The following is a 54,691-nucleotide window of genomic DNA, read 5'->3' as shown; positions in this document are numbered from 1 at the left end:
ATCAAAGGTGCCAAAAATATTTATTCAACAAAGCAAAAAAACTTGACAAATTTTTTAACAAAGTATATTATTAAAATATGAAAAAAGGAGGTAAGATGGGAAAGAGTATTTTTGGAGTTATAGTAGCTATGATAGCCACTATAGGCGTTAAAGTGGATAGTGTTTTTGCTAAGACACGTGGAGCTCCAGCAGCGCCTACAAACTTTAGTATGACTGCATTGGATACTGCTACGATACGATGCTCATGGACAGACAACTCAGATAATGAGACACATTTTTTTATATTCAAGAAAGACTCAACTACAAAAGTAGACTCAGTAGGTGCAAATGTGACAGTAGATACAGTGACAAAGGCAAAGTTCTCAGAATTAACAGAAAATACTCAGTTCATCTGGGTAGCTGCTGCGTGTAGTGCTAATGTAGACACTAGCTGGTCAAACAAAGACACTTGTTACACCCTTATTGGTCCACCAACAGATGCCGAATTCACCCAAACCGCAAACGACTCTGCTAAAATAACTCTATCAGTGACAGAGCCACCTAATAGCACTGCTGACTCTACAGGCTCACAGTTTCAGTGTATTACAGATGGAGGAGGTGGGACTTCAAGTGGCTGGCTAACTGGTGTTTACACTTATACTGATAGTGGGTTAAACGAAAATACTCAATATGGTTACAAAGTGAGATTTAGAAATGGAGACGCCTTAGGTGATACAAGTTATAACCCAACTGAAGAGAAGCTATATACTCTTTGTGGCAATCCTAAGGGGATGACACTTATTTGGTCAAAGCCTGATAGTGTAAAAGTGGCTTGCAGGCGCTTTACTAATGATACACAAGGTAAGTCAGACTATTTCTTTAAGTTAAATAGGGCAGGTACACCAGTTGACAGTGCTAACTCAGATGACAGTGTGCATGTATTTCATGGTGTAGCGAGCAGTTATGCTCATGTAGCCTATGTATATTACCTAAATGGCGACTCTATTAGAACAACTGCATACGATTCTGTCGCATTTACGAGTGCTCTTGTTCCATTCTTTCCTCATGCTCCAGCATTTATCTTATTTGTAGTTTTAATTTGCTTCGTGACTATAATCTACTTAAGGAAGAGAAAGGCATTAGCATAATGTAGAAGTAACAGTAACCATTTGGCAATCTGAAATAAATTTTTCTTATGTAATAAAACTCTACTTATTGACTTACACTCCCAAGTAAATACTACTTCGTCACTTGTGGATAAACTCTGGAGCAAACAAGTCTATAGGAGTATCCTAAAAGCAAAAAATTACTTGCCAATTTCAATATTTTGACCTATATTTTAACTAATTAATTGTAGTGGGTAGAGCTATAAAGCGTAATAAACGCACATATAAAAGGTTAAAAGATATATTTTAGGAAACGAGATGCGCTGTATTATATATATTCCTAAGAATAAAAATATAGGGATAGCCTACTGACACCAATTATGCTTGCTCATCCTTTACATAATATTACACTCCGTATCAAAGAGAAAATATTAAAAGAGAAGGAGACATTTAAATTTTGTCTCCTTTTTTTTATTATTTTAGTCCCACTCTACTACTTATACTGCTTGTATGGGGATAGCCGTGCTCTAATGTTCTATGCAGCCACAACTGCAAGAGCTTTTGGGTCAGTGTTACAATTGGTTAGAATAGATGCTAAGGTAAGTGAAAATATTGTAACATATACCGGAACCTCTCTAAATATAGGGCCTGTATGTACAAATCTACTTTGTCTTGTAGTATATTTTGCAAGTGTTCTGGCATACCCAACTACTCTTAGAAATAAAGGAATAGGTCTTATATTAGGGACTACTATCCTTTATGCAGTGAATATTATTCGGCTTGGTCTATTAGCATGGGCGCAGCTGATTGGACCAAAAGCATTTGATATTGTACACCACTACCTATGGCCGGCATTCTTTATTATCTTTGGAATAGCTATGTGGATATGGTGGATAAACTACATTACAAAGAAGAAGATTAGGGAAGGTATTTTCCTATTTATAGGTAAATTCTTGTTTTATTCTTCAATTACCCTATTTGTCTGGTTTATGGCACTTAAGTATTATATAAGGTTCTTAGTCCAAATAAGTGGCAGTTTTCTCAGGCTAATAGGATTTAAGATAAGTAGTGCAGGTCTCAGACTTGACCATGCACTAAATCTTCCTAAAGAAATAATCTTTAGCTACAGGGGGGAAGAAGTAACAATGCATGGAGTACAATCAATAGCATTTAACATAGTACCTTTTATGGCATTGGTTTTAGCAGTACATGGCCTTAAAAGAATAGAAAGATTGAAGGTAGTTTTTATAGGGTTATTCATACTTTTCATATTGCACTTCATCAGAATAGTCATCCCGTTCAGCTATGCATTTTCTCGTCACTTAAGTATACCAACTCCAATCCTGAACACTATTGACCTCATTATGGCAGTAATTCCATTCGCTCTGTGGATTATTTTGTTGTATAAAAAGAGAATATTTAGAGACAAGATTGCTTCGTCGCTTTGCTCCTCGCAATGACAATAGAGGAATCCCTACATTTGAGACGAAAAATCTGTGTCAGGAGACCCAAAACTACCCCACTCAACAACGAGCTTTATTAAAAGTGTGTGTAAAATTATGTCTAACTCATTATAACTTATGAAGTTAAGCATAATTGACCTCGTTCTGAATGGAAACGGGGTTGAGACAGAGTAAGTAAATAGGCACAATTTTTACATAAGATTTAACAAAGGGCATTTACTAGTATCTGAATTTGAACTCAACCCCTGTCTTGAATTCACCCTCTTCTGTCCTCCTCCCTATCAATGCTCCATATTTCCATGGGCTATACTCTGCTTTTAGTTCATACTTTGAAGTAGAAAATATATCTTGTACCCAACTCACATAGAGGTCTCTTGAGACATATTTACCAACATTAAATCTTGCTTTTCTTTCCTTTCCAAATAATTCTGTCTCCAGTCTTAGGGCGTCTACCCCTATTTGAGACTTTAAATCGTTTAAAAAGTCAGTTTTTCGTAATAGGTAGTAAGATACCGCCTTAAGACCGACAGTTTGTGGGTATTCAGTCTTTCCTAATTTTAAGAAGTCATCCAGTGTCATATTAAGAGATAATAAACTCATTATGTCCTGGAGCGGCATTGGTGGTATGGCTGAGATATCAAATTTTGGCTCCCGTAAAGTGCCGCCTACATTAAGTTTTACTATACATGAAGTATCAACTGAAATTGTATCTTTTAATATTGTATAATTAACTGTAGTTGACGAAGCTAACTCCAGTTTTGGATTAAGTTCAGGTGAATTTATGAACTTAATTTCACCTTTTTCAATCTTAAATGGTCTTTCAAGGTAATAGTAATAACCTTCTTTAACTGCCATATCTCCTGATAGGAAGAACTCGTTTCCTTTTTTTCTAACTTTAACTTCACCACTAACTTCTGCATCAGCTTCAGCATTTCTAATCCATAATTTACCGGGAAAACTTATTGTCAAGTCATAATCTATTGGATACTGTAAATTAACTGTTTTCGGTTTTTCAAATGGCATAGTAACAACAGCCTCTTCTATTTTAACATTACCTTGCAGTATAGGATTTCTAACAGTCCCATTTATATCAAAATCTGCTGTCACATCTGCATCTACATCTTCAATAGATTTTATTGTAATATTTTGCGCCTTTACTTTAAGGTCTAATTGGTCTGGAAGTAAGATATTACCTTTTAGATTAAGGAACCCATTTGGAGTCTTGGCATTAAATGAGCTTATATTTATCTTATCTTTTTCAAACTCCAATTCTGCTCTCGGCAAGTCCAGTGTAGTCCCAATGAATCTCGCATCTATAGCTTTACCCGCCATATTTAATTTTCCGTATAAATCTGGGTGTTTGAGTGTTCCTTTAATTTTTAGCTTCCCATTTGTTTCACCTTCTTTTAATTCTGCAAAATTACGATACGGATAGAAGAGCTCTTCACCAAATTTTGATAATGTTAAATCTATATCCATAGGTTTATCTAAAAATTGAATTGGGAATGTAATTGGGATAATACCTGAAATTTTAGCTTTCTCTTCTCCTTTTATAAATTCTCCTTTTTCTATGTGAAGGGATTTGTCTTGGTATAGTGCTGATAGTATGACTCTATCAGCTTGTATAGTTTTATATGAAAAATTAGTTATCTCAGAAGCTAAATTAATTATAGGGTTTTGAGGTATTCCGGTGATATTACAGGTAAAATTGGCAGTTCCACTTAAAGTATCCGAGATACTGTTAAGATTTAAATTTTTACCCCCCATTACAAGGTCAAGTTTATCTTTTGCTACTACCCCCTTTATTTGAACTAAAGAGTCATTTATTAACAAATCACAATCTTCAATGTAGGTCTCTCTAGGACTAAATTTAAGCTCAATATTACCTAAATTTGAAACTTGCAGTTTTGGTGAATAAAATGATAAATTACGAATTACAAACTTTTCTTTTTCTCCATCCCCTTTAAGCTTGAAATCCATGGATTCACCATGAGCTACAATCTCATAATTTGCATATCTTTTGGTTGCAGTAAATGTTGCTTTACAGGTCTCAAATTTATTTTTATATAAATTTAAATTTACAATATCAAGTTCTACCTCCCCTTCAGGGTAAATCAAGTTTGTAAGTCTCAAATTACCTGATAAATAATCACTCTTTATTATGCCGGTCTCAAAATCTTTTATGTAAAATGTGCCAAATATACCAGGATTTTTGATTAACCCTTCTACTATGAAATCAAAATTTGATTTTCCTACCATTTTGGGCAAAAATATCGCCACCTCTATTCCTTTACCTGAAAGTGAAACCCTAACACTGTCCTGTCCAATATTTCCATTAGCTATAATTTTACCACCAGCTTGTATTCCTTTAAGTGAAATAATTTCAATTCCTGTTTTAGTGCGCCTAAATTGTGTTTCAATTGATTCTAATTTTGTATCTCTTATAGTGCCATATAATCTAACATTAGACCAAAATTCTTCACCTTTACCTTGAATCTTTACTTCACCATCCAAGCTGGCTGGTAACCCAGCTAAAGTAGGATACAGTTTTACTAAATCAATGTCTTCACCGTTGAGTACAGCAGTATAGGAGAATGGAGCTGTTTTAAAGTCAATGTAAATATTACCATTTACCCTTGTTTCACCTATACTCCACGTTCTTATTTTCATCTCCAATTCTTTATTTACCATAGTTAAATCAGTTTCAAGTTCTCCAATAAATCTTTCCTTATATTTTCCTTTTTTAAGGTAAACATTACCTCTCACTATGACGCCATTTTTATCCTTCATTATATGAAGCTCTGCAGTCACTTCTCCTTTTACCTCTTCAGCAATTTCTTCTACATCAAGTTTTGTAATAAAAGCCCTAATATCTATAGACTCTGCAATACTCCTTCCATATAATCTAATTTCTGAATCCTTAGTCCTTATTGAAAAGGTATCTATTGAAACAATACTATCAGAGAGAGAAACAACACTCTCAATCTTTTTTATCTGAACTACTTTATTGTGAACCTCAAAATTACCTCCACCATCTGTGATACGTATGATTTGGTTTATTTTACTTTTTTTCAATGAGCCCTCAACTGTAAAAGATTCAATAGTTTTGATATATGGAACATTTAATACTTTACCATCTTTTAAAGTAAAGCAGTCTATATTAAAAGGCAAACCAATACTACCGCCCTCTCCTGTAGCAGTGAGTTTCAAAATTGGTGCCTGTATATCAATCCTTTTTATTTTCCTTCTAATAATAGACCACGGTGTATAGGATATTGAAATATTTGGTACATCAAAAACTTCCCCATATCTAACCCCTTTTAAATTAATGCAAGTAAATATATTGCCATCTATTTTTTCAATTTCCACCTTATAATAAGATTTGCGTATAATTGTATGTCTTATACGCTCGAAGATGAAGCCTTTCTTTACAAGGATAAAGAAAACACCTATCAGTATAGGTAAGATAACAATCTTTATTACAAGTCTCATATCCCAAATCCAGCTGTAATTTTTAATATGGAGTGCAAAATCGGTGATTTTGCATGCAACAACATCGTTGTTGCACTCCAAAAATTAAAACATATATCCAATAGCTAAGTATAATCTACCTTTATCTTGTTTTGCTTCCACAATCTTATGTCCATAATCAATTCTTACAGGTCCTATTGGGGTATGATACCTCACTCCAAATCCTGCACCTATCTTTAGTCCCTGTATTCTTATATCTTCCTTCTTTGTCCACACATTACCTACATCTATAAAATATGCAAGCTCAAATTTTTTAAATGTCGGTATTCTAAGCTCCAAATTAGCCACTCCTATCCAATTTTTCCACTCAGGTGTATATAACATATCTGTATATCCTCTTACTGTATTTGCACCACCCAAAATAAATCTACGCTCAAGTGGTGTCTCACCCACTATACCACCAAATTTCAGTCTTGTTCCTATTACTGACTTCAAAAATTGACTATAAAGTGAGAAATCGTATGTAAACTTGCTAAACTTATAGGCTCCACCTAACACTCTACCTGCGTACTCATACGAAAAGGCACTTATATAACCATTCATTGGATAAAATATATTATCACGTGTATCCCATGCTACAGAAAACAGGACTGAGTTTACAATTTCGCCCCTTGCCTCTTTTGGAACACTTCCCTCTTCACGCACAATTTCATAATTGTAACTAATAAATGATTGACAAAATTTACCAATATACTTACCTAATCTGCCCTCTATTCCCATATAGCTAAGCTCATAACTTGTGTTTTTACCTACCTTGTAAAATTTATAAAAAGGCTTAAGTTGTGCTTTAACAGAAGTATTTAAGAAATAAGGTTCAAGATATGCAATGTTAACATCTAATTTTTGTAACTTGTTTAATTCAAATGGATCAAGCTCGTATTTAGATTGCGCTTCCAATCTTTGCCCATTACCCCACAAATTGTCATGTCCCCACCCTATATTTAACCATGTCCGATTAGGAGACCCATAACCTACACCAAATGCTGTCCATTTAGGCAACTTTTCTTTTACCCAAAATATAACATCAATTGTATCTCTATTAGCTTCTATTCCTTGAAGTTCAAACTTAACAGATTCAAAAAGGTCAGTTCCATAAATACGGACTTGAGATTCATATAATTTCTTGGGTGAATAAAGTGCTCCTTTTTCAAAAATAATTTCTCGCATAATTATTTCATCTCTGACCCCTTTATTACCAATTATTCTTATATTACCAAATCTAACTTCCTTATGTTCATTAATTTGAAAACAAACTGTATCTTCATATGTAGAAATAGGAATAAGTTTATGTTCTACTTCTGTGTAAGCATATCCTATATCAGCGTATAGGGAAGTTAACGCATATTTTGCGATAAAAATACGTTCCTCATCTAATGGGTCACCTGATTTCAACTTAACAATGTCACTTAACTGAGCTTCTAAAATTGTCCTATTACCTTCAAATTTAATCCCACTTATGTAACTACGCTGTCCTTCTTCAATATATACTTTACATTCTATTAACCTTTTTTCAAAGTTGATTATATTTTTTTTCCACTCAGTCACTTTTGCCTCTTTAAAGCCCCTATTTCTGTAAAAACTAACAAGCCGCTTCTCGTCTAAAGCAGATTGAAATTCGTCGTAAAGTTTCCCTTCACGAGTATGTACAATTTCTTTCAACTTCTTATCCGAAAAGCTACGATTACCATAAAACTCTATATGTTTTACTTTAAACCCTTCAATAGTGAGTAAAAAGAACAAGATAATGTGCATTATTAGTAAATTTTTTTAATTTCTACATCTTTATAATAATACCTAAGCATACTCTCATATCCAAATCCTTTGTTTGCCATCCCTAAGATACCCCATTGACACATCCCGATACCATGACCCTGACCTCTACCATTTATTACTATCTTATTACCCTTAAGATTTACATCAAGAAATGTACTCTTCAGTCCAAGAATAGTCCTTACATCTCTTCCTTTTATAGTGTAGTTTCCTTTATCAGTGATAATTTCTAAGAGTTCTACCCTCCCGGAAGAGTCCCGTTTCTTAACTCTTACACTCTTTATGACATTCTTCGCTTTGCTCAGAATGACAGAGGATGGTGTAATTAGTTCTAAAAACTTAGATTCTGGATAACTGACTTCCCATTTGTAATGAGGTGAATTTTCACAGAATGGACACGAGATACTTGTTAAGTATGGTAATCCACCATCAGCAGTCCTACCACCACAGGTAGATGAATAATTTGATTGAATAATTTCACCATTATAAGTACACACAATACCATATGTTTCATTTACAGCCCGAGTAGCAACCTCATTTTCACTATTCCTTCCCTTATACACTTGATCTTGAACAGTTGCTTCTAAATCGTATTCTTCAGTATCTTTAATAGAGTAAAGTGCATAGGTACGGCTAGCTACTGCTTGTGCTTTAAGGGCTTCTAAATTATTAGTCCATAGCTCACAAGGGACTACGCTCCTCAAGTAATCCTCAATGTTAAGTTTATTTACTACAAGAAACTTATTACCCTTTTTATATATGGTAAACTCGCCTCTGTAAGTTCTACTATTAAATTCTATTGCATCATTATTTGATGTAATCTTGACTGGCCAATCTAATCCAATTATTGGGGTCGCATCAATAAATACAGAGTCGCTATCCTGACTAACTATCATCGCCTTGAAATAGAGACCACCTGATACTTTTTTGTCAGACTTTACCTGTCTGCCGCCAGGCAAGATAAAAAGTTTACTCCCTCTAATCTCAATATTACTCTGTTCACCGAGAGCTACTCTAATTAATGGAATTCTTTGTTTTTTACTCGGTATTTTATGTCTTTCAACTGGTATTTTATACACTGGAGCACAACCAATCAATAAAATTAAAAATGCAAAATTAAAGTTGACAAACATGTATCTTTTAGATTATAATATATTAAAAGCCGAAGTGGTGTAATTGGTAGACACGTGGCGTTCAGGGCGCCATTCCCATAAGGGAGTGTGGGTTCAAATCCCACCTTCGGCAGTTCATTCTTTCTTTAGCCCTACTAGCCCAACACCAGTCCCAAAATATATATACTCGTGCCCTAAAAATATGGAGTAAACTTCTCCTTTTATAGGAGAATTCTCTTGTGTGTATCTTTCCCATAAGTTATGACTCTTGTCCCATACCGCAACACCTGAATCAGTACCTATCCAAAGTTCTGAAATACCATTAACAGAGTCGGCTACCATTGACAAAATCTGTTCACCAGGGAGATATACTGGATAAGTGAACCTTTGCCACACCCCATTTTCATAAACTAAAATGCCTTGCTTTGAGCCAAAATAGATAACATTGTCATGAAATAAAATCTTATATACACCGTGTGGCATGATTTTATCTGGGTCGTCAAATTGACTCCAGCTACTTCCACTTTTACAAAATACACCTTTTGAAGTAGCAATCCATAGAGAATCGTGTGAATCTAATTTAATGTCATTTACAGGTAGCCCCTTAAATATTTCTTTAATAACACCATTTTCAAACTTTGACAACCCATCTTCTGTACCTATCCAGATAGTTTCTTTATTCAATGTTAAGGAAGTCACTTTTGGTAGGGGCAATTCATGAATTGCTCCTACACCAAATTTTGTGAAAGCATGCCAATTACCGGAATGTTTATCAAATTGATAAAGTCCAGCTAAAGTGCCTACCCATACACTTTTATCATTACCGATAATTGAAGTCACATTTGTAGGCAATCCCGCACTTATGCATAAGTCCGGGACGGATGGAGAGTAATAAGTGTACAAATTGGTAATATGGTTGTATCTTATCACGCCTTGCTCTGTACCAATCCAAATATCCTCTCCATCTCCCCATAGACTTGTCAAGTTGCGAGCCGGAACTCCTAATAAATAGTGTTCTGGCATGTAAGTTGTAGCATCATATTTATAAAGCCCATCCCCAGCTGTACCAACCCAAACCCATCGTCCATCAGTAGCAGCGCATGTCATATCGTATCTGCTTAAAAATTTATCTAATACATAGTAAGGAGCGAGCCACGGATATTGATATGGTGATACCTCAGGGAACCACTCTAATTCTTGTGGTAAAGATTCTATATTAGTCCACGATTTTGTTAGCTTATCAAGTCTTAAATACTGATGCAATCCGCCTGAGGCGGATAAATATACATAATCTTTTGAAATTGCAATAGAACATGGTGTAGTATAGCCTTCTGGAAACTCTATAAGCCTGTAATCTTCAAAAATTGTGTTGTATCTGCCCAAAGCTTCAGGGATGACAAACCATATCTCATTAGTGAAGGGGTCCTGTGCAATTAACTTAACATTATTAGGAAACGGAGTCCTACTTTTAGGTGGCGTCCACGATGAAGTTAATTTATCAAATCTTGTTATTCCATAGTCACTTGCTACATAAACAAACCTATTGTCACAAATAATTGAATTTACAAACCTAAAATCACCAAAGTATGTCCATAAATCTGGATTGTGGATGTAGAGTACGAAAATTATGGAATATAAGAGCATAGCATTCGACAGGTGCAAAACTCACATGCCCGATAAGTAGGATTAGGCAAAAAGTCGCGTGCCCTTATCCTATGGGCTACATCATTAATAATCTGCTTTACCTTTTTTATCTTTTCAGAAACATTCTTTAATTCACCTACTACTCCGGTATCAACAAAATGTAACTCTATTCTACTTGGTAGCTTACCAAACCGCTCCAAATATGCAAGCCCATAAATTGGTAGCTGGACACTGTCACGTGCCCTTTTATTAGCCTTTGATTTAGTAAATACATCGCCTGTCTTATAATCTATAATTACATCATCATTTACCCTATCCCATTTCCCTATGACCCGTACATCATCAAGTAAAAAAGAGAATTCTTCTTCAACAAATGTGGGAATAACACCATTTTTCTCTTCTTCAATAAAAAACTTGCTTATTACTTCCTCACCTTTCTTAAATCTATCTTCCTCATGCTTTCTTGAAACAAACCCTTCACTTACCCATGAATCTTTAAATACACGGATAACTTCATGTGGAGTAGTTTGCTTACCTAATTTTTTTGAACTTAAGTAGAACTCAATCGCCTTATGAACAGCAACCCCATATACTATTGTGTGATGCTTAGGGGTAGGCACCTTTAAGTAATGAATATACCAATACTTACGAGGGCATGTAAGCCAATCATCTATGCCTGTGCTTGATAACTCAAGAATGGCAGCTCTATCTATCTTTTCTAATTTAGGTTCAGTAACTCTACCAAAATGAGCTATCTTCTCTAAATCCATTTCCTTCTCAGCTACAATTTCAGTCTTCTGTAAATCCATAGCTTCTATAACAAATTGTGAAACCCGTTTAGCACGTCTACCTCCATAATCACGAGATGAAGTCAAAATTAGCTCATCCTTTGCCCGAGTCATCCCAACATAAAAAAGACGTCTCTCTTCTTGCTCATGAACCTCAGAATCTGGTATATCTGGAATTTGTTCCTTCACTAAAACAAGAGGTAGCTCTGCAAGCTTTGGCATTTCGCGGTGCGGAAAGATATCTGAAACAAGTGAAGTTAGGAATACAACTCTGAATTCAAGTCCTTTCGCCTTATGGACTGTCATTACATTAACTGCATCAATATCAAAATCAGCCTCTGCTACAGGAGGGTTATCACCGAGGTCACGTAAACTCTCAATGTGTGCAGCTACAAAAGGAACTCTATCTGTCCGAATGAGACTACCCACATTCTCTATAATACGTAAAAAATGCGCTATATTCTTTATCGTAATCTCATTCTCTATTGAAGGATTAGAGACAAGAGATTTAAACCAACTGCTATTAGTTAGAAACTCGTAAAGCACTTTACCAGTAGATTGAGTAGTAGCTAAATGACTGAGGTGTGCAATCTCCTTAAGAAACATTTCAATTATAGACTTACTCGCTGTAGATATATCTATTTCACTATTATATGGAACTCCAGCCTCTCCCCTACTGCGTTGCTTAGATTTATCTATTAAGTCAGTTAATCCTTCATATAAAGACCTGTTATTACGACGAGCTACCCCAAAGCACTTGGAAAGTTCTATTGGATTCAAGTTATACACAGGAGAGATTAAAAGATGATAAATAGATTGGTCATCTCCTACATTACTTAATACATTAAGTAGTGAAATGAGAATCTTTATCTCCTCCCTATCATAAAGACCTTGATTACCAGAAAACCGATATGGAATACCATGTAGATTCAGTGAAGCCAAGAATGGGATTGCTGTTTGGTTTGTACGTACAAGGATAGCAAAATCACTATATTTGAAGCCATGCTTTACTTTATCTTCTATTATACCTGCTACTGAATCGGCTTCGTTTGAGATAGTATCATAATGAAAATAAGAAACTTTTGTCCCAATTGGTTTTATTCCTACAATTGATTTATCAACTTTTGATATTATTTCTAATCTATTTGGGTTATTAAAAGAAATTAAACGATGTGCAGTAGAAAGAATTGACTGTGTACTACGGTAATTCTGTGTAAGGACAATCTCATAAGCATCAGGGTAGATATCACGGAATGATAAAATGTTTGCTAGACATGCACCACGAAACTTGTAAATTGATTGGTCATCATCACCCACTACTGTGATATTACGATGAGGGGCAGCTAAAAGCTGTAGTAATTGAAACTGTGCATAATTAGTGTCCTGGAATTCGTCTACTAAGATATATTTAAAACGAGCTTGTAACTTCTTAAGGCTACTGGGACTGGTTCTTAAAAGTTTAAGAGGTAAAGTTATCAAACTTGGAATATCAAGATAACCAGCAGTGGTAAGTAGCTCCTCATATTTCTGGTAACATTTAGCAACCTCAAGTTGCTTAATGGCTTCATCCTTATCTTCAGCAGAATTTGATTTAGCTACCCTATCAGTTGCATAGTTAAAGTATTCTTCTGAAGTTACATCCTCATCTTTAGCACGTGATATCACAGCAAGTAGCGACTCCAAGTATTTTGTCGGATATGAGAGTGGCCGAAAATGCTCAAGTGGGAGCTCCCAAAGATGTTCTTTTAAAAAAACAAGTAGCTCCGGAGTTGTGAGTACTTTAAAGTTAGGCGATATTCCGAGTTCAAAAGCATACTCCCTTAAAATACGCTGTCCAAATGAATGGAATGTACTTATTTGGACGGGAATGTAGCCATACGGGACTAAGACATCGACACGCTCTTCCATCTCATCTGCCGCCTTATCGGTAAAAGTGAGTCCTAATATCTCCTCAGGTCTAGCACGCTTACTCACAATTAGCCACGCAATACGATGAGTGATTACCTTTGTCTTACCTGTGCCGGCTCCTGCTATGATAAGTAAGGGGCCCTCACCAAAGGTCACAGCTTCTAACTGCTTTGGGTTCAGACCGGATAAAATATCTCTCTCTGTAAGCTGCATTTATTTTATTATACTTTCTACCTTACTATTTGTCAATACAATTATTATAATTTGCAACAACACCGTTGTTGCACTCCATATTATTTATTGTGATTACAGGGGGCTATAAAACAAATTCACTTTATTACACCTAACCAATCGTACATCAAAAATTGTAGTCTACCAATTAAGAGGGAAACACGTGCCATCACCGTGTATCCAAATGAAGCACCAAAAGCAATCATTATAAACCACATGCCTACATTTGCTACTGCTCCCAAAGGACCTTTATGTTCTACGGAAAAATAGAAATACAGTAGTGTAGAAATCACTCCAATAATTATAATTACAGCGCTAATAGTGAGCCACAAATTTGTCGTTGAAATTACCATTGTGCCTTGAAGTTGTCTAAATATATAAGTTTGCATTACAAGTGGTAGTGCTATTCCACTACCAGTACCTAAAACAAATGCAATCGGCCACCGTGAAAGCCAAGCCCAGCGACGTGAAAATCTTGAAAACATTAATACACCCAAACACATTGGAATTATTGTTATATAAATTCCTTTTTGTAGCGGGTCCCAAATACGTGGTATCACCACTAAATGCCATACTATAGCAATTAAATAACCTAATGATACACCTATAAAAATATGCTCTGCAAATTTATAAAATGGGTTATCTTTGTATAAGAAAGAAAAGATACAAAATGTAAGAAGTGCCGCTATCCACACCCATGGATTATGACTCATTTCCGCCTACCTTTCCTAACTATGAAATATGCTACATTACCAAATATAATGAATACAATCATCATTATATGAACTATGGACTGTGCATCCATCCCAATTGTAGCTATACGGCGTGCATTTGATAGATTATTACGCGCTAAAAGCTCCTCGTATTCAGCTGCCCCTTTCAAACCGCCAAGCATCCCTGTAAGCTGACCAGTCTGAAGATATGGGTAGAAACTTGATGCCATTACAGCAGTGACACCACCACCTACCTTTTGGTGATACCTGGTATTTGCATAGACAATCCATGGGGTACCGGCTCCTGTAAGGAATACAACAAATGGAATATCATTGTAGTTCTTAACTGTTTGCATCATTGGAAGTGAATCAATATCTACACCATAGTAATCACGTGGAAATATCTTATGGATGTCCTCACCTATTCCCAAGACTACCATACTTGCACCAGGTTGATAACCTAAAAAAGTGTAATCAACACCTGATTTTTTATCTGTAAACTCTTTCCTTACATCTTCAATTGCCATAGCAGCTAAACCTGCACCCTGAACATATAACGACATAAGTATAACCCTTATATTCTTAGCAAAACAATGACGAAGTATAGCTAAGCCCATAGGATAAAGCTCAGGCTGAGTAGATGGGTCAAAGTCAAAAGAAATAAGGAGTGGGTCACCATCTGGTGAAATACAGTCAACTTCATTGTATAAGTCAAGAGCTGGCTTAGTTACACCTATTGGTAGGCCTAAATAAATAAGGAGAGGAATTATCACACATAAAGCTACTATAATGAATATATACTTACGTTCCAATAACATTAACTTATTTAAAATACCCAATTTAGCCTCCACCTAACCAGTGGCACTGTCAAATCTCGTGCCATGATTTTTAAAAAGTCTCATTACCTGTGGATAGGCTTTCCTGTAACAATTAAAATTTAGCGCATCAGAATGAGTTTCTGTATCTTTGTATAATTACCTGATACAAACTTTGCAAAATAGATGCCAGCCGGAAAGCCTTTGGCATCCCACTTCACTCTATAATAGCCAGGCTCAGTCTCTCCATTAACCAGTGTCTCCACTAACCTACCAGCCGCATTGTAAATCTTTTAAGAAAAAAATCAGACTTGACACCATTATTTTTAGACACTATTATTTTCTTTTACTGGAATTAACTTTTCATTTTGACCCCCTTTTATGGCTCGTGGTAGTGAAGAATAATAAATGGAGAATATCCTACTGCATAGCCGTGGGATGCGGTAACAAAGTCAACATCCGTCAAACAAGTCCATATTGTCCCAACATCAACTTCTTGCATATTCCAATATGCTCCACTATTAACTGTATGTAAAATTGTGAGACGATGATAATCACTTCCACCAGTCATTTTACTGCCAACTATCCAGCCGTTATACCGATTGGTAAAGACTATACTTTCAAGAGATTCTTCTGTTCCACTCACCTGAGATTGCCAATTCTGACCACCATTATTGGTATGAAGAATTACACCAACTGAAAGGCAAGGGTCAGAAGCTCCTCCAATTACCCAACCGTTATTTTTGTCAACAAAGCAAACATTAATTAAACTAAGTTCGGTACCACTTTCTTGAGCCTTCCAATTTAGTCCTCCATCTTCAGTATATAAGATGGTTCCTTCACGTCCTACAACCCAACCAGTAACAGTGTCCACAAAATCAACATCGTTAAGGCAGGTACTTGCTTCACTTGACTGATATAGCCAACTTGAGCCTCCATCAGTCGTATAAAGAATCGTCCCAAGACTTCCTACTGCCCAACCATTATTTTCGTCAATAAAATCGACCCCATTCAAAAAACCCGTGGTACCAATTAGTTGTATCTCCCATGTGCCGTATTCTCCATTAGAACTGATTACCTTTTTTTCGGCAACTTGCACTCAAAATTATGCCTGTTAATAGTAATCCAATAACAAATCTCAAGATAATGGTGTCAGTTCTCCCTAAGTTCTTATATTTTATAGACTTATGTTGAGACTTTTTATACATAATCTTATTTTATATATTACATCCAATTTCATGAGAAGTCAACTATTTTTATTCCATCTCTCTGGTCATCCTAAGTGTGAGGGACATTAAGTGTGAGGGACAGAGCCCATATTTATGGTTCTGCCTCTCTCCTTGACTCCTATATTTTTTCTATCAACCACAATATTTTATTTCTTCATTTTAATTTTAGCTCTAAATTCTCAAGAAGTCAAATATGGGTGGCAATTGGTGGGCAATTGGTGTCAGGTCTCATTTTTGTTTTCTTGGACGACCACGGGGTCTCCTCTTCAATGGGAGACCTAGTTTATCTCTAAATTTTTCAACAAAATCTGTTGTGCCAAGAACATCGCCTCGTGATAGTGAGCCACGAATCTTTGATAGAACCTCGTCACGGAGACCTTCATTCACAAATTCACAATACCTTTCGTGTCTGGTGTCTGAATCTTTACCAAATGTTTTATAAAGTGGGTCTTCATCTGTTAAACCATCTGTTTCCCCTAAGCTATAAAATCGGTAGCTACTATACTTGTAGTCGCCAGGGTCTTTGACTAATCCCACTCTTACTGGATTAAGTTCAACATATCTGGCACATTCCAGTAGATAACTATCCTTCTCAATAATTGGACTCTTAAACCTTCCTTGCCAAACATGTCCAACACTTTTATACTTATGATTAAAATACCTCGTATGAGCTAAAGTAATTCCTTGCATAATTTTTGACACTGAGCCCTTATTAGTTGTTTCTAAAAGCAGATGGAAATGATTATTCATAAGAACCCAGTGATAAAGCTCAAAGCAATATTCCTTTTTATATCTTCTTAAAAGCTCCACATATTTTTCAAAATCCTCATCATCTAAAAAGACAGCTTGACGCCCATTCCCTCGGTTAACCACATGATAAGGCAATCCCTCAACCGCAATACGTAAAGGTCTCCCCATTGTTCGTATATTTTATCACAAAAAATTCTGCTGTCAAGAAAAAATCAGACTTGACACCATTATTTAGCCACCCAACCATCCGCGTTCTATCCCGAGCATTATCTTAAGTGAAGTAGCCATCATCCCTAACCCTACACCTAATAAAATGCCACGCTGTGCTGCCATATTAGGATAAACAAGAATCCACTCAACAATATCTGGTAGTCTTGGAAATACAATAGCCCCTATTGGAACACGACCAAACATAACAATAAGGGCAGTTATAAGTAAAAGAGTAGCTGGTATTGTTCTTGCCTTAAATGCACGAAATGAAGCTGATGCCATAAAGAAAGCAAGTAATGAAAACATAGTTGCCTGTAGAGGTACCATTATGTGTCTATAAATTTGCATAAATAATGAATCCTCACCTACTCCCCAAAATAGTCCTATAATTGCAACTATAGCCATTGAAGTGAGAGTTACAATAGAATAGCCCCACCCAGGGCGGTGGTGCTGTATCTTATCATAATGAACTGAAAAAAGAGACTGGATCCCAAGTACAAGAGAAAATGCACCAATTATTATAACCCAACGAATAACTTCTTCATATAACTTTTGTGATGCAGGATGCGGGATAAAGAACTGAATCATCATCCCAATTCCGCCAATGAGACATATTGTTAATGGAACACGTCTACGCATCCTATGGGATATTAAATAAATTTATAATAAAATTACTGCCCAGTAAAGAGAATATGAGACCTACTATAATAAATCCTAAAATTAAAACTTTGGTCCAATCCTGTCCTTTAATACTACCCACCAATAACGGCTCCCTTGATAAATAAGCCGAAGCTGCGTATAACTCTTCACCCATAATCGTATAATCACAGGCAGTGACAAAAAATGGCAGCTGGTCAACTGCATCTGTTCCAGCTATTTGAACTGCACCTGTCATACTCCCTGTCTCAGCTAAAATTAAAGATTCAGCAAAGAACATGCCCATGAAAAGATTAGTTGCTGGCTTATCGCGCATCATTATACCACCTACACCAGCTGCGTAAGCAAACTGGGCATCTGTTAAAAAGAATATACTTTCTTTCTTATAGGCATCGGGTCTACCTTTTGAAAGGTAAGCTTCCTTAACCATCTCCTGCGCCACTGTCATCACTATAGGGTCATAGTTAGGTACAATTAAAGGAGTATCATACTCTGCAGCCTTACGTGCTACTTGTCCAAGTATATTCATTGAAGCAATTGTAGCTACATCAGTCATCCCTGTAAGTCCTGGCACATAAAGCACAGGTTTACCCATCTCAGTAGCACGCCCAACAGCTTCATCAAGAATTTCAAGTCCTGTAATTTTACGAATAAAAAGAGCCTTACCTTTCTTAGCTGAAAAAATGAAATATAAAAGGAGACCACAAAATATTATTACCGCAACTAAAACATTTATCTTACCAGTATGAAACCATCGCATAGTCTCTTTTTGTGCATAAAGACTAAGAGGAATAAAAACAAATAAGAACGCCCAATATCTCCTCATCCCTTTATATTATTAAAACTTTCATCTTCCCAATGCAAGTCGGACTGCCAGCCACTTCGGAAGCCCTGCAGCGATTATTTTTTGTTGTGCACTCTTTATATCGTAAGGAACCTTTATGATTTCGATCTCATTTTTGTCTTTATCATAAATAGCAAATGAGGCACGTGGGTCGTCATCTCTTGGTTGACCGACACCACCAGGATTTATTATATACCGATAAGAAGGGACAAGTTTAAATCTATAATCTTGAATTGTCCTATATTGAGAATCTTCTTTAACAAAAGTAATTGGGACATGAGAATGACCTACAAAACATATGTTTTCTTCAAAAGTGCTAAATTCGTAAACTGCATCCTCTTCTGAAAGTATGTAGTTCCAAGCTTTAGGGTTTGATGGAGCTGAATGAACTATAAGGTCACCTTCATTTTTAAGTGTAATAGGTAAACTTTTAAGCCACTCCCTATTTTTTTGGGTTAGAACTTTACTTGTCCAAATACAAGCAGATTTAGCTCCCTCATTAAAATAAGATAAGTCAGTAAGCCCAATTGAGCCAGCATCATGATTGCCAAGAATGACGAAGTCTGTGAGTTCATCAATTACTTCGCAGCACTCATTTGGATTTGCACCATAGCCAACTATATCACCTAAGCAGATTATATGCCTTATTTGCCTACGTTTTAGCTCCTTTGAAACTACTAATAGAGCTTCAAGATTTGAGTGAATATCGCTTATTATTCCGTATAACATTTTTCATAACTCTATCAAGTATACCATTGACAAATTTACCTGACTCAGCAGTAGAATATTTTTTTGCAAGTTCTATTGCTTCATTTATAGATGCTTTTGGTGGTATATCTGTAAAATATAAAAGCTCACATATTGCGGCTCTTAATATATTTTTTTCTATAATGGCAATTCTATCAAGTCTCCAGTTTTTGGCGACACTGCTGATAATTTGGTCAAGTTCACATATTCTACTTGTCGTCTCAAGTACTATATCATGGGCAAATTTTTTTATTGAAGAAGGTACATGCGTACGAGAAAAAATATCAGTTAAAATATCTTCAGGAGCTTCGTGTGCGATTTCGTGTCTGTAAAGAGCTTCAAGGGCGAGTTCTCTTGCCTTTCTTCGATTTTTCATGTATTTTTTGAATAAGTCCTAATTGCTCAATTACTGAAAGTGCAGCATAGAAGCCTTTGTTACCACGTTTACCACCCGCCCTATCAATTGCTTGCTCATTGGTATCTGCCGTTATTATACCGAAACCTACTGGAATACCAGATTCAATAGATATATTTGCTATACCTCTCGAAACATCACGTGCAAGGAAGTCAAAGTGAGGGGTCTCACCCCTTATTATTGCAGCTAAGCAGATAATGGCATCAAATCTATTATTACGAACAAGAATACTTAAAGTCTGCGGAATCTCAAATGCACCTGGAACTTTAAAAACTTCTATTGCATCTGGGTCGGTATTATGACGAGTCAAACAGTCAATTGCACCTTCAAGTAATCTATCGGTTACAAAGCTATTAAATCTTGATACTATAATACCAAAATTTTTACCTTCACCAGAAAGATGGCCTTCGTAAATTTTCATTTGTCCTCCAGTTTTAAAATATGACCAAGTTTTTTTCGCTTTACCTCTAAGTATTTGCGATTAAGATCAGTTGCTGGAATCTCAATAGGAATGCGTTCGGTTATCTTTAACCCATAGCCATCAAGTCCAACTATTTTCTTTGGATTATTAGTTAAAATCCGGATACTTGATAGGCCGAGGTCAACAAGAATTTGAGCTCCTATTCCGTAATCTCTTAAATCGGGTGGGAAGCCGAGTGCTGCATTTGCATCTACTGTATCTAATCCTTTATCTTGAAGTTCATAAGCCATTATCTTATGAGCTAATCCAATCCCCCTACCTTCTTGCCGCATATAAAGAAATACACCACAATCTTCTTTTTGAATTAACTTCAGCGATTTCCGTAACTGCTCACCACAGTCACACCTTAAGGAACTGAATATATCACCTGTTAAACATTGAGAATGAACACGGACAAGAACATTTGACTTACCTGTAACTTCACCTTTAACTAACGCAATATGGTGCTCATTTGTTAATATACTTTCGTATAGATGTAGAGTAAAGTCACCATATGAAGTTGGAAAAGAAGAAGTAGCTATCCTTCTTACAAGTTTCTCACGTTTACGTCGATAATCGATTAAAGACGCCACTGTTACAATGTGCAAGTTAAACTTTTTTGCAATTTCAATTAACTTTGGTAAGCGTGCCATATCGCCATTAGTGTCTAAAATTTCACATAACACACCAGCTGGATAAAGACCGGAGAGACGAGCTAAATCTACAGCCGCCTCTGTATGGCCTGCTCTCCTTAAAACACCCTCAGGTTGAGCCTTTAAAGGAAATACATGACCTGGGCGAGCAAAATCGGACGCAGAGGCTTTAGGGTCTACAAATTTCTTTATCGTGGTAGCTCTATCTAAAGCTGAAGTCCCTGTTGTGGTCCCTTCCTTAGCATCTATTGACACAGTAAATAAGGTGCCATGTAGTGCAGTGTTATCATCTACCATCAAATCTAAACCAAGTTCATGTAACCTATTTGGAATACTTGGTAAGCATATTATACCTCGGCCATGGGTAGCCATAAAGTTTATTATATCAGGAGTAACTTTCTCTGCTGCACAAATGAAATCACCCTCATTTTCACGGTTCTCGTCATCTACACAGATTACTACACGACCGTTCTTTATATCCTCAATTACTTCTTCTACTGAACTAAATTCTGCCATCTTAAATATTTGGCTATTATATCTACTTCTAAGTTAACTTTATCACCCACCTTCAAGTTACCGAGAGTTGTATTCTTCAATGTGTAAGGGACAAGTGCTACAGAGAAACTATTGTCTTTAATCTCTCTTACTGTTAAACTTACACCATCTATAGCTATACTACCTTTATTGACAATGTAATGAAAGAGTTCCTTAGGTGGAGATATAGATAAGAGTGTAGTAGAAAAGATTGTTTTACCAAATACCTTACGACCCACTACAGTACAGACACCATCTACATGACCTTGAACTATGTGACCACCTAATCTATCAGTAATACATAACGCACGCTCTAAATTTACTTTACTTCCACTGGTAAGTCCTAATAAATTGGTTTCCAATAGTGTCTCTGGGCTCACATAGACTTCAAAATCCTTACCAGTTATTTTACAGACTGTGAGACAGACACCATTAACTGCAATACTATCACCTACTGCTAAATTAATGGAGTAAGAACGTATTCTGAATGTTTTACCTCTACCAGCACCCATTATACTGACAACATTGCCTACATCTTCTATTAATCCAGTAAACACAATTTAATTATTATATAATTAACTAAATAAAAGTCAAGAAAAACTTGCTTTGTTAAATAATTCGCTTTACAAAACTTGCAACACCTTGATTGACACCGATTTATGAGATTCTTCCCCTTCGTTACGCTCAGGGTCAGAATGACAAGGTCAAAATTGTCTAAAACCAAGTCAGAGGTTGAAAATCAAATGCGCCAAAAATATTTATTCAACAAGTCAAGAAAAACAAATCTATTTTAAAAAATATTTTTAGCAAGAAGAACGGATACTAAATACTGAACCTTTAAACGTAGTAATCTTTGAATTATTGGACAGTCTGCCATTGCGAGCACCACTCTCCTGTCAATTTTCGTGATTTCATCCCTTGGTGTTTTTGCGATAATGTAGTTCTTGTTCTCCATTTTAGAAATGCTTAACCTCCTACAATTAAAGTTATCACTGTATCTCCAAATGTATAATGAGTTCCTAAATCCACTTTTTCATGCTTTGAGTGCTCTAAAATTAATAGCCTTTTAGAGATAAGCCATAAATCTATCACTTTTTTAGCAAAGCCCATGTCGTAAGGCGGGTCAGCAAAGATAATATCAGGAGTTTTAAGCTTGACTTTGAGAGCATCGCCATTTATTACTTTTGACTTCTCCATATAGCCTAAAGATTTCAAGTTCTCATTAAGTACAGAAACAACTTTTCTTGACTTCTCAACAAAGATTACTTCACTTGCCCCTCTTGATATAGCTTCAATCCCTACTGACCCACTACCTGCGAATAAGTCAACAAATTTTACATCTTTTATCCTATCACCAAGTATATTAAAAATGGCAGTCCTCACTTTGTCTTGTGTAGGTCGTATCCCTCTTGGCACTTTTATTCGCCTCCCCCCCACTTCACCGCCAGTTATTCTCATACTAATATTATGAGCTATTACAATAGGTATAGTCAAGTAAAAAGAGCTTTGTTGAATAATTCGCTTTACAAAATATGATGCGGGTTGATTTTCCAATAGAAATAATTTGCAAACTCTCTTTAACACGTGAGCAAGCCAAGCTCATGTTTGGCTACGATATGAAGGCAGGTGCTAAAGGCGTAGTCTTGCAGAGACGTGGTGATAGTGTATACATAAGGAGTTTAATGCCCCAGCGTCATATAAATACTAAGTTATGGCAAATGACTAAGCTGAAGTTTAAAGTATTATCAAAACTATGTGGCTGATGAAGTAGGAATTGGGGTCCTTGACACCAAAACCTTATGTTACTTAAGATGTGATGGTAAAGTTACAATAAAAGATGCTAAACTAAACGCCTTAATAAAATACGACCACTCCACTATTACCTACTTATTTATCCTCAATAAGCGGTATTAACTCATACGCAGTATCCTGTGGAAAAGTTATCTACTCACCAAGTACATCAGCTGAAATAGAGAAGCTGTAATAAATTCTGTGCAAAAACTATGTTTTTGCATGTCCACAGGATTCTGCGAACAGCGGCAGAATTGTTGCGCTCCATATTTAGAGAAAAACCAAAAAATGTGGGAACTCCAATTCTTCCTGTAGCTTGACATAGGTGATAAGAATGCGGTATAATAAATTAATAAAGATTGGGATAGTATATTAATAAATGAAAATTGTGAGATTATAATGCAAAGAAAGTTATATGACCCTATTGAGAGGGCGAAGTTAATTGAGCCTCTTGTAGTTAGGGGTAATTCAAGAAAATACTACAGAATACCAAGACCTGGAAGATGGTATGGTGGAATATCAACTGGTGACTGCTGTGGTTGTAGTCTTAGGTGTGTATTTTGCTGGAGTGATGTGCCAAGAGATAAACCTGATCAGATTGGCAGATTTTATACTCCTGAAGAGGTATTTTATAAGCTTACATCTTGTGCAAGGAAGCATAACTATAGGCTTTTAAGAATAAGTGGAAATGAGCCAACTATTTCAAAAGAGCACCTATTGAGGCTGCTTGAGTTAATAGAGGCTACAGAATATTTGTTCATACTTGAGACGAATGGAACTCTAATTGATAGAGACTTTGCTAATAACCTAAAGCAATTTAAGAATTTACATGTACGTGTCTCTTTAAAGGGGACTAATAATGAAGAGTTCTCAATACTAACAGGCGCTATCCCTGAAGCGTTTGACTTACAACTTGAAGCTCTCAAGAACTTAACTGAATCTGGAATAAGGTGCAACCCAGCAGTAATGATGTCGTTCAGCTTAAAAGAGAATGTTAGAAAACTACAATCAACACTTACGAAAATACATAAATCGCTGAAAATTGAGGAAGAGTATGTTTTTCTATATCCACATGTAGTAAAGAGGCTTAGGAAGGCGAGCCTTAAGCCACTCACTGCTTTTACTCCTAATGGTATTCCAAATGAGTTAATATAAGAGTGAATGGTGAATGACAGAAATGACTAATGTCGAAAAAAGAATGAATAATGAAAATGCTTAAAAGTCCAAAATACCAAAATGCCAAATGGAATCCAAATTTCAAATTCCAAATTTCAAAGCTCAAATGCCAAAATGCTGTTGAGTCTGTTAAATCCGTTAAGTCCGTGCACAAATACAAAAAGTTCTTGCAATTTTAATAAAGTGTGATATTGTTTATGTAATTAATAAGTATTTCTAAAAATGGTATTCAGATTGAAGTATCAATTAGAGGAAGATATTGCTTTCCCCTCCGGTGGCGGGCTTGCAATGGCGTAGTGGACTATGGATGATAGGATTTGGGCAGTTGTAGATTTGGATAAGCTTAGGAGTAATGTGAGAGCTTTAAAGAAGAAAGTTCATGGAGTAAAGATTTTAGCTGTTGTCAAGGCTGACGCTTACGGACATGGAGCGAGGGAGGTATCAAGGGTATTGAAAGATGAGGGTATTGATATGCTTGGTGTTGCCTCAATTGATGAGGCTTGTGATCTAAAAGCTGTTGGTTTACCTATAATGATACTTTCACCTACTTCAGTAAGTAATATACCAAAAATTGTATCTGAAGGGTTCATTCCAACTATTACTTATTATCATTTTGCAAGAGAACTTGCTAAAGAAGCAACAAAAGCAAATAAAAAAGTCAAAGTCCACATTGAAATCGATACTGGTATGGGAAGAACAGGAATTCAGTGTGAAGATGCTGTAGCCTTTGTTTCACTATTACTTGAACTTAAGAATATTGAACTCAATGGCATATTTACTCATTTTTCTGAGCCAGAAAAGCGAGACAGGGAATTTACTTATGAGCAAATAAAGAGGTTCAGAACAGTAATTTCTGAATTAACTAAAAAAGGAGTCAGTATCCCATTAGTTCATACTGCGTCAACAGCTGCTATTCTCAACTTTTCTGATTCTTACTTTAATATGATAAGACCGGGGCTCTTACTTTATGGATTATATCCATCAGATGAGTGTCTAAAGGAAGTTAAAGTAGAACCCATTCTCAGCCTTTACACAAGGGTGTGCCAAGTGAAATGGGTCCCGCCTGGAACCCCTATATCTTACGGAAGGACATATGTCACAAAGAAGAGAGAAAAAATTGCTACACTTTGGGTTGGCTATGGGGATGGGTATCCGAGACGATTATCAAATAATGGAAGTGTTATCATAAGAGGTAAAATTGCAAAAATAGTGGGAAGAGTGTGTATGGATTTAACTATGGTTGATGTAACTAATATACCTGAGGTAGAGATAGGTGATAAAGTAACTCTTATGGGAAAAGACGGAGATACAGAGATAACCGTAGATGATGTTGCATCTCTTGCAGAAACTATAAATTATGAGATAACCACTGCTATCTGCCAGAGGGTGCCAAGGCTTTATATAAGTAATGGAAAACCGTGTAAAATTAGGTCATTACTTGGAGAAGAGGAGCTATAATGGAAAAAGTGCCTGAAGCTTCTTTTGCATCGCTTGTCCTTTTTCTTGCAACTATAGCATCGCAACACCTTGGAATTGTCAAAAATCCTATTACGGATAAGGTTGAGCCAAACCTTGAACTTGCTAAATATACAATTGATTCTATTGACATACTCAAAGAAAAGACAAAAGGTAATCTTACAAAAGAAGAGGAAGAATTACTTGAAACTATAATCAGTAACTTAAAACTCACATATGTTAGAAAACAAAATAAAACTACAGATCAAAAATAGCTTCTAAAACCGAATATGCCAAATGACAGCGAATAAGCCAAATATGTTTAGACCGGAAAAGGTAACTCCACAAGTTCTAAAAGAACTTAAAGAAAAGGGTGCTAAGGCGGTATTACTTACTGCATACGACTATCCGACTGCCCTTATTGAGGATAGTGTAGGGATTGATGTAATACTTGTTGGTGATAGTCTTGCTATGACAGTACTTGGGCATGAGTCTACTCTTTCTGTAGGAATGGACGAGTTACTGATTGCATGCAAAGCAGTGAGAAGAGGAGTGAAGAGGGCTATGGTGATAGCAGATATGCCTTATATGTCATATCAGCCGTCTAATTCTTTAGCAATTAAAAATGCAGGTAGATTTGTAGCTGATGCAAATGTAGATGGTGTAAAACTTGAGGGTGCAGGATTAATAGTAAAGAGAGTAAAATCAATAGTAGATATCGGTATACCTGTGATGGGGCATATAGGATTTACACCACAAAGTATTAAAAAGTTTGGTGGCTATAAAGTTTGGGGTAAAACAGATGAAGATGTGCATAAACTAATTGATGATGCTAAAGCATTGGAGACTGCGGGTGTATTTTGTATAATTGTAGAGTGTGTTCCAGAAAGTGTGGTTGCTAAACTTAAGAAAGCGGTTTCAGTTCCAATTTATGGGATTGGAGCAGGACAGGGGTGCGACGGTCAAATCCTTGTTGTACACGATATGCTTGGATTATTTCCTGCATTCCTACCGAAATATGTTAAAAGGTATGCAAACCTGACATCTATCATAGAGAAAGCAATTAAGAAATACATTGATGAGGTAAAGAGTGGCAAGTTTCCTGACAATGAGCACTCATACCATTAAAAAATGGCTACTGAATTAGCGATAATAAAGAGGTTAAGAGAGCTACTCCCTAGGATTGGGGATGATGCTGTGGAGTTTAAAGTTCCTAATATTCCAATTGTTTCTGTGGATTCCTTTGCAATGGGTGAACATTTTGGCGATTATTTTACACCGTATGATATGGGGTATAAGGCACTTGCAGCCTCAATATCCGATATTGCAGCTTGTGGTGGAGTTCCTAAATATGCACTTGTATCAATTGGAATCAAAAATGGTGACATTGACTGGGTAGATAATTTTTACGATGGGGTTAGAGCTATTGCTTCAACTTACGAAGTAGAAATAATAGGAGGAGATATTACTAAATCGGATACTATATTTGTGAGTGTTACTGTAATTGGTGGAACTTCTCATTTTGTTAGAAGAAGTGGGGCTAAAGTTGATGATGTTATCTGTATAACAGGAGAACTTGGCAGCTCTTATGCAGGTCTTTTATGCTTGAAAAGAGGCTATAAGAAAGAAAATAAATTGATAAAAAAGCACCTTAACCCATTACCAAGAGTAAAAGAGGGAATAAAAATTGCAAGGTATGCAAATTCAATGATAGATATATCGGATGGGCTTTCAACTGACCTTTTTCATATACTTGAGGAGTCAAAAGTCTCTGCAAGAATATGGCGAAGTGAAATTCCTATAAGTAAAGAAATAAAAAAGATAGCAGAGAAATTTCATATGACACCTGAAAGTCTTGCATTAAATGGGGGCGAGGATTTTGAGCTCTTGTTTACAATATCAAAGAACTATATTGGAAAAGCTAAGAAAGAAGTTGAATTTACAGAGATAGGAGAGATAATAGAATGTGAAATGCAAAATGCAAAATGCAAAATTATAGATGAGAACGGTAATGAGATACCCGTAAAAGGATTTGACCATTTTAAGGAATGAAATAGGTAGAAAATTTATGATAGTAGCAATTGATGGACCTGCAGGTTCAGGCAAATCTACAACTGCAAGGTTTGTAGCAGAAAAATTAGGTTATAAGTATATTGATTCAGGAGCTACATACAGAGCACTTGCAATTGCAGTAAAAAGGGATAAAATAGACCCAAACAACAAAAGTGAAGTTGAGCGTCTGTCGGCTAATCTTAACATTAATTTTAGGGGGGGTAAGATATTTTTAGATGGCGACGATATAACCAATGCTATAAGAGATGAGGAAATTGGTAAGCTTGCCTCCCTTTGTTCAACTTATAAAGGGGTAAGAGAAAATATGGTAAAATTGCAACGTAAACTTGCTAACACTCAAAATGTTGTATGTGAAGGCAGGGATATTGGGACAGTTGTATTTCCGGATGCAGACTTAAAAATTTACATGGATGCCGAGCTTTGGATTAGAGCGTTAAGAAGGAAAAGGGAGCTTTTCAAATTTGGAATTGATAAAGATTTAAAGAGTATAATTGAAGATTTAAAAATAAGAGACGAACAAGATAAGTCAAGAAAACATTCCCCATTAAAGGTTCCTGTGGACGCAGTGGTTATTGATACAACAAATTTATCTATTAAGGAAGAGGTAGAAAAAGTAATAGAGATGATAAAAGAACGCAATTTAGGATGAAATTGAGGTATCGTATAGGGACAAGAGTCATTTACTGGGTCTGGCGTTTTTTATTTGGATTTAGAGTTGATGGACGTGAAAATATTCCAAAAGATGGTGGTGTCATCATTGCCCCTAATCATCTATCAAACTTTGACCCCCCATTAGTTGGGACAGCTGTTTGGTTTCGTGAGTGTTATTTTTTTGCTAAACAGGAACTTTTTACTACTAATAAATTCTTTGCTTGGTTTATTAAAGGATTTAATGCTTATAAAGTGAATACTAAGCGACCGAGTAAAAATGTGCTCAACTACACACAAGGATTGCTGAATAAAGGAATAGCAGTGATGTTTTTTCCTGAAGGGACAAGGAGTAAGGTAGGTAGTTTTCTAAGATTTAATCCTGGAGTTGGGTGGTTTGCTTTAAAGTGCGGTGTTCCTATAGTTCCTACTCTTGTAAAGGGGACAAATACACCGCTTATTAAACAATTTATTCGTAAAAGTAGAGCCTATGTTAAGTTTGGATTACCAATTACAAGTGAATCCATATCCGGCATTAAGCAGGGAAAAGAAGCACGTGAACTTATGACGCAAGAAGTAGAACATAGAATTGAGGAGCTTTATGAAAGTGCTACATGCACCTAGTTCTGGTTTTTGTTTTGGAGTTAGGCGTTCTATAGATATAGCTAACCAAACTATAAAAGAAGCTAAAGTGCCAGTTTATACTTACGGTCCTATAATTCATAATCCTCAAGTAGTTAAGCAGCTTGAGAGTTACGGAATACATCCAATTAAATCATTTGATAATGTGCCACCCGGAAAACTAATTATAAGGTCTCATGGGGTATCTATAGAAGTAATAAGGACAGCTGTAAGACTTGGATTCGATGTAGTGGATGCAACTTGTCCATTTGTTAAACATGCCCAAGATTACGCAAAAGCACTTTGCGATAAAGGATACGAAGTCATTGTGATTGGTGAACGTGAGCATCCTGAAGTGCAAGGGATTGTTGGACATACGGGTGGACGGGCTAAAGTCATAAACTATTTAGAGTCAATAGATAAGTTGCCAAAATTTGAAAAACTTGGAATCGTTGCCCAGACAACTCTTCACCTACAGAGTTTTATGGAAACTGTAATGCAACTTTTACCAAAAGCTAAAGAGATGCGAGTATATAATACAATCTGTGAGGCTGTAATTATGCGGCAGAAAGATACATTGGAGCTTGCAAAAAAGGTGGATATAATGATAGTTGTAGGTGGTAAGAATTCAGCTAATACAACAAGACTGGCTGAATTTTCAAGAGCACAAGGATGTGATACTTACCATATAGAGACAAAAGAAGAAATTAACAAAATATGGTTTAATCATAAGTCAACTGTGGGGGTAACAGCTGGTGCATCTACCCCAGACTGGATAATAGATGAGGTTATAAAAGCTATAAAGCAAATATAGGAGGTATTATGGGTAAAAAAGAGAAAGATGAAATATTCCAATTAATTGATAAGACACTCTTGAAAGTAAAAGAGGGAGAAATAGTGGAGGGTGAACTGGTACGATTATCTGCAAGGGAGGCAATTGTAGACATAGGACTGAAATCAGAAGGACTAATTCCACTGTCAGAATTCGATAATCCAGCTGAGCTCAAAGTAGGAGATAAGTTTGAGGTTTTAGTAGAAGGAATTGAAGGAGATGAAGGATTTGTAATACTGTCAAAAAAGAAAGCCGATTCCTTAAGAGTATGGGAACGCATAGAAGAGAGTTATAAAAACGGGATAGCAATTGAAGGTAAAATTATAAAAGCAGTAAAAGGAGGCTGTATCGCCGATCTCGGTGGAGTAGAAGGGTTTATACCGGGGTCTCAATTAGATATAGAAGAAGTAAAAGATATGGATAAATTTGTTGGTGAAACTGTAAAGTTTAGAGTAGTTAAACTTGATAAGTCAAAAGGTAATATAGTCTTGTCGAGGAAGATTATTTTAGAAAAAGAGCTGATGAAGAAGAGAGAGGAATTTTGGAATAAAGTAGAAGAGGGCAGTGTATTAAAAGGAGTAGTAAAAAATATAACTGCTTTTGGAGTATTTGTAGATATCGGTGGTGTTGATGGGCTTGTACATATTAGCGATTTATCATGGGGTAGGATAACACACCCATCTGAAGTTTTGCAAGTTGGAGATAAAGTGGATGTTAAAGTGATTAATGTGGATAGAGAGAATCAACGATTAGCTCTCGGAATAAAACAACTCACCCCGTATCCATGGGACGGTGTTGAAGAACGGTATCCAATAGGTTCCAAAGTGAAAGGGAAAATTACTTCACTTACAGAGTATGGCGCATTTGTTGAACTTGAACCCGGAATTGAGGGGCTTATCCATATCTCAGAAATGTCGTGGACTCAGCGAATTCGCTCCCCAGCTGATATAGTTGCAGTGGGAGATACTGTGCATGTAGTGGTTCTGAATATTGATAAGGCACAGGAGAAAATCTCACTTGGTTTACGACAGACTCAACCAAACCCATGGGAAAAAGTGAAAGAAAATTACCCAGAGGGTTCCATAGTTACAGGAACAGTAAAATCATTCTCTAATTTTGGTGCCTTTATTGAGCTTAAAGATGGAATTGAGGGGTTATTGCATGTAAAGGATTTAGATTGGACAGAACACATAGAACATCCAAGTGATGTGTTAAAAAGGAGACAAAAGATTAAATGTAAGGTCTTAGCAGTTGATTCAGAAAACCAGCGCATTGCACTTGGATTAAAGCAGATGGAAAAGGATCCACTAATCATTCTTAAAGAGTCTATAAATGAACCTGTAAAGGGGAAGATAAAAGAAATTATTGCAGATAAGGGGGTTGTAGTAAAATTTAATGTTAAAAAAGCTAAGGTAGAGGGGTTTGTTCCGTTTTCTCATCTCACAAAATCGAAACTTAAAAAGACAAAAGATACATATAAAATTGGAGAAGAGCTCAACCTTAAAGTATTGGAAGTAGATGAGGAGCGAAGGAGAGTAATTCTTTCAGAAAAAGAATTACTCAAAACCCAAGAAGAGGAAGAATACAAAGAATATCTAAAAGGAAACAAATGAATAAGCTAATAACCCAATTAGATCCGAGAATAAAGCTTATTTTTATTCTACTTGGACTTATTGGTTGTGTGATAGCTAAAAAGTTAGCAGAGTTTGTTATTCTTGCAATTCCTATCCTTGTAGGGTTTACTTTGCTTCGTAACAAAAGGGAGCTTATCCTGCGAGCAGTTGTATTTATTCCGCTTATCATTGTTACTTGTGGATTACAGCTATTGTTTACACCAGGTAGAATAATAACTAAAGGAATGACATACGAAGGCTTATATAATGGAATTATTTTGGGAATTAGAGTTTCGTTAGCTGTAGGATACTCACTTATTTTTATTAGCTCTACTTCAGCTATTGAAATTGCTAAATCTTTGGATTGGATTACAAAAAGAAAGCTAAAATTGGGTGAGATTGTTCTTATCACTTTACAGTTTATCAAATTAATTAAAGATGGTAGCCTTCGCTACAAATCACCGGTTTCTATTTTGAACTATGCTATAGAAAGAACTAAAAATTTTACAAACTCGTTAAATGCAAAACATCAAAATTGAGCTTGAATACGATGGTACCAATTTCTTTGGCTGGGAAATCCAGCCAAAGAAACGGACTGTGAGAAGTGAGATTGAGAATTTGTTACAGAATGTACTTCATGAAAAAATCAAACTTATAGGTGCTGCCAGAACAGATGCTGGAGTTCATGCTATTTGTCAAGTTGCAAATTTTAAAACCAAGAGTTCATTACCAATTACAAAGATTAAAAATGCATTGTTTGATTTACCAAGAGATATTTATGTAAAAAATGTAATCCCTGTACCATTAGAATTTAACGCAAGGAGAGGGGCAAGTTCAAAAGTATATCTATACAAAATATTGCTTGGTAAATCACCAATACAACGAGCAAGAATATGGGAGTATACTTTCCCACTTGATATAGAGAAGATAAAAGGAGCACTCCAATTATTCATAGGGTTACATCAATTTGATTTATTCTCTTTTAGAGACCATGGAGAGTGTGATGTGAAAAAGTTTGAGCTTGTTCAAAATGGAGATGAAGTCATTTTTGAAATTGAAGCAAATAGATTTCTGCATAAGATGGTTAGGATGATTATAGGAACGCTTACAGAACTTGGGAGAAATAAAATCGAAATTAGAGATATTAAAGATGCACTTGAATTAAAGGGCAAAAAGTGGCTTTGTGCTCCACCTCATGGACTTTATCTAAAGGAAGTTAAATATTGAAATGAGTCAGATTTACGGGCCAGTCTGTTCAAGGAGACTCGGATTATCGCTAGGGATAGACATAGTTCCATACAAAACATGTACACTTGATTGCGTATACTGCCAACTTGGGCGTACAACTTGTCTCACTACACAACGGCATGAATGGATAAAAAGGGCTAAAGTTGTTAGGGAGCTTAAAAATAAGCTTTGCATCCTTACTGAAAAAGTTGATTATATAACCATCTCAGGATCTGGTGAACCTACGTTGAATTTAACGATTGGCAGCCTCATAAGTGAAATTAAGTCTATGACCAAAATTCCAGTTGCCTTACTCACAAATGGGACGTTACTATATAGAAGCTCAGTGCGTAAGGATATCAAGATTGCAGACATTGTGATACCATCACTTGATGCTGCCACTCAGAAAACCTTTGAGGTTGTGAATCGACCAAGTTCAGGACTTAAGATTGAGAAAATAATACATGGAATAGAAAAGTTTAGGCAAGAGTTTCAGGGCAAAATATGGCTTGAAATAATGCTTGTTCGTGGTCTAAATGATAATATATCAGAAATAACTAAACTTAAAAATAAAATAGCTTGTATAAACCCTGATAAAGTGCAACTTAATACTGTAGTGAGGCCACCTTCAGAAGATTTTGCTAAGCCTTTAGAAGTTTCAAAATTACAAGAAATAAAAGAGATTTTAGGTGATAGATGTGAAGTTATTCCTGAATTTAGGTACAAGAAACAAAATATACATAAAACAGCCACTAAAAAAGCTATACTTGACCTAATCAGACGCCGACCCGTTACCCAGACTGATATTGCAACCCTATTAGGAATTCATAAGAATGAGGTTATAAAGTATCTGATAGATTTAAGACCAAAAATCAAATGCAAAGATTACACCGGTACAAAATATTACAGCTTAAAATAGAAGCAGAAGTAATAGTGGAAATCATACTTAGCACAATTTTTTGAAATATGGATTTTAAAAATGCATTAGAATTTATTTATAAATTTAAAGATTGGGAACGTGGTAAGCATTACAAGTTTGACCTCTCTTCATTTCGAGAATTTCTTGATAAAATTAAAGCACCGCATTCCCAAATTAAGAAGCCGTTTCTAATAGCAGGCACTAAAGGCAAAGGATCTACAGTTCAAATTCTATCTTCAATATTTAGAAAACTTGGTAAAACAGGGGCTTTCACTTCTCCGCATCTTGTAAACATCTGTGAAAGAATAAAAGTAAATGATAACCCTATTCCTGAGCACGATTTTGTTAAACTAATCCAAGAAATAAAACCTTGGATAACCGATGAGCGCTCCACATTTGAAATTCTAACATCACTTGCATTTCTCTATTTTGTAAGAGAGAAAACGGAGTTCTCAATTTTTGAAGTTGGCCTTGGTGGCAGGCTTGATGCTACAAATGTTTTAGAACCTGAAGTCTCAGTTTTGACACCGATAAGTTTTGACCATACAGACATTCTTGGTGATACATTAAGAGCAATAGCTAATGAAAAATGTGGAATAATGAGAAAAAACGGTAAGGTTGTGTCAAGTCCACAGGACCCCGAGATTTTGGGACTAATCAAGGAAATGTGTAAATCTATGGGGATAAAACTATGGGTAGTTGGTGAAGACATATTTTGTGAGGATATAGAATGTAGTGTGAATGGCTCAAGATTTAGAATAAAAGATGATGAGTATTTCATTCCCCTTTTAGGCAGGCATCAAGTAGTAAACGCACTCACTGCAATCTGTGTAGCTCAAGTTTGCAATGTTTCTAATTCTATTATAAAAGAAGGATTATCAGAAGTCAAATCTCCTGGTAGATTAGAGATTGTAGATAAGAATCCATGGGTTGTATTTGATGGAGCCCATAATGTAGCATCAGCATGGGTATTACGAAGGTCTATTACCGAGTTATTTAATTTTAGGCGATTAATTCTTGTATTTGGTGTATTAAAAGATAAGGATAAAGAAGGGATAATCCATGTGCTTGCTCCAATCGTTGACCATGCACTTGTAACTCCTATACATTCGCCACGCTCATCAGATCCTTATGAACTTCTCGAAATTTTTAGGAAAGAAGGTGTTAAAGCTCACATTACAAAAAATCCAATAACTGCCCTTAAATTAGCAAAAGAAAAGGCATCCCCTACCGATTTAATCTTAGTCTCAGGTTCTATGTATCTTGTAGGTGAGCTATTATCCCTTACTAAATTTTGAAATGCAGGCTATTGAAATAGCAAATAATAGCAATAGACTTGCAAATCTTAAATATGCATCAGGATGAAAGTAAAAGAGTAAATTAGTTGGATGAGGAGTGGCAAAGAGATTGACTACTTTTACTATTATCCCCAATAAAAGAGACAATGCTGCTACGCAAGTAATCACTATAGACCACCGCATCGGTACCTCCTTTTTTAACTTTCATTTAATACTATAACGATTTAAATTTGTCAAGTTTTTTACAATCTTTCGTGCTTCTATTTTGAGCTTTTTGATTCTTGGGGTATCAGGTAATTTAAAAATTTCATCACATTGAGTTTGACATCCTTTATTATCCCCAAGCATAAGGTATGTGTGAGCAAGTCCAATTCGACAGCATCCAATATTATAAAAATTTTCAGGCTGCATTCTTACAGTTAGTTCAAGCAATTTTTCATATTCATCCCTTGCTTTAGCCCAATCCTTCAATCCACAATAACTCTTTACTCTTAGCCACCTAAATGTTCTTGAGTTAGGGAATTTATATATAAGGCTGTCTGCAATTCTACATGCTTCATTATACTTTTTCTCTTCAATAAGAAGCGAAGAGTAACATGCAAGTGCAGCAATCCTAAAATACTTACCTTTATCACAAGCCATTTTAATTTCATGCTCCCAACGAGAATCTTTTACCCAAGGGACAAATGAAAGTAGACGATACTTGAAATAATTATATCCACTCACTCCAATATATGCATCAAAGAGAGAGGAATCAATCTCAATGGCTTTTGAAAATCCATTAATGCTTTTTAGACCATTTCTAATCCCTGAAATTTTATTTCCGTTCATAAACTCGTAAACTCCACGAATCCCATAGCTACCACCTAACCATAGCCAAGATAGACTTGGATAATTATTTGATTTTATTTGATAATCTGCTAATGAGATTGCTGTATCGGTATAGGCATAAAATTTTTGTTCCAGGATATCAGTGGAGAAATCAACCATATATAAGCCGTATAGTGAAGAAAGCAAGAAATAAGGAGCCGGATTTTTTGAGTTAAGTTTTATTACTTTAAAAAACTCCTCCTCTGCTTTTGCATAATTTTCTTCATAAGAGTATTGTATTCCACGTAAGAGAAGAGAATCAACTTGCTGCAAATTAATAAAAAGCGTTAAGATTATCACACAATTTTAGGATATATTATATTAAACCGGTATTTATAATAAATTCTTATAGCTAAGAAGAGTATTATAAGAAGTGGTATAAACCATATGAATTTAATACCTATAAGTATTACAAGAATTGGTGCTCCAATCCTTATTGAGATAAAACAAGTTTTTAAATTATGTTTTATAAGTGCTAATATAAAGAGTGGAATTGAGCAGCAGCATGCAATTACACATAGCCAGTCTTTCAGACAAATTGCGAATCCGAGCGATATAAAAAGAAACACTGTACTTAGCCAATATATTCTTCTCTCTCCTAACAATACTCCAGTAGTTAGTTCGTTTGTCTTCCTGTCTCCTTCAATATCAGGGATTGTAGTATTTAGAAAGACAGCACCAACAGCAAAAAAGTAGGGTAAAGAAAATATAAGCGTTTCCTTAGAAAATGGATTCCCTACCAGCCAGCCAAGTGAGAAAGCAAGCGTTCCGTAGCCAAAAGAATTTGATAATAGGTCAAGTATTGGCCTGCCTTTGAATTTAAAAGGTGGGACAGAATATAAAATACCAATTAACAGTGATAAAAGTAGAATAATTTTAAACTGGGTAGTGAATGGAATTGAAAGAGTAAGAGCAGCTGCAAAAAGCGACATCATCCATATCCATGCTTGTTTAACTGGTATGTACCCTTCTGATAATAGATAAAGTTTCTTGTTTATTCTATCTGATTCAATATCTATAATTTGATTTAAGATATAAACCCCACCCATTAGAAGAGTGTATAAAACAAAAGCAAGTGTAAATGGCTTTAGAATTTGATGAATCTCTGGGCCGTCAAAAAATGAAGTTCCTCTATAAAATCCAAGAAGAAAAAAAGTCCATACAGGGACAAAAAGTGCTGGTCTGAGTAGGAATACGTAGTCAAAAAAATGCATCATTTAAGTAAATGTAGCCCTAACTTTAATAGCCCTGGACTGGATGTAACAATATTTCTAATTATTTCTCGATCATTTATCTTGTTTATAGTCTTTCCGCCAAAATTTTTGGCTCCAAAGTCAAAAATTAGTTCAAGGTCTGAGTCATTAAGTTTCATGAGTATATTTCGCACGCGGAGCTTGAATTTAAAATTACTGCCCTCAACAGTTTCCCATTCTCTTTCATATTGCTTGAGTTTTGTGATGTCGTCATTTTTAATTGCAATAGCACAATTTTTACCTGCAAGTTTTCCAGAGAGTAGGGCGTTTCCAATTCCTCCACCAGAAATAGGGTCAACGAATCTGGCTGCATCTCCAACTATACAAACTCTACCTTTAACGAGCTTACTCAAATATTTACACGGGATTATACTTCTATATTCTCCTAAAATACTATATTTTTTGAATCTCCATTCTATAAATTTATTAAGGAAAAGTTTGGGCGACTTCTTTGTGAGTATAGGAGCAACTTCTAATCCTACATTGGCTAATCCTTTACCTTTTGGGAAAACCCAGCCATAGCCTCCGGGAGCTATTTCTTTACCTACTATAATTTCAACTAATTCTTGGTCTACATTGATACCACCTAACAGGTATTCATGAGCTATCCAAAAATCTTTTAGCTCTAATCTTGAATTTATTCCTGCCCACCTTGCTATCATTGACCTTTTACCATCAGCACCCACAATTATTTTTGTTAAAATATCACCTTTAGAAGTTTTTATCCCGTTACTTATTAAACTAATCGCTTTTGTATTAACTTTTACGTCACATCCTGCATCCGCAGCAATAGCAGTAAGGTCACGGTCGAACAGCTTGCGTTCAAGTATATATCCTACATCTGGATAAGTAACCCTGAAGCTTCTGTAGCTTGGTGAATAGAAAACGACTCCGTTGATCTCAGATGCGAGCCACGACGATTTAGGAGTAACAAATTTTAATAACCAATCTTTTGAAATTGCCTCACCACAAGCAAATGGGATTCCAATATCTGGATGTTCCTCAATTAAGACAACTTTACATCCTTCCTTAGCTGCAGTAATAGCAGCCATCGACCCAGCTGGTCCTGCTCCAATAACTGCTATATCATAACCATTTAGCATTTAGCTGATTTCTACTCCACCCCCTTTTTTAATTTCACCTATAATCCATGTCTTTTCTTTAATTCCAGAGAGCTCATTAGGATCTTTTATAACTACTATCATTCCTATCCCCATATTAAAAACATGAAACATTTCTTTCTCATCAACTTTTCCTTCCTTTTGAATAAACTTAAATATAGGAGGCACGGGCCAACTGCCTTTATAAATCCTAACTCCAACTCCCTGGGGAAGAACTCTTGGTATATTTCCATAAAAACCACCGCCTGTTATATGGATGAGACCTTTCACCTTCAAAAGGAAAGGGGTAAGTATATCTTTGTAAGAACGATGAATTTTTAAGAGTTCAACTCCTATTGTGCATCCTAATTCATTAATTTTAAGGCTAAGTGGAAGTTTCCTATCATTAATAATCTTACGTACTAAAGAATAGCCATTTGTATGAAGCCCATTTGACTCTAATCCTATAAGCTTATCACCAGGAACTATCTTTTTACCATTTATCAGATTCTCTTTTTCTACTATTCCTGTGATAAATCCAACAAGGTCGTATTCATTAGGATTATAAAAACCTGGTAATTCAGCTGTCTCTCCCCCAACGAGCAAAGTATTGTTTTTTTTACACCCACTTACCACTCCATTAATTACTTGTTTTTGTTGCTCTATATTTAACTTGCTTGTTCCTATATAATCCATGAAATACAATGGAGTAGCGCCGAGTGTCAATATATCGTTTACACAGTGGTTTACAATATCTTCACCTACTGTATCATGAATCCCAAGTTCTATTGCAATTTTTAATTTTGTACCTACACTATCTACTGAGGAAACAAGGACTGGATGTTTATATCCTTTTGGAATATCAAAAGTGCTACCAAATCCACCTATTTTACTACTTAATTTTTTAATGTAATGCTTGAAAGTATCTGCTAATTCAATATCTACGCCAGCCTCTTTATATTTCATTTTAATACGATAACCCTGTTGCACTCGGGCATATTAAACGCACAGGTTTTGATTTATAATTATCCACAAGAATATGAGCACCAAGCTCCACTGCATAGTCACTTATACTGCCTACAATAACACCATCTTCCCTATGGTGCCAGCATTCTTCTTTTTCTTTATCGTTGACAGCCACAATGATATGCACTTTATTAAACTCCATATCTGCAATATCTTCACCTGATGGGATAGGCTTACCTTTGAAGTCACCCCATTGAGTATGGGAGTGAAAGTCACCTATTACATTTATTGGCATATGTTCAAGTATTTTTACCATCCGCTCAGAGGCTTGCGACTTGGGTGCAACCCAAGAGTAGCCTTTTACTGCAGTCTGATAAGGGATAGCATATTCAACTATAAATGCATTTTTACCTTCATAGCCAAGTAAAAGACCGATGGTCTCGTGTCTATAGACTTCAATGCAGGATAGAAGCATAGCCAAAAATGCTCGTTCCTTTACATGGACTTCTTCTATTTTTGACATTAATTAAATATAAACTATTCTAAAACTTGTGTCAAGCAAAACAAAATATTTCGTCTAATGACCCCACATAGTAACCACCATCAAAAATCAAATTTCAAATTACAGATTTCAGATTAAAGGTTCGTTAAATATTGTTGGGTTCGTTAATTTCGTTGAGTTCGTTAGATTTATTGAGTTCATAGAGTTTATTGAGTTATTAAGTTTGATAGTAGCTTGTCCAAAGTAGAGAAATCAAAAATTAAACATCAAAACTTTAGATTCCAGATTGCAAATTACATTGTGCGGTTTGGTTGCAGAAGATTTTGAGAAGCTGTATTTTTTGTTATGGAAGAATAAATATATAGTAAAGTTTGTTGAATCATTGATGTAAACTGATGGTGGTGGGTCATTGATGTAAACTGTAGCTTGGCTGTCTTCCCTTTTAGCAACTGGTGTAATTGCATCACCCCAAAATTTAATTGTTAGGTATGGTTTAAGGTCTGGATACCATTCATTTGATTCTGGTATTTTCCAGTGTATTACTATAATGAATGTATTGTCTTCCGGTGTTCCATTTCTGTAGGTTGTTGGATTCCATTTAACATTTATTTGTTTCATCTTCTGTGAATAACTGGCTTCTATAATTTGTGCAGGTTCAAGTACTCCGTCTGAAACATATATGGACTCAAGTTTAGGCATATTTGTGTGGCTGTAAAGTTTGGTTGGTTCTGGTATAGAGTGATACAGTCGTGCTGCATTAGTCTTCATAAATAAGTGGTATCCTGAGTAGTATCTTAATTTATTAGCTAATGGGTTCCATACCGGGATGATAAGTAGCTCTTTTGCTATTTTAGTGATGTATACGAGTGTACTGAATACAGCGTGTGTCAAATTAAATTGAGGCACAAATATTTCTTCTTTTTCCATTTCTCCATTGATAACTTTTAATACAGCTTCGTTTGTTCCCCTTGACTTAGGTTTAGTATATGCTTTGATGATTTTGATTCTATTCATAACAACTGAGCCTATATATTTAGCCATGATATTTAGCTTCTGGCAACCACTTTTTCCCTTTCTTATAAGGTGTAAATTGTGCTATCTCTTCTTCTGCTTTTTCTGCGTATGGTGGTATTATTGAGGTTGAATTAGAGAACCTGTCTTCTTTCCTAAAATATGCAAACACGATTGGCGACACTATTTCTGGCACCTCAATCTGTATTCTTACCCAATTTTTGTCTTCATTTGTTTGGTTGTCACAATCTTTAAAATGGTATAGTTTGAAGTTGTAAGTATCGAGCACTGCTATTCCAATTTTGCATTGTTCTACTTTTTGTAAGTATACACTCAATTTTTTATTTCTGTGATAGAATCTCGTATATATTTTAGGTGCTGGTATTTCTCCTTGAGTAATAATAAGGTGCTTCCACTTCCTTCTACCTCTTCTTTTAATTCTACATATCTTCTTTATGTTCATACCAATAAATATATTACTTGGTAAACAGTTTCTATTCTTTGCACTTTTCATCCATACCGGGTATATAAGGTCGTCTAAATGTGCATTTGCTATTTTAGCTAATATTCTAAATATTCTTTGTATCCTTTTTATTTTTTTATTCGTTTTTGTTGTACATCTGACAAGATTTCTAATTATTTGTTTTCCTCCCATTTTGAATAATACTACTCCTCTTGCATCAGGTCTCATATTGAAGTTAAACATTCGTTTAGCTTGTTCTGGTGTGAGTGATAATTTACCTGTAATCTCACCCCAAGGCGTAGGTTTAATAAGAATCATAAAGAGTCTAAAAGTCTAAAAGTCTAAAAGTTAAATCCATATTATAATATATTTTCTACATTTTTCTTTTTCATTCTAAATTTTTCTAAATTTTTTACTTCAAGTCCTTATTGGGTTAACGTTATCCCAAAAAATGAAATTTTTTTCCATTGTTCAAAACCCAATAGTAACAATTAAATCGAGTGTATCAAATAGTAGCGAATAATGCGAATATCTTTGATTAATTAGATTCTTCGCATAGTTTACCCTGAGCCTGTTTATGAGATTGCTTCCCACCACACTTCGCTCGTGCTCACAATGACAGGGAGTGGAGTCATGATGACATTGGGCAACCTCAAAGGTTGCTCCTACAGAATGACTGGTGTTGTCCCCATTTGTAAATTACAGATTACAGATTACAAATTACAGATTACAGATTTGATTTGACATTTCCTGATGCTGATAATAAACTAAAGCAATGAGTGGCATTTGTGGTGGCTATTGGTTGACTGGTAAGCCCAAAACTGGTCTTGTAAAGGATATGACTAAATTGATAAGCTATAGGGGTCCTGATGATACCGGCTTTTATTTTGATGACCGAGTAGTGCTTGGTATTGCCAGGCTTGCTATTATAGACCTTCGAAAAAATTTGTATCCTTTGCATAATGAGACTAAATCTATTCATCTTATCCTTGATGGTGAAATATATAACTTTAATGAACTTAAGGAAAGTCTTGTAAAATTGGGTCATAATTTTTACACTTCAACTGATGGTGAAGTAATTTTGCATCTTTATGAAGAAAGGGGAGCTTCATTGCTAAAAGAGCTCAATGGCAATTTTTCATTTGCTTTGTGGGATAGCAATAACAATAGACTATTACTTGCAATAGATAGGTTTGGTATAAAGCCATTATATTACTGTGTTGGTCCGGATAAACTTTTATTTGCATCTGAGATAAAGGCATTACTTGAGGATGAGTCTTTGTCAAATAGTCCGAATGATGCTCTCATTTACGATTTTTTAGTCACCGGTGTACATGACCATACAGATGAGACTTTCTTTGCTGGCATAAATAAACTTATGCCTGGTGAGTATGTGGTAATTGAGCGTGGTGAATTAAAAAAGAATAAATACTGGAAGTTAGAGGCAGTAGATAGTGAGCTTAAAAATGCTAAATCTACGATTCATAGGTTCTTTGATCTTTTTGAAGATTCTGTGCGTCTAAGAGTAACTGGTGAAGTAAAACCGGGTGCTTTATTAAGTGGTGGTTTAGATTCCTCTTCTGTAGTAGGTATGCTTAATAAATTTATGTCTCCTATAACATTTTCTTCTTGTCGTTCTGACCCGTATCTTGATGAGCGTAAATATATTGAGGCGGTGACCAAGAAATTATGTCTTAAAAGCAATTATGTCTTCCCTAAAAGTAGCGAATTATGGGGTGAGCTTGAGTCTCTCATCTGGCACCAAGATGAGCCTATAAGAGGGGCGAGTACTTGGGACCATTTTTCAGTAATGAAGTTAGCACATAAGAACGGTATAAACGTACTTTTTGACGGCACTGGTGGTGACGAGCTTCTATGTGGCTACACGTCGTATTTTCCACAATTCTTGTTTGAGCTTATTAAGGGATTTAATATGGTCAAATTTATTAAAGAGTTTATTTTTGGCTTTGACCTTGTAAGTTTAGCTATAAAAGAAAGACTCTTTGGAAAACAAAATCCAAAAGAATTTCTATCAAAAGATTTCATCTCCAAATTTGATGGTAGAGAGGGTCAAATTTTACTTGACCTTTTCCCTGCAAGTTTACAGGCTAAATCCTATTATGCAGTTACAAAGTACAGTTTAGTATTTCTCCTTAAAGAGACTGGCAGGAACTCATCTGCATTTGGTATAGAAGCGAGACTCCCCTTTTTAGACCACAGGTTAGTAGAATATGTTTTCTCGCTCCCCATAAGTTACAAGATGAGAGATGGCTGGTCAAAGTGGCTCCTTCGCAAATCTATGCGTGATATTCTTCCAGAATCTGTGCTAAATAGGCGTCGTAAAGTAGGTTTTGGTACTCCTGAAGCACGGTGGACAAGAGAATTGAGTAATGAAATAGAGTCACTTTTTAGTTCCACTAAATTCAAGTCTCGTCCGTATTGGGATGCAGAAAGAGTATTACTAAATTTCAAAAGGTTTTGTAAAGGTAAAAGAATGCAACCCGATTTCTTTTGGCGAGTGCTAAGCTTAGAAATATGGCTTAGAGTATTTTTCTCCTAAATAATGTTGGACAATTTGTTAAATTACAATATAATAAAATCTTAAAATGCTTTCATTTTTTCTTATCTTCCTGAGCTATATCCCTCAGAAACCCACTGAACTGCTTTACTCTGTTCATCATGATAGTTTAAAGTATCACTCCGAAATGGTTCAGAATGCCATTGGGCAACCACAATGGTTGCCCCTCCAGAAATCCATTGTTAAAATACATCCTTATTTTGTGACTGAGTTTCCATCTAAGTATGGTGAGAGAGTAGATTATATTATTATAACAACTGATGGCCTAATAGAATCATTTGAGCCTCTTTGTGCTTGGAAGACAGAAAAAGGTGTAAACTGTGTTATCCGTACTGTTGAATGGATATCCGCAAATTATTCTGGTTGTGATATCCCTGATAAGATTCGTAACTTTCTAAAAGATGCATACTCTGAATGGGGTACTAAATGGGTGTTACTTGGTGGCGATGTAACTGAAGTCCCAATAAGGTATGTACGTAGTAGAAATTATTATGAGGGTTGGTATGATATTCCAACTGATATGTATTATTCCTGTTTAAATGGGAATTGGAATGCTGATATGGATGGAGTTTGGGGTGAGGTTAGTGACGGTGTAGATTTAACAAGTAATTTATGTATTGGCAGGTTTCCTGGGTACACTCCTTTAGATATAGAGATAGTAGTAAACAAGACACTCAAGTATGAGATAGAGCCTGATACTGGCTATCTTAATAAGCTTCTTTTAGCGGGTGCTGATTTACATAACTCTCAGCCTCCTGGTGATGATGGTGCTCAGCACTGTCGTGAAATTGCAAGTAGTTTTCCGGATTATTTTAAGAAAGATTCGTTATACCAACTTTATGGCACTCTATCTAGCAAAGCACTGTTAGACTCATTAGAAAAAGGCTATGGCTTTGTGTATATTGCGGCGCATGGTATTGTATGGCAATCGATACAGTTAGCCGGTACCAAGCTGACAATGTCTGATATAGATAATTTAAGCAGTCCATTTTTCTTTATAACAGTTGTCAGCTGTTATGTTCATTGGATTGACTGGAATTGTTTATCTCGTCATTTTATGTTAAATCCTTGTGGTGGTGCTATTGGCTACCTTGGAGCTACAAGAGTAGGTTGGGACTATCAAGAATTAGAATTTAATAGATATTTCTATCAGTCACTTTTTACTGATAGCATTTTTTCATTTGGTGAGTTGTTAGCGGATGCAAAATCTAAGTTCTATGAGGCTCATTATCAGGGGGTGAATAATAGTGATAATAATTATCGCGACATCCTTTTTGATTATCTCCTTTTTGGTGACCCTGAACTTAAATTTTGTACCAATAATCCTGCCTCTTTAATTGTAAGTTTTCCACCAGTTGTGAATGTGGGAGAAGGAGAGATTGAGATAAATATTAAAGATTCATTTAATAATCCTGTTGATAGAGCATTGGTATGTGTCTCAAAGAAAAGTGAAGTCTATGCGAGAGGTTTTTCCAATGCAGCTGGTGAAATAGTATTTGGCTTGATACCTGAGTCTGCAGGCTCATTAAGTGTAGTGGTAACTAAGTCCAATTTTCTACCCTATAAGGGATATATAGTTGTGAATCCGAGTAAACCATTCGTAAGGTACAAGTCTAAGTCAATTGCTGGTGATGGTGTAGCTGATGCCGGTGAGCTAATCACCCTCTCACTCACTCTTGAGAACACCGGGTCTGGTGAAGCCAAATCTGTTTGTGCTAATCTTGTCCCTTCATCATTAGGGCTCTCATTACTTGATACTTTAGTGTGGTATGGGAATATACCTTCTGGTGAGAGTAAGACAAAAGACTATAGGATTCAGATAGATACAATGTTTCTATCAAATGCGGTTGATTTTTCTATATTTTCATATTATTCTTCAGATTCTTCCATAGATACTTTTAACTTAGAGATTCGGAGTCCAAAATTACTTCATTATAGTCATTCTACGGACAAGGATGGACTATATCCCGGCGACTCATTGAATTTAAGTTTCAGGCTAAATAATTTTGGTAATGGAGCTGCTAAATGTGTATACGCTAAACTGCGGTCACTAAATACGGAGCTTACTGTAATTGATAGCATAGAACGAATAAATGTCATAGAAGCGGCTGCGAGTGTATTTTGTCCTAATTGTTTTAAAGTCCTTGTAAATAATCCTATAGAAAACCCACAATTTGTGCTGGAACTCAATGATACACTACGAAGGGAATGGGTAGATACATTCTCACTAAGATTTCCACCTCCCCCTGATAGCCTTTTTACATTTCCTCATCCGCATGGAATAACCGTAGGGTGGCGTGCTCTCTCCAATGTCCGAGGCTATAATGTGTATCGGGCACCAGATTCTCTACTTTTGAATTCTTACCTAATAACAGATAACCCTGTATATGAAGATAAAGCGCTTGGCGCTTATGAACTTCGTTCCTATTGGGTTACTACAGTGGATAGTGATTGTAATGAGAGCAACTTTTCACCTTTTGTACTTGGCAAATCAAATCCAATGTTAAAAGCTGGGTGGCCAAAAACTGTACCAAGCACTTTCTTTTATGCTTCACCTGTGGTAGGTGACTTTGTTCCAGATTATCCTGGGCTAGAGATTGTGGCTGCCACTGATGATGGAAAGATTTACGCTTGGCATGCTGATGGCACTTCAGTATTACCGAACGGGACAGGTCTATTTGCAGAACTACCTGGAGGAATCTGGTCAACTCCTGCTATGGGAGATATAGATGGGGATGGTATGCTTGATATAGCTTGTGTTCCCTGGTGTGATAATGAAAGTCTATATGTATTTGGTGCAGATGGGACTTCTCTTACTGGCTTTCCTGTGATGATTGATGGTGGTAGTGGAACTATTATGAGCATAACTTTACAAGACCTTGATAAAGATGACAGGCTTGAAATTATATTCCTTGACCTTAATGGAAAAGTTTATATATTTAATTCAAATGGCGGCGGCTTTTTAAATTCTGATGGCTTCTTTGCACAAGCTGACCCCTATATTTTCTCATCTCCTTCAGTTGCTGATATAAACGTAGATGGCGAGCTTGAGATATTAGTGGGAGGCAGGGGCAAGGTTTACGCTTGGAATACTATTGGCGACCCATTACCTGGCTGGCCTGTTTATTCTGCATCTGTGAGTACAGAATTTTCAACTTCACCTGCAATTGGAGATGTAGACATAAACTATCCAGGGCTTGAGGTTGTAATTGCTGCATCAGATGATTCTGTATATGTGTTTCATTCTGATGGGAGTAGAGGTACAGGATGGCCTCAACCAATTACAGGATTCACAAGGGCATCACCCTCTTTAGGTAATCTTGACTCTGATATAGAACTTGAAATAGCAATAAAAGAGAATAATAGATATTATATGTGGAATCATGATGGTACACTTTGCCCCGGCTTTCCTATTATACAGCCACAACTTGATGAGACAACTCCGGAGGGGCCTTCACTCACTATTGGAGATATTGATGGCGATAATGAAGTTGAACTAATAGCTGGCGGCTTCACAGGTCACCTTTATGCGATTGAATCTGATGGCTCTTATACACTTGGCTTCCCTCTTTCCTGTGGGGGCACGATATACCCAGTTCCTACAATAGCAGATATAGACCTTGACGGTTTAAACGAGCTAATAACTGGTAATTCTATAGGAGAGATGCATGTCTGGTCAGTCTTAGGTAGCAGATTGGAGTGGGAATGTACTGAACACGACCGTTGGCATACTGGGCTATATGGATTTATTCCGCCTGATACAGTGTATGGAATAGAAACTGAGCTTGTTTGTGTTCCCCATTCTTTTAAGCTATTCCAGAATTCACCAAATCCATTCAGACAGAAAACTGTTATTCGTTATTCCTGCCTGCCATCAGGTACGGTGTTAAACGAAAACCGAAACGATTATACGATTAGCGATTTACGATTAACGATTTACGACTTATCTGGTAGATTAGTTCGCACATTTTCAATTAACCAATCAACTAATCAACTAATTAACTCTGTTGTCTGGGATGGTCGTGATAATCAAAATAAAAAGGTGTCAAGTGGTGTTTACTTTTATAGGCTTGAAGTAGGTGACTACAGATTAACTAAGAAGTTAATCCTCTTAAAGTAGCCCAGTATATCTCAAAACTCTATGTTTCAAACCTTCCTTTTCTGATAGGCTTTTCATTGTCTCAGTTTCAATTGTCCTTCCATCTGTTCTTATTATGATAGCTCCTTCTTCATCAGTACGTAATACCTTTGCACCTAAATTTTTATACCTTAGAATAACTGCATAATCGGGTTCTGCCCATGGATTTCTGCCACACGATATTACTGCAATCTCAGGTGCTATACTTGATATCCATTTGGAAGAGGAATATCTCTTATTTCCATGTTTTGGGATCATAAGTATAGTTGATTTTTGGTACTCTCCCTCTTTTACATCTCCTGGGAAAAGTAAGGATACATCCTTGTAATTAACTCTCAACCCGAGATTTGATTCATCCCCTGAATTAATGGTTTCAACTATATAGTCCTTATGACTTAAAATTGTATCCCTCTTTGAGATTGCTTTGCTACCGTTCGCAATAACATTTCCTGCAATAAGTTTACACTGGATATCCTTATAATCTACAAGCTTAAGTAAGCAGAGCCATGCCCAAGATGTATAGCATATGTTTGGTCCTATAAACTTTTTTATCTTAAAGTTTTCAACTATATATCTAAGTCCTCCAATTCTGTAAATCTTCGTATTTGTGGCCACAATGATATCTAAATTTGAAATTCCTTTTGCTCTTAAAAATGGTGCAACTATTCCTTCTCCTGTGTCAAATTCCTTTTGATGCGGCCCTCCATCAATTAAGACATTATAGTTATTGGGTAGCTCAATTAATGCACAATCACCGTGTCCAACATCAAGATAGGTTACCTCAATTTTTGGATTATTAATTTTATATACTCTTGACCATATAAGTGTGTTAAGTCCAAAAATGCAACTATATACAAAGACTTTTCTTGCTATCTTAGAAACCGGTGAATTTATTCCACTTAATAGTATGAGATAGAAGAACCCAATAAAAAGCACCGATGGTTTATGCACCCAGAAATATGCGTACGGGATTTGATTAAATAATTCTACTGTCTTAAGTGTAAAAGTAGTTGCTCCCCAAGCAACACCAGTAAATATATCAGTAAGAATTTTCAATGGTAAAAGATTAATAATACTCATAATAAAAGTCAAAGCAATACACACTCCGGCAAGTGGTATAACAATAAGATTTGCAATAATTGAGATGATAGGTACTCTATAAAAGTAATACGCTACAAGTGGCATAATCCCAATTTGTGCAGCTAATGATGCCACGAATATCCCCGCAAAGTATCTTGCTACATGGTTTTCCGGCTTTATAAATCCAAAAAGCACAGGATATATTTTAGGCATCAAATAAATAATAGATATAATAGAAATAAATGAAAGTTGGAAGCTCACTTCAAAGATGGCTTGTGGATTTATAAACAAAATAAAAAGAGCAGCGCAAGCTATTACATTAAGCATATCAGTATCTCTCTCTGTAGTTAAGCCTATCATTCCTATAATAGTCATTATAGTAGCTCTTACAATCGGTGGTCTCAAATCTAACATAAATGCATATATTATCAGAAACAGTAATGTAATAATTTGTGCAATAATTAATGAGATTCTAAATACTCTAAGGAACAAAAATACTATGGTAGCAATAATACCCACATGCAATCCTGATACTGCAAGGATGTGTATCGCTCCCGTATTTTGGAAGCATTCTTGGACCCTCTTTGGGAGCATTCCTCTCTGTCCTATTGTTATTCCTTTCAGGAAGCCTGCTTGATTATCAGATAAATAAGTATCAATTGTATTCCGGATGAATCTTTTAATTGGTAAAGCAACATTAGAAATAATTGCCATTCCTTTATCTTTACCAATAACCCTGATATTGCATGATTCCCATATATTCATCGTTCCATAGATATTCTTTCTCTTAAGATATGAACGATAATCAAAAGCGTCCGGGTTCCTCGTGAACTCTGGATACCAAAGTCTACCGTAAGCCTCTATTTGGTCACCATATTTGAACTTCAGATTAGGTGATTTCACATTAATTCGTAACTTCCCTGTCACCGCTTTGGTGTACTCAGGTGTTATTAAAGTTTCCGCTTCGCATTCAATTATAGTCTGCTCTATTCTAAAATCAGGCTCGGCTATAATTTTGCCCACAACTGCAACTTTTTTCTCAGGGTTAGTATAATTTATAATATGATTGGAAGGAAATAAAGTAGTGTGTAGAGTATAGGAGAACATTCCTGAAATCTCTACAATGATGAATATAACCGGGTTTAAAATTTTACTCCTTTCACCTGTTAATCCCACAATGAGATAAATTATGCAACTTCCAAGTAGTATGAAGCTAATCCAAACAAGCTGAATTTTTGTAAAATAGCTAATGAGAATTCCAATACAAAAAGTAAGTGTAGTTTTTAGGGCAGGTCTCCGCATACTCAAGCTCTATACTTTTGTGTAATAAAATCTTTCAGCTTTTGTTTAAATATTTCTTTGTCAAACTTGAGAGCTTGAGTACGGAGAATTTTGGGATTAAATTTAGAACGGTCAAATTTTTTGACTACCTCAATCAATGCTTCAGGAGTTTGAGGATAAAAGAAACACCCCGTCTCCCCTTCAATTACTGTTTCAAGTGCTCCCCCTGCTCTAAATGCAATGACAGGAGTGCCACAAGCTTGTGCTTCTAATGATACAATTCCAAAATCTTCTAAACTTGGGAATACAAGTGCTTGTGCCCTTTGATAATAACTTCTAACTTCAGAATCAAAAAGTGTACCAAGGAATTGCACATTTGGTCTTGCAAGTCTTTCGAGTTCCCATCGTGCTTCACCATCCCCAATTATAAGAAGTGGGAGTCCAAGTTTATTAAATGCTTTAACTGCTATTTCTACACACTTGTAATGCTTGAGTCTGGCAACTACTAAAAAATAATCTTGTATTTTAAGACTGGGGTCTGGTGCAAAAAATGTAGTATCACATGGTGGATATATTACTACACTCTCTCTGCGGTAGTATTTTAAAATTCTTTTTTTCACAGTGTTTGAAATAGTAACAATATGGTCTACCCTTTGCGTAGAGACTTCATCCCATAGCCTTATGTAATTCATCAAAACTCTAATTCCCAACTTAAATATTCTATTCTTTGTCCTCTTAACTCTTGAGTAATATTCTTCCCATGCAAATCTCATTGGATTCAAAATGTACGAAATATGCATCACTTCCGGTGTAGTTATAACTCCTTTTGCCCATGCAGAGGAGATAGAGAGGACTACATCAAAATCTTTTAGTTCAATTTGCTCAATTGCTGTCGGGAAGAGTGCAAAGTATTTTTCATAATGAGTTGATAGGAATGGTAGTTTTTGTATAAATGTAGGTGTGATATTCCATTCTTTAAAATGGGGGGGTAATTTTTTCAACTCGTAAAGAATAGTATAAACAGGGGCATCTGGCCAAATTTCGTGCGCTGCTTCTAATACCCTTTCTGCTCCTCCGTATTGGTTTAAATAATCGTGGATAATAGCAAGCTTCATAAAAACTCAAATCTCAAAACCTACCGTTTTAACACCCAACTTATTGAATTTTTTGCTAATCCTTATTTTCCTATACAAAATTCCGAGAATATGCGGTTCAAAATATCTTCAGATGTAATCTCGCCTGTTATCTCCGATAGGATATTGATAGCCTCTTTTATCTCGTAAGAAATGAGCTCATGAGCCAAATTATCGTCCATCCCTTTTTGTGCTTTTTCAACTCTGATATTTGCTCTCCTTAAAATATCAAGGTGTCTTTCTCTTGTTATAAGGGGCGACTCGTTGGCTCGTGAGACAAGTTTACTTATAGCAGTAGGAATTAAATCAATATTGTCGCCTCTTAAAGCAGAAACTGAAATAAGCGGAAACTCAAAATTTTGGCTATATTTAGCTGGAGTAAGGTCGCATTTGTTTAAAAGTCCTATAATCTTCTTGCCTTTTATATAAGTGAGAAGTTCAAAATCTTCTTTTAATATTCCATCACTTTTATCAAATACGAATAAAATTCCAAATGCTTCGTTAATTGCTTTCCTTGTTCTAAGAACACCTTCCTGCTCTATAGGGTTTGAGGTATCTCTCCACCCTGCAGTATCAACAAGCTTTATAGGAATGCCATCCACAGTAATATAGTCTTCTATTGTATCTCTTGTAGTGCCGGGGTATGGGGTTACAATTGCTTTATCTTTGGATAGAAGGGCGTTAAAAATGCTTGATTTACCAACATTTGTCCTACCAACAATTGGAAAGACTGCTCCGTTTCTAACAAGTTTACCAGATTTGCCAGATTCAATGAGTTTGACGATTTCATAGTTCACTTCGTAAGCAATTCTTTTAAGCTTTTCAGGATTGAGTTTTCCTATATTTTCTTCAGGAAAGTCTATTGAGAGTTCAAGAGCAGTTTCTATTTCAATTAATTTATCTTTAATCTCTTTTATTTGTGTAGAAAGTTTACCATCAAGTTGTGAAAGGGCAACTTCAATTGATTTATCTGTACGGCCGCGTACAATGTCAAGAACTGCCTCTGCTTGAACGAGGTCAATTCTTCCATTCAGGAATGCGCGTTTAGTGAACTCGCCGGGTTCTGCTAGCCGAGCACCACTTCGGAGAAGGAGGTCAAGTATATTTTTTAATACAGTAATCCCACCATGTGCATTTATTTCTATCATATCCTCACGAGTATAAGTATGGGGTTTCTTCATCACCATAAGTAATACTTCGTCTAATTCTTTTTTTGTGTCAGGCTCTATTATTTTACCGTAATGAATTGTGTGTGTCTTGGCTAAGAGGGGTTTTATCTTACCTTTAAAAATGTGGTCTGCAATCTTTATAGCATCGGGGCCTGAAGCTCTAACAATTCCAATTCCTCCTTCTCCAATTGGGGTAGCTATTGCAGCTATTGTATCCATTGCTCATCTCTTGAATATTCCTATTCTTACATTTCTAAACCTTGCAGGTGCAGTGCCATGACCTACCATCATTGTCTGACCAGGCTCCCCCTTCCCACAGTTCATTAGGCCATACATTTTCCAGAAATCTCTACTGCATATAGCATCACATGAGCTCCAGAATTCGGGTGTTATCCCTGTATAAGTTACATCTTTAACAACATCGCCTAATTTTCCATCTTTTATTTCACGAGCAAACTCTACACCAAACTGGAAGTTTTCCCTCATATCATCTATACTCCACGATTTGTTTGTCTGAAGGAAAAGTCCATGAGATGTGTCAGCAATAAGATCGGGCAATTTCCAATTTCCTTGGTCAAGGTTTATATTTGTCATTCGGATGAGAGGAATTCGATTCCAGTTAGCCGCTCTCATAGCACCTGAGCTTAATCGTTCAATTACAGGAGCAGTTTCTCTTGAACTCAGGTAGCCTACGAAAATGCCATCCCGGATTATAGGAGTAACTTGGGCTGGAATACCTTCATCATCCCAACCAAATGTTCCAAGTCCAAGAGGGACAGTGGCATCTGCAGTTACGTTTACAACTTCTGAGCCATATTTAAATTTGCCCAATTTATCAAGTGTAACAAATGACGTGCCTGCATATGAGGCTTCAGTTCCAAGTACCCTATCAAGTTCAACTGCATGTCCGATAGACTCATGGATTTGCAGTGCAAGCTGGTCACCATCAATTATTATATCTTGTTTTCCAGAAGGACAGGGCTTTGCTCTGAGGAGCTCACAGGCTTCATCTCTCACTCTTGGAGCATTTTGGAGTAGTTCTAAGTTATGAATGAACTCATATCCAGCAGCTCCGAAATTGCCATAAGAACGGCGCTGTAATTCGTCCTCTTTTATGGCAGTAGATATTATTTCACCACCAGAAATTAAAAGCTCCTGTTCTACTACAGAATGGTCGATTGAAGCAAAGATTTTATGAATGCGTCTGAACATTAGAACTGACTCTGCTACCTTAATATCATTAGATTCTCTTAAAATTTTATCTAACTCAAGAAGAAGCGAAACCTTTGATTCAAGACTTACTTTAAAAGGGTCTTTGTTATAAGGAGTTTTAAAAGTGCCCACAACATAAGATGCTGGTGCAAGGTTTACCCCACCTTTTTTCTTAGCTATACCTGAAGACTTCGCAATCTCAATTGCTTGTTTAATTACTTTATCCACCTCTTCATTTTTAAGACGTGAGCTTGAAGCAAATCCCCATCCGCCATTTAAAAGAACTATTACTCCAAATCCTATAGACTCGGCTATCTCAATACTATCAACTTTACCATTTTTAACAATTAGAGTCTCTTCATTGTTCTGTACAACTCTTACATTCCCATAATCAAGTCCTTGGGGCATACGAGAAACTACTAACTCTGCAAAAGTTTTCATAATTTCTTGTTAGAAATTTTAAACTAAAACTAAACAATTGTCAATTAAATAAAAAATTATGTAGTTATTATTTTAAAATGTTAAAGATAATTATTACGTGAAAACGTTAAATTTTTAGAAATGTTTTTTTTGATTTTAAAAAGCAACCTTCTAAAATTAAAATGATAGAAAGTTGCCACGAAAGAAAAGAAGTTTAATATTACAATGAGAGACCTCATAAAGTATGGAGTCTTGCAACAACTTCTGAGAGGAGAACTCAAAGGATATCAGGCAGCATCTCTT

50 protein-coding genes and 1 tRNA gene are annotated in these 54,691 nt (G+C 35.9%); 20 read left to right on the top strand and 31 right to left on the bottom strand.

Annotation, left to right across the window (positions count from 1 at the left end):
* Nucleotides 1-77 precede the first annotated feature (77 nt).
* Both QMD71_05955 and QMD71_05950 read left to right on the top strand, forming a co-directional pair.
* The gene (locus QMD71_05955) at nucleotides 78-1,127 is read left to right on the top strand and encodes a fibronectin type III domain-containing protein (protein ID MDI6840372.1); all 1,050 of its coding nucleotides are present in this window, start codon (nucleotides 78-80) and stop codon (nucleotides 1,125-1,127) included.
* Nucleotides 1,128-1,615: 488 nt separating this feature from the next.
* On the top strand, nucleotides 1,616-2,545 hold the full coding sequence (locus tag QMD71_05950; GenBank protein MDI6840371.1) for an exosortase/archaeosortase family protein: 930 nt from the start codon (nucleotides 1,616-1,618) through the stop codon (nucleotides 2,543-2,545).
* Between the two features lie 222 nt (nucleotides 2,546-2,767).
* On the opposite strand, the gene QMD71_05945 is transcribed toward QMD71_05950, so the two are convergent.
* The 3 genes from QMD71_05945 to QMD71_05935 are packed head-to-tail and all read right to left on the bottom strand — an operon-like array spanning nucleotide 2,768 to nucleotide 8,946.
* Nucleotides 2,768-6,121, bottom strand: coding sequence for a translocation/assembly module TamB domain-containing protein (locus QMD71_05945; protein ID MDI6840370.1), 3,354 nt, complete (start codon nucleotides 6,119-6,121; stop codon nucleotides 2,768-2,770).
* Between the two features lie 3 nt (nucleotides 6,122-6,124).
* The gene (locus QMD71_05940) at nucleotides 6,125-7,831 is read right to left on the bottom strand and encodes a BamA/TamA family outer membrane protein (protein MDI6840369.1); all 1,707 of its coding nucleotides are present in this window, start codon (nucleotides 7,829-7,831) and stop codon (nucleotides 6,125-6,127) included.
* A 2-nt stretch (nucleotides 7,832-7,833) separates the two neighbouring features.
* Complete coding sequence (locus QMD71_05935; protein MDI6840368.1) at nucleotides 7,834-8,946, bottom strand: SpoIID/LytB domain-containing protein; 1,113 nt, start codon at nucleotides 8,944-8,946, stop codon at nucleotides 7,834-7,836.
* Nucleotides 8,947-9,010: 64 nt separating this feature from the next.
* On the opposite strand from QMD71_05935, the gene QMD71_05930 reads away from it, so the two are divergent.
* Nucleotides 9,011-9,094: transfer RNA gene (locus QMD71_05930), tRNA-Leu, on the top strand.
* A 2-nt stretch (nucleotides 9,095-9,096) separates the two neighbouring features.
* On the opposite strand, the gene QMD71_05925 is transcribed toward QMD71_05930, so the two are convergent.
* From QMD71_05925 to rsmD, 16 genes are all read right to left on the bottom strand, one after another.
* A complete protein-coding gene (locus tag QMD71_05925; GenBank protein ID MDI6840367.1) occupies nucleotides 9,097-10,605 on the bottom strand; it encodes a hypothetical protein in 1,509 nt (502 codons plus the stop codon).
* A complete protein-coding gene (locus QMD71_05920) occupies nucleotides 10,587-13,514 on the bottom strand; it encodes an ATP-dependent DNA helicase (GenBank protein ID MDI6840366.1) in 2,928 nt (975 codons plus the stop codon). Before QMD71_05920 ends, QMD71_05925 begins: the two co-directional genes overlap by 19 nt.
* 116 nt (nucleotides 13,515-13,630) lie before the next feature.
* Complete coding sequence (locus tag QMD71_05915) at nucleotides 13,631-14,245, bottom strand: hypothetical protein (protein ID MDI6840365.1); 615 nt, start codon at nucleotides 14,243-14,245, stop codon at nucleotides 13,631-13,633.
* Nucleotides 14,242-15,084 (bottom strand): hypothetical protein, encoded by an 843-nt coding sequence (locus tag QMD71_05910; protein ID MDI6840364.1) that lies wholly within the window; start codon nucleotides 15,082-15,084, stop codon nucleotides 14,242-14,244. The genes QMD71_05915 and QMD71_05910 overlap by 4 nt, the downstream gene beginning before the upstream one ends.
* A 98-nt stretch (nucleotides 15,085-15,182) precedes the next feature.
* Nucleotides 15,183-15,350, bottom strand: a complete 168-nt coding sequence (locus QMD71_05905; GenBank protein ID MDI6840363.1) for a T9SS type A sorting domain-containing protein — start codon at nucleotides 15,348-15,350, stop codon at nucleotides 15,183-15,185.
* 89 nt (nucleotides 15,351-15,439) lie between these two features.
* Nucleotides 15,440-16,159 carry a YCF48-related protein gene (locus QMD71_05900; GenBank protein MDI6840362.1) on the bottom strand — a complete coding sequence of 240 codons (720 nt, stop codon included), beginning with the start codon at nucleotides 16,157-16,159 and terminating at the stop codon, nucleotides 15,440-15,442.
* A gap of 358 nt (nucleotides 16,160-16,517) precedes the next feature.
* The gene (locus QMD71_05895) at nucleotides 16,518-17,207 is read right to left on the bottom strand and encodes a transposase (protein ID MDI6840361.1); all 690 of its coding nucleotides are present in this window, start codon (nucleotides 17,205-17,207) and stop codon (nucleotides 16,518-16,520) included.
* A gap of 63 nt (nucleotides 17,208-17,270) precedes the next feature.
* Nucleotides 17,271-17,888, bottom strand: a complete 618-nt coding sequence (locus tag QMD71_05890; GenBank protein ID MDI6840360.1) for a hypothetical protein — start codon at nucleotides 17,886-17,888, stop codon at nucleotides 17,271-17,273.
* A gap of 1 nt (nucleotide 17,889) precedes the next feature.
* Complete coding sequence (locus QMD71_05885; protein MDI6840359.1) at nucleotides 17,890-18,732, bottom strand: hypothetical protein; 843 nt, start codon at nucleotides 18,730-18,732, stop codon at nucleotides 17,890-17,892.
* A 21-nt stretch (nucleotides 18,733-18,753) separates the two neighbouring features.
* Nucleotides 18,754-19,479, bottom strand: a complete 726-nt coding sequence (locus tag QMD71_05880) for a metallophosphoesterase family protein (protein MDI6840358.1) — start codon at nucleotides 19,477-19,479, stop codon at nucleotides 18,754-18,756.
* Nucleotides 19,439-19,873, bottom strand: coding sequence for a transcription antitermination factor NusB (gene nusB, locus QMD71_05875; GenBank protein ID MDI6840357.1), 435 nt, complete (start codon nucleotides 19,871-19,873; stop codon nucleotides 19,439-19,441). Before nusB ends, QMD71_05880 begins: the two co-directional genes overlap by 41 nt.
* Nucleotides 19,836-20,333, bottom strand: a complete 498-nt coding sequence (gene ribH / locus QMD71_05870) for a 6,7-dimethyl-8-ribityllumazine synthase (GenBank protein ID MDI6840356.1) — start codon at nucleotides 20,331-20,333, stop codon at nucleotides 19,836-19,838. The genes nusB and ribH overlap by 38 nt, the downstream gene beginning before the upstream one ends.
* Nucleotides 20,330-21,541 (bottom strand): bifunctional 3,4-dihydroxy-2-butanone-4-phosphate synthase/GTP cyclohydrolase II, encoded by a 1,212-nt coding sequence (locus QMD71_05865; protein ID MDI6840355.1) that lies wholly within the window; start codon nucleotides 21,539-21,541, stop codon nucleotides 20,330-20,332. Before QMD71_05865 ends, ribH begins: the two co-directional genes overlap by 4 nt.
* Nucleotides 21,520-22,116, bottom strand: coding sequence for a riboflavin synthase (locus QMD71_05860; protein MDI6840354.1), 597 nt, complete (start codon nucleotides 22,114-22,116; stop codon nucleotides 21,520-21,522). The genes QMD71_05865 and QMD71_05860 overlap by 22 nt, the downstream gene beginning before the upstream one ends.
* A gap of 233 nt (nucleotides 22,117-22,349) precedes the next feature.
* Nucleotides 22,350-22,514, bottom strand: coding sequence for a hypothetical protein (locus QMD71_05855; GenBank protein ID MDI6840353.1), 165 nt, complete (start codon nucleotides 22,512-22,514; stop codon nucleotides 22,350-22,352).
* Between the two features lie 11 nt (nucleotides 22,515-22,525).
* Nucleotides 22,526-23,017: a 16S rRNA (guanine(966)-N(2))-methyltransferase RsmD gene (gene rsmD, locus QMD71_05850; GenBank protein MDI6840352.1), complete on the bottom strand. Its 492-nt coding sequence runs from the start codon at nucleotides 23,015-23,017 to the stop codon at nucleotides 22,526-22,528.
* A gap of 74 nt (nucleotides 23,018-23,091) precedes the next feature.
* Here rsmD and QMD71_05845 point away from each other — a divergent pair, with 74 nt between their 5' ends.
* The 15 genes from QMD71_05845 to QMD71_05775 all read left to right on the top strand — a co-directional run bounded on the left by QMD71_05845 (nucleotide 23,092) and on the right by QMD71_05775 (nucleotide 35,212).
* Nucleotides 23,092-23,322: a hypothetical protein gene (locus QMD71_05845; GenBank protein MDI6840351.1), complete on the top strand. Its 231-nt coding sequence runs from the start codon at nucleotides 23,092-23,094 to the stop codon at nucleotides 23,320-23,322.
* Entirely contained in the window at nucleotides 23,315-23,473 is a 159-nt protein-coding gene (locus QMD71_05840; GenBank protein MDI6840350.1) for a hypothetical protein, read from the top strand. The genes QMD71_05845 and QMD71_05840 overlap by 8 nt, the downstream gene beginning before the upstream one ends.
* A 276-nt stretch (nucleotides 23,474-23,749) precedes the next feature.
* Nucleotides 23,750-24,505: a radical SAM protein gene (locus tag QMD71_05835; GenBank protein MDI6840349.1), complete on the top strand. Its 756-nt coding sequence runs from the start codon at nucleotides 23,750-23,752 to the stop codon at nucleotides 24,503-24,505.
* Between the two features lie 324 nt (nucleotides 24,506-24,829).
* Nucleotides 24,830-25,984 (top strand): alanine racemase, encoded by a 1,155-nt coding sequence (gene alr, locus QMD71_05830; protein MDI6840348.1) that lies wholly within the window; start codon nucleotides 24,830-24,832, stop codon nucleotides 25,982-25,984.
* A complete protein-coding gene (locus QMD71_05825) occupies nucleotides 25,984-26,256 on the top strand; it encodes a DUF1844 domain-containing protein (GenBank protein MDI6840347.1) in 273 nt (90 codons plus the stop codon). The genes alr and QMD71_05825 overlap by 1 nt, the downstream gene beginning before the upstream one ends.
* 43 nt (nucleotides 26,257-26,299) lie before the next feature.
* The gene (gene panB / locus QMD71_05820; GenBank protein ID MDI6840346.1) at nucleotides 26,300-27,109 is read left to right on the top strand and encodes a 3-methyl-2-oxobutanoate hydroxymethyltransferase; all 810 of its coding nucleotides are present in this window, start codon (nucleotides 26,300-26,302) and stop codon (nucleotides 27,107-27,109) included.
* A gap of 3 nt (nucleotides 27,110-27,112) precedes the next feature.
* Complete coding sequence (thiL, locus tag QMD71_05815) at nucleotides 27,113-28,033, top strand: thiamine-phosphate kinase (protein MDI6840345.1); 921 nt, start codon at nucleotides 27,113-27,115, stop codon at nucleotides 28,031-28,033.
* 16 nt (nucleotides 28,034-28,049) lie between these two features.
* Nucleotides 28,050-28,703 (top strand): (d)CMP kinase, encoded by a 654-nt coding sequence (gene cmk / locus QMD71_05810; GenBank protein ID MDI6840344.1) that lies wholly within the window; start codon nucleotides 28,050-28,052, stop codon nucleotides 28,701-28,703.
* On the top strand, nucleotides 28,700-29,326 hold the full coding sequence (locus tag QMD71_05805; GenBank protein ID MDI6840343.1) for a lysophospholipid acyltransferase family protein: 627 nt from the start codon (nucleotides 28,700-28,702) through the stop codon (nucleotides 29,324-29,326). Before cmk ends, QMD71_05805 begins: the two co-directional genes overlap by 4 nt.
* Nucleotides 29,304-30,137 carry a 4-hydroxy-3-methylbut-2-enyl diphosphate reductase gene (gene ispH / locus QMD71_05800; protein MDI6840342.1) on the top strand — a complete coding sequence of 278 codons (834 nt, stop codon included), beginning with the start codon at nucleotides 29,304-29,306 and terminating at the stop codon, nucleotides 30,135-30,137. Before QMD71_05805 ends, ispH begins: the two co-directional genes overlap by 23 nt.
* 8 nt (nucleotides 30,138-30,145) lie before the next feature.
* On the top strand, nucleotides 30,146-31,768 hold the full coding sequence (locus tag QMD71_05795) for a 30S ribosomal protein S1 (protein MDI6840341.1): 1,623 nt from the start codon (nucleotides 30,146-30,148) through the stop codon (nucleotides 31,766-31,768).
* Nucleotides 31,765-32,307 (top strand): energy-coupling factor transporter transmembrane component T, encoded by a 543-nt coding sequence (locus tag QMD71_05790; protein MDI6840340.1) that lies wholly within the window; start codon nucleotides 31,765-31,767, stop codon nucleotides 32,305-32,307. Before QMD71_05795 ends, QMD71_05790 begins: the two co-directional genes overlap by 4 nt.
* On the top strand, nucleotides 32,288-32,995 hold the full coding sequence (truA, locus tag QMD71_05785) for a tRNA pseudouridine(38-40) synthase TruA (GenBank protein ID MDI6840339.1): 708 nt from the start codon (nucleotides 32,288-32,290) through the stop codon (nucleotides 32,993-32,995). Before QMD71_05790 ends, truA begins: the two co-directional genes overlap by 20 nt.
* 1 nt (nucleotide 32,996) lies before the next feature.
* On the top strand, nucleotides 32,997-33,914 hold the full coding sequence (locus QMD71_05780) for a radical SAM protein (protein ID MDI6840338.1): 918 nt from the start codon (nucleotides 32,997-32,999) through the stop codon (nucleotides 33,912-33,914).
* A 47-nt stretch (nucleotides 33,915-33,961) separates the two neighbouring features.
* Nucleotides 33,962-35,212, top strand: coding sequence for a folylpolyglutamate synthase/dihydrofolate synthase family protein (locus QMD71_05775; GenBank protein ID MDI6840337.1), 1,251 nt, complete (start codon nucleotides 33,962-33,964; stop codon nucleotides 35,210-35,212).
* Here QMD71_05775 and QMD71_05770 read toward each other — a convergent pair.
* The 8 genes from QMD71_05770 to QMD71_05735 all read right to left on the bottom strand — a co-directional run bounded on the left by QMD71_05770 (nucleotide 35,192) and on the right by QMD71_05735 (nucleotide 41,695).
* Nucleotides 35,192-35,395 carry a hypothetical protein gene (locus QMD71_05770; protein MDI6840336.1) on the bottom strand — a complete coding sequence of 68 codons (204 nt, stop codon included), beginning with the start codon at nucleotides 35,393-35,395 and terminating at the stop codon, nucleotides 35,192-35,194. The genes QMD71_05775 and QMD71_05770 overlap by 21 nt on opposite strands.
* A 21-nt stretch (nucleotides 35,396-35,416) precedes the next feature.
* Nucleotides 35,417-36,355 (bottom strand): hypothetical protein, encoded by a 939-nt coding sequence (locus tag QMD71_05765; protein MDI6840335.1) that lies wholly within the window; start codon nucleotides 36,353-36,355, stop codon nucleotides 35,417-35,419.
* A gap of 23 nt (nucleotides 36,356-36,378) precedes the next feature.
* The gene (locus tag QMD71_05760; protein ID MDI6840334.1) at nucleotides 36,379-37,299 is read right to left on the bottom strand and encodes a UbiA family prenyltransferase; all 921 of its coding nucleotides are present in this window, start codon (nucleotides 37,297-37,299) and stop codon (nucleotides 36,379-36,381) included.
* Nucleotides 37,296-38,438 carry an NAD(P)/FAD-dependent oxidoreductase gene (locus QMD71_05755; GenBank protein MDI6840333.1) on the bottom strand — a complete coding sequence of 381 codons (1,143 nt, stop codon included), beginning with the start codon at nucleotides 38,436-38,438 and terminating at the stop codon, nucleotides 37,296-37,298. The genes QMD71_05760 and QMD71_05755 overlap by 4 nt, the downstream gene beginning before the upstream one ends.
* Nucleotides 38,439-39,401, bottom strand: coding sequence for a phosphoribosylformylglycinamidine cyclo-ligase (gene purM, locus QMD71_05750; protein MDI6840332.1), 963 nt, complete (start codon nucleotides 39,399-39,401; stop codon nucleotides 38,439-38,441).
* A gap of 1 nt (nucleotide 39,402) precedes the next feature.
* Complete coding sequence (locus QMD71_05745) at nucleotides 39,403-39,924, bottom strand: Mov34/MPN/PAD-1 family protein (protein ID MDI6840331.1); 522 nt, start codon at nucleotides 39,922-39,924, stop codon at nucleotides 39,403-39,405.
* Between the two features lie 231 nt (nucleotides 39,925-40,155).
* Complete coding sequence (locus QMD71_05740; protein ID MDI6840330.1) at nucleotides 40,156-40,944, bottom strand: hypothetical protein; 789 nt, start codon at nucleotides 40,942-40,944, stop codon at nucleotides 40,156-40,158.
* Nucleotides 40,937-41,695 carry a hypothetical protein gene (locus tag QMD71_05735; protein ID MDI6840329.1) on the bottom strand — a complete coding sequence of 253 codons (759 nt, stop codon included), beginning with the start codon at nucleotides 41,693-41,695 and terminating at the stop codon, nucleotides 40,937-40,939. Before QMD71_05735 ends, QMD71_05740 begins: the two co-directional genes overlap by 8 nt.
* A gap of 457 nt (nucleotides 41,696-42,152) precedes the next feature.
* Between QMD71_05735 and asnB the strand changes: the two genes are divergently transcribed.
* Nucleotides 42,153-43,937, top strand: a complete 1,785-nt coding sequence (gene asnB / locus QMD71_05730) for an asparagine synthase (glutamine-hydrolyzing) (GenBank protein ID MDI6840328.1) — start codon at nucleotides 42,153-42,155, stop codon at nucleotides 43,935-43,937.
* 46 nt (nucleotides 43,938-43,983) lie between these two features.
* Nucleotides 43,984-48,075 carry a C25 family cysteine peptidase gene (locus QMD71_05725; GenBank protein ID MDI6840327.1) on the top strand — a complete coding sequence of 1,364 codons (4,092 nt, stop codon included), beginning with the start codon at nucleotides 43,984-43,986 and terminating at the stop codon, nucleotides 48,073-48,075.
* Here the strand turns inward: QMD71_05725 and QMD71_05720 are convergent.
* The 4 genes from QMD71_05720 to QMD71_05705 form a co-directional block, all read right to left on the bottom strand.
* The gene (locus QMD71_05720; GenBank protein MDI6840326.1) at nucleotides 48,067-50,475 is read right to left on the bottom strand and encodes a DNA internalization-related competence protein ComEC/Rec2; all 2,409 of its coding nucleotides are present in this window, start codon (nucleotides 50,473-50,475) and stop codon (nucleotides 48,067-48,069) included. The two genes, QMD71_05725 and QMD71_05720, sit on opposite strands and share 9 nt — an antisense overlap.
* Before the next feature lie 2 nt (nucleotides 50,476-50,477).
* Nucleotides 50,478-51,569 carry a glycosyltransferase gene (locus tag QMD71_05715; protein ID MDI6840325.1) on the bottom strand — a complete coding sequence of 364 codons (1,092 nt, stop codon included), beginning with the start codon at nucleotides 51,567-51,569 and terminating at the stop codon, nucleotides 50,478-50,480.
* Nucleotides 51,570-51,631: 62 nt separating this feature from the next.
* Entirely contained in the window at nucleotides 51,632-52,975 is a 1,344-nt protein-coding gene (mnmE, locus tag QMD71_05710) for a tRNA uridine-5-carboxymethylaminomethyl(34) synthesis GTPase MnmE (protein ID MDI6840324.1), read from the bottom strand.
* 3 nt (nucleotides 52,976-52,978) lie between these two features.
* A complete protein-coding gene (locus tag QMD71_05705; GenBank protein ID MDI6840323.1) occupies nucleotides 52,979-54,409 on the bottom strand; it encodes a TldD/PmbA family protein in 1,431 nt (476 codons plus the stop codon).
* Nucleotides 54,410-54,691 lie beyond the last annotated feature (282 nt).

The organism is bacterium (assembly GCA_030018315.1).
Taxonomy (GTDB): Bacteria; Hydrothermota; UBA3073; order JACQXS01; family JAGMCI01; genus JASEGA01.
The sequence above is the reverse complement of the archived record's forward strand: the minus strand, read 5'-3'. Positions and strand labels throughout refer to the sequence as shown.

Bases quoted from the DNA above. Each gene is read 5' to 3' on its own strand.
- QMD71_05780 (MDI6840338.1), top strand. From the start codon at position 32,997: ATGAGTCAGATTTACGGGCCAGTCTGTTCAAGGAGACTCGGATTATCG.
- nusB (MDI6840357.1), bottom strand. From the start codon at position 19,873: ATGAAAAATCGAAGAAAGGCAAGAGAACTCGCCCTTGAAGCTCTTTAC.
- ispH (MDI6840342.1), top strand. From the start codon at position 29,304: ATGAAAGTGCTACATGCACCTAGTTCTGGTTTTTGTTTTGGAGTTAGG.
- truA (MDI6840339.1), top strand. From the start codon at position 32,288: ATGCAAAACATCAAAATTGAGCTTGAATACGATGGTACCAATTTCTTT.
- rsmD (MDI6840352.1), bottom strand. From the start codon at position 23,017: ATGAGAATAACTGGCGGTGAAGTGGGGGGGAGGCGAATAAAAGTGCCA.
- ribH (MDI6840356.1), bottom strand. From the start codon at position 20,333: ATGAAAATTTACGAAGGCCATCTTTCTGGTGAAGGTAAAAATTTTGGT.
- QMD71_05895 (MDI6840361.1), bottom strand. From the start codon at position 17,207: ATGGGGAGACCTTTACGTATTGCGGTTGAGGGATTGCCTTATCATGTG.
- QMD71_05940 (MDI6840369.1), bottom strand. From the start codon at position 7,831: ATGCACATTATCTTGTTCTTTTTACTCACTATTGAAGGGTTTAAAGTA.
- mnmE (MDI6840324.1), bottom strand. From the start codon at position 52,975: ATGGATACAATAGCTGCAATAGCTACCCCAATTGGAGAAGGAGGAATT.
- QMD71_05735 (MDI6840329.1), bottom strand. From the start codon at position 41,695: ATGATTCTTATTAAACCTACGCCTTGGGGTGAGATTACAGGTAAATTA.
- QMD71_05755 (MDI6840333.1), bottom strand. From the start codon at position 38,438: ATGCTAAATGGTTATGATATAGCAGTTATTGGAGCAGGACCAGCTGGG.
- QMD71_05795 (MDI6840341.1), top strand. From the start codon at position 30,146: ATGGGTAAAAAAGAGAAAGATGAAATATTCCAATTAATTGATAAGACA.
- cmk (MDI6840344.1), top strand. From the start codon at position 28,050: ATGATAGTAGCAATTGATGGACCTGCAGGTTCAGGCAAATCTACAACT.
- QMD71_05720 (MDI6840326.1), bottom strand. From the start codon at position 50,475: ATGCGGAGACCTGCCCTAAAAACTACACTTACTTTTTGTATTGGAATT.
- thiL (MDI6840345.1), top strand. From the start codon at position 27,113: ATGGCTACTGAATTAGCGATAATAAAGAGGTTAAGAGAGCTACTCCCT.
- QMD71_05760 (MDI6840334.1), bottom strand. From the start codon at position 37,299: ATGATGCATTTTTTTGACTACGTATTCCTACTCAGACCAGCACTTTTT.
- alr (MDI6840348.1), top strand. From the start codon at position 24,830: ATGGATGATAGGATTTGGGCAGTTGTAGATTTGGATAAGCTTAGGAGT.
- QMD71_05955 (MDI6840372.1), top strand. From the start codon at position 78: ATGAAAAAAGGAGGTAAGATGGGAAAGAGTATTTTTGGAGTTATAGTA.
- QMD71_05925 (MDI6840367.1), bottom strand. From the start codon at position 10,605: ATGCTCTTATATTCCATAATTTTCGTACTCTACATCCACAATCCAGAT.
- QMD71_05920 (MDI6840366.1), bottom strand. From the start codon at position 13,514: ATGCAGCTTACAGAGAGAGATATTTTATCCGGTCTGAACCCAAAGCAG.
- purM (MDI6840332.1), bottom strand. From the start codon at position 39,401: ATGAAATATAAAGAGGCTGGCGTAGATATTGAATTAGCAGATACTTTC.
- QMD71_05915 (MDI6840365.1), bottom strand. From the start codon at position 14,245: ATGAGTCATAATCCATGGGTGTGGATAGCGGCACTTCTTACATTTTGT.
- panB (MDI6840346.1), top strand. From the start codon at position 26,300: ATGTTTAGACCGGAAAAGGTAACTCCACAAGTTCTAAAAGAACTTAAA.
- QMD71_05845 (MDI6840351.1), top strand. From the start codon at position 23,092: ATGATGCGGGTTGATTTTCCAATAGAAATAATTTGCAAACTCTCTTTA.
- QMD71_05950 (MDI6840371.1), top strand. From the start codon at position 1,616: ATGTTCTATGCAGCCACAACTGCAAGAGCTTTTGGGTCAGTGTTACAA.
- QMD71_05740 (MDI6840330.1), bottom strand. From the start codon at position 40,944: ATGGCTAAATATATAGGCTCAGTTGTTATGAATAGAATCAAAATCATC.
- QMD71_05705 (MDI6840323.1), bottom strand. From the start codon at position 54,409: ATGAAAACTTTTGCAGAGTTAGTAGTTTCTCGTATGCCCCAAGGACTT.
- QMD71_05725 (MDI6840327.1), top strand. From the start codon at position 43,984: ATGCTTTCATTTTTTCTTATCTTCCTGAGCTATATCCCTCAGAAACCC.
- QMD71_05790 (MDI6840340.1), top strand. From the start codon at position 31,765: ATGAATAAGCTAATAACCCAATTAGATCCGAGAATAAAGCTTATTTTT.
- QMD71_05890 (MDI6840360.1), bottom strand. From the start codon at position 17,888: ATGCGTAGACGTGTTCCATTAACAATATGTCTCATTGGCGGAATTGGG.
- QMD71_05855 (MDI6840353.1), bottom strand. From the start codon at position 22,514: ATGGAGAACAAGAACTACATTATCGCAAAAACACCAAGGGATGAAATC.
- QMD71_05745 (MDI6840331.1), bottom strand. From the start codon at position 39,924: ATGTCAAAAATAGAAGAAGTCCATGTAAAGGAACGAGCATTTTTGGCT.
- QMD71_05835 (MDI6840349.1), top strand. From the start codon at position 23,750: ATGCAAAGAAAGTTATATGACCCTATTGAGAGGGCGAAGTTAATTGAG.
- QMD71_05885 (MDI6840359.1), bottom strand. From the start codon at position 18,732: ATGAGGAGATATTGGGCGTTCTTATTTGTTTTTATTCCTCTTAGTCTT.
- QMD71_05775 (MDI6840337.1), top strand. From the start codon at position 33,962: ATGGATTTTAAAAATGCATTAGAATTTATTTATAAATTTAAAGATTGG.
- QMD71_05880 (MDI6840358.1), bottom strand. From the start codon at position 19,479: ATGTTATACGGAATAATAAGCGATATTCACTCAAATCTTGAAGCTCTA.
- QMD71_05805 (MDI6840343.1), top strand. From the start codon at position 28,700: ATGAAATTGAGGTATCGTATAGGGACAAGAGTCATTTACTGGGTCTGG.
- asnB (MDI6840328.1), top strand. From the start codon at position 42,153: ATGAGTGGCATTTGTGGTGGCTATTGGTTGACTGGTAAGCCCAAAACT.
- QMD71_05715 (MDI6840325.1), bottom strand. From the start codon at position 51,569: ATGAAGCTTGCTATTATCCACGATTATTTAAACCAATACGGAGGAGCA.
- QMD71_05865 (MDI6840355.1), bottom strand. From the start codon at position 21,541: ATGGCAGAATTTAGTTCAGTAGAAGAAGTAATTGAGGATATAAAGAAC.
- QMD71_05825 (MDI6840347.1), top strand. From the start codon at position 25,984: ATGGAAAAAGTGCCTGAAGCTTCTTTTGCATCGCTTGTCCTTTTTCTT.
- QMD71_05770 (MDI6840336.1), bottom strand. From the start codon at position 35,395: ATGCGGTGGTCTATAGTGATTACTTGCGTAGCAGCATTGTCTCTTTTA.